The organism is uncultured Chloroflexus sp. (genome assembly GCF_938091255.1).
Lineage (GTDB): Bacteria > Chloroflexota > Chloroflexia > Chloroflexales > Chloroflexaceae > Chloroflexus.
On the sequence record NZ_CALLJH010000030.1, the window covers coordinates 1 to 57,671 of the forward strand.

Here is a 57,671-nt window from a genome sequence, read left to right on the forward strand (position 1 = left end):
TAGAACATCTGTACTAAAAACTCCTAACACCCCATGTGGGATAATGTGGGATAGTGTGGGATAATGCGGGATACCGAGTGTCAAAGAATTTTGTTTGCCCGGTGCGCTGGAGCCAATCTCGGCTATAATGACAGCAAGGATGCAGAGAAGTCATCTGCGCGCATTGTTTCGGATGACGAACAGTACCGTACCCACGTGACCACACCACCAACCTCAATCGATCTGCGCGTGCTGGCCGAGTTTGCCGAACGGGTGCGCGCGAATGTGGCGCGGGTGATCATTGGCAAGACCGAGGCGATTGACCTGCTCCTGATTGCGCTGCTGTGCGGCGGGCATGTGTTGATCGAGGATGTGCCCGGCGTAGGGAAGACGATGTTGGCCCGTGCCTTGGCGTTGTCGTTGGGGTTGAGTTTCCGGCGGGTGCAGTGTACGCCCGATCTGTTGCCGAACGATTTGACCGGGGTGAGTGTGTACCGTCCCCAGACCGGTCAGTTTGTCTTTCAACCCGGCCCGCTCTTTAGCCATGTGTTGCTGGTTGATGAGATTAATCGGGCGACGCCGCGCACGCAAAGCGCTTTGCTCGAGGCGATGGGTGAGGGGCAGGTGAGTGTTGATGGCGAGACGCACCAGTTGCCGCAGCCGTTTTTGGTTTTGGCGACGCAGAATCCAATCGAGTTTGAGGGCACCTTCCCGTTACCAGAGGCGCAGCTTGACCGGTTTTTGGTGCAGGTGCGGCTGGGCTATCCATCACCGGACGAAGAGGTGCAAATGTTGGCAATGCTGACCGGTGAGCATCCGATTACCCGGATTGAGGCAGTGGTGGATGGTGCACAGGTACCGGTGTTGCAACGGTCATTGTATGGGGTGCGCGTGGCGCCATCGTTGCGCGAATATGTGGTGAAAGTGGCGCAGGCGCTGCGCGCGCATCCTGATTTAGCGCTGGCGATGAGTCCACGTGCGACCTTGGCCCTGTTTCGGGCGGGTCAGGCGCGAGCCGTGCTCGATGGGCGCGATTATGTGTTGCCTGACGATTATAAAGCATTAGCTGTGCCGGTGCTGAGTCATCGCTTGCTAGTGCGTCCGGCGGCGGCGTTGCGCGGGCGCACAGCAGTGGATATTCTGGCTGAGGTGCTAGCGAGTGTCGAATTGCCGCTTGAGTGAGGCGCAAAGGGCGCAACGATCGCAACGGTTTTTGGGCGTCTATCCCCAACCGTCCTTGTGCTCTATACCTAAATTCTCTCGGTGTTCTTCGTGTCTTTGCGTTAAACTCTTTGAGTTCTTCACGTTGAGCCAACCTTATTTGCATGCACACAGGAGTATCACTATGGCAGTGCTGACCTTGACCCGCGATGGGCCGGTGGCTACGCTGACTCTGCAGCGTCCGGCGGTTCACAATGCCTTTAACCCGGACGTGATCGCCGGCATCACCGAGGTTTGCCACGAGGTGCGGCATGATCCGGTGGTGCGGGTGCTGGTGGTGCAAGGAGAGGGGCCTTCGTTCTGCGCAGGTGCCGATTTGAACTGGATGCAAAGTAGCCTTGCGTATTCGCATGAGGAGAATCTTGCTGATGCCACCCGGCTCGATGCGATGTTTACGGCCCTCGATACTTTACCACAGGCAGTGGTAGCACGGGTACACGGTGCAGCGCTCGGTGGCGGAGTCGGATTAGTCTGCTGCGCCGATTATGTCGTAGCTGCTGAGGAGGCAGTGTTTGGCTTGACCGAAGTGCGTTTGGGGTTGTTGCCGGCGGTGATTGCCCGTTTTGTAGTGGGGCGGATCGGCTTCGGCCATGCCCGTGCGCTTTTCGTGACCGGGAGGCGGATCAAGGCGGCGCGGGCGCTGGCGATTGGGTTGGTGCATGAAGTGGTTTCGGCAGACCAGCTTGATGTAGCGGTTGATGGAGTTGTGGCCGATCTGCTGCGCGGCGGCCCGCAGGCAATTGCGGCCAGCAAGGAGTTGCTGCGCGCCGTGCGTAGCGAGCCGCTCGCCGAGGTGCGTCGGTTGGCGATTGAGGCGATCGCGGCGGCGCGTACCGGCCCGGAAGGGCAGGCCGGATTGCGAGCCTTCCTTGAACGGCAGTCACCGCCGTGGGCGCTGGGGTAGTCAAGACGCAAAGGAGGCGAAGGTGCGAAGAATTGATAACACAAAGGTGCGAAGTGCGCAGAGAACGCTAAGGTTTTTTGGGTGTTTACCCCTAACCATACTTACGGCCCATCCTTCCAATGATCTTTGCGACCTTTGCGCTCTTGGCGTCTTTACGTTAACCCCTTTGCGACCTTTGCCTAAGCTTAGAGGTTCATCGTATGCCAACATTCACGATTCGTCCCGCTACAATAAATGATGTGCCGGATATAGCCCGTCTGATTGTGGAGTTGTACCATGCCGAATTGCCTAGTGCGCTGCGTGGTACGCGGTCAGGGCAAGAGCGGTTGGTAGCGTATACGCTGCGCGCCAACGGTGAGGCGGCTCTAGCTCATCGGTATGTGGTTTGTGATGAACAGCAACAGATGATTGGCACTGGCATGGTGCAATTCCCCGGCGCGCCGGTGTTTGAGCGCGCGCCGCGCGGCACGATCGCAGTGGCGCTGCGCGAGATTGGCCTGTTGCCGACGCTGCAATTAGCGGCTACCGTCTCTCGCACCCTGTTCGGCGTTTACCGACACGACGATCCGCAGAGCGCTTTGATCCACAGTGTGGTAGTGGCGGCGGCGGCGCGCGGTCGTGGCGCGGGTCAGGTATTGATCGCCGCGCTGGAAGATCGCATCCGTGCTTGCGGCTTGGCCCGCGCCCGGTTGCAGGTGCTGGCGAGCAATACCGGCGCGCAGCGCTTTTATCACCGGTTAGGCTATCGCGAAGTGTGGCGGTTAGAAGGATGGCGCGCCCGGTTGGGTTGGCCCAGTCTCGTCATGGAAAAAGATGTTGTTTCCCTGTAGTGGCACATAGCGCACGTTCCTCGATGCGCGTCCCTGCTGCTTGCCTACCCCCTCCTCCTCATAAACAATGCCCGGCAGCCTGCTTACGGCGCCACTGCCCGTAACGCGGCGATGGCTCCTTTCATTATCAAATCCCCGTCGTTGACAATGGTCATAAAGTTGAAGCCGAGTGTAGCTAGATCGGCAGCGATTTCGGGGGTGGCGTAGATGCCCGCAGCCAGCCCGTGCTGTTGGCAGACGGCGGTAATACGCTGCAATGCTTCGCGGAAAGATGGTGCGCCAAAATCAACCGGTATCGGCAAACCAAGGCTCAGGCTCAGATCAGCCGGCCCAACATAGAGGCCATCGATGCCGGGTACGTCAGCAATCGCCTCAAGCTGTTCCAGTGCTGTTGCCGTCTCGATCATCGGCATAATCACCGGCAGTCGTGCCACTGCAGCCGGTTCGGCCACACCGTGCGCTACCCCTACCCGCACCGGGCCATAGCTGCGCATGCCTTCCGGTGGGAAACGGCAGGCGGCTACTAAGGCGCGCACATCGTCGGGGCCGTTTATGAGCGGCGCAATAATCCCAGATGCGCCGCGGTCGAGCGCGCGCATAATTGCAGCCGGTTCGTTCCACGCCAACCGCACGAAGACCGGGCAGCGGCGCTGATCGATCGTGTGCAGGATTTGCAATGCGGTTGGATCGTCGATCAGGCCGTGTTGCAAATCAATGGTCAGCGATGGAAAGCCGGCAGCGGCGAGGAGTTCGGCGCTCCACGGACTCGGGATGGTCAGCCACGCATTGTACACGACGGCGCCGGCGGCCCATTGCTGACGAATGCTGTCAATCATAGCTTGCTCCGTGTGATCGCGGAAAGGCATTGCTAGCCGCTTGTACGTGATGTGTCGTTGGCTACTGACTCGGTGTGCTCTTCATCTATCCCCAAAGCCCGCTCGATCCGGTTGAGGCGGACGCTGATCGTGCGCCGCCACTCTTCTTGCTCGACGAGATTGACGCGCGTGCGGTACAGAATCTCTTCTTGCAGCCGACGCAAGCCGCCGACGCGGTCGGCGAGCAACCCGATTAGGAAGATGATCAACGCCATGAGGACCAGTACGCTCCCCACCAGCAGCGATTGATCATTGGTCGCCGACAAAATGTTCAATCGGCGTCCGATAAAGATAAACGCTGCCCGACCGAGCAAAAGAATACCGGGAACCGCAAAGAACATCGCGATGTAGCTAAAGACCTTGAGCGGTTCGTAGGTGGTGTAGGTACGGGCAATGATCGCTGCCTGTCGCTTAATAAAGTTCCAGTTGCCACGGTGCAAACGCGATGGCCGCTTAACCGGATTGGTAGTAATCGGCACGGTAGCGATGGTCAGCCGACGCTTGCCGGCTTGGATCAGGTTTTCGACCGTGTACGAGAAATCTGAGGTGACAAAGGTACGGAGGGCGGCTTCGCGTGAGAGAGCGCGGAAACCAGAGACAGTATCGGGGACGTTGGTTTCTGAGGCCCAACGCACCACCGCGCTGCCGACGTGTTGCAGCGCCTTTTTCAGCGGCGAAAAGTGCTCGATCTGATGTACCTGCCGGTCGCCGATCACAATATCGGCCTTACCGGCGAGGATTGGGGCAATCAAACGCGGAATCTCACTGCCGGGGTATTGGTTGTCAGCGTCAGTATTGACAATAATGTCAGCGCCGAGGCGCAGCGCAGTGTCGATGCCGGTTTGGTAGGCGGTTGCCAACCCCTTATTGGCAGTATGGCGCACGACATGATCGGCGCCGGTAGCGAGGGCAACTGCGACCGTGTCATCGGTGCAGCCATCGTCGATGATCAATACCTCAACCTGATCCACGCCGGGGATGTGGCGGGGGATGGCGCGAATGACGTCGGCAATGGTATCACGTTCGTTGAGGGCTGGAATCTGTACAATCAGTTTCATGCCCGTCCTGTGGTGTGTCGATCACACGCTTACGCCAAGGCGCGAAAAGTGTTCAACGCAAAGACGCCAAGGTGCGAAGGATGTCATCAACCGCTGTACCAGCGCTTGGCTCATATCCGAAACTCTTTTTGTCTTTGCGTTGTACCAAACTTCGCGCCTTTGCGTTCCTTACTTCGCGCCGGCCTCGCCGCGGATGAAGCGCTCGGTGAGATCGCGCGCCTCATAGTCGGTAAACTGGCGCGGCGGCGTCTTCATAAAGTAGCTGCTTGGCCCGTACAGCGCGCCGCCGATCCCGCGATCAAGTGCCAGCTTAGCACAGCGGATCGCGTCGATCACCACGCCCGCCGAATTGGGCGAATCCCACACTTCCAGCTTCAGTTCGAGATTGAGCGGCACATCGCCAAAGGTGGTGCCTTCCATGCGAATATAGCACCACTTGCGATCACCTAGCCACGGCACGTAGTCGCTCGGCCCAACGTGAACATTCTCTGCCGGCAGCTCGTAACCCAACTGTGACGTAACCGCGTTGGTCTTGCTAATCTTCTTGCTCTCGAGCCGCTCGCGTTCGAGCATATTGAGAAAGTCGGTGTTGCCGCCAAAATTCAACTGATAGGTGCGGTCAAGGCGCACGCCGCGCTCTTTGAAGAGGGTAGTCAGCACGCGATGGGTAATGGTCGCGCCGACTTGGCTCTTGATATCGTCGCCGATGATTGGCAACCCCTTCTCTTCAAACCGCCGCCGCCAATACTCTTGGCTGGCGATAAACACTGGAATGCAGTTAATAAAGGCACAGCCGGCATCAAGTACCTGCTCGACGTACCATTTCGTTGCCATCTCGCTGCCGACCGGGAGAAAATTGACTACTACATCGGTGCCAGTCTCGCGCAGAATCCGCACAATATCGTCAGTATCGCGCTTGGATTTACGGATGACCGTGCTGAGATACTTACCGATGCCGTCGTGGGTCATGCCACGCGAGACGGGCACCCCCAGCTTGGGCACGTCGGCAAAGCGATAGGTATTGTTCGGCTCGGCGAAGATCGCCTCGGCCAGATCGCGATCGACCTTAGTATCGGCAATGTCGAACGCCGCCGAAAACTCAATGTCGCCGATGTGGTAGCCGCCGAGATTGACGTGCATCAAGCCGGGGATGTCATCGCCATCGCGGGCATTGCGGTAGTAATGCACTCCTTGTACTAATGAAGAGGCGCAATTGCCAACGCCAATAATCGCAACCCGAATCTTCTTACTCACAGCGCTTCTATCCTTTCACCACTGTATCTTGAGGCAACAGCCGCAGCGTGGCGGCGTGGATCGGCTTGCCATTGTACCCCTGTCGCGCCGCTTTGTAAAATGGGTAGGTCATAGGTTCATTGTGTGAGTGCGGAGCCGCGGCGATGTCGTGGGTCTGCCGTCCAAAGCGATTTCCTTGGCTTGTGAGGATGTTGTTAATGTATAAGATCTAACCATTAGACAAACTGTCCAATCCGATTGCCGAAAGGATTGTACCCTCTCACCGTAGCGCGAGAGATGGCAACTGGTTAGACTACTGATAGGTGCAGATGTTGCACGCTGCCTGTGTAGGCGCAATGGCCAACACCGACGTGGCCCGGTTTGACTATGATCGTTTCGATGCTGCGATGTCGCGTTGCATTGAAGAAAAAGCCTCACCGGGTTTGCTGCCTGCCTCACGCGTTGCGCTCTGTCTGCCCCCCCATGTGATAGAAGCCGAGAGGGAGCATACGACGCCGCCGGTCGCCAATGTGCCGCGGCGTCGTTGCCTGTTTCAGGACCATGTTCGTTCTGGCGGACCGCGTTCGTGCTTGTACTGTAAGGAGTAGGTTCTCATGGCAATGGATGCGAAGGGCGTTATTGAGCTGATCAAAGCCAAAGGAATTCAAATTGTTGACACGCGCTTTACCGATCTCTTCGGCGGGTGGCAGCACTATTCACTGCCGGCCTCGCGGTTGACCGAAGATATGATCCGTGAGGGGTTAGGCTTCGATGGCTCATCGATCAAGGGCTTTCAGGCAATCAACGAGAGCGATATGTTGATGGTGCCGGATCCTTCGACTGCCTTCATCGATCCGACCCTCAGTGTACCGACGCTGGTGCTGATCTGTGACATCATTGACCCGATCACGCGCCAGTCCTACAGCCGTGACCCGCGCACAGTGGCGAAGAAGGCTGAGGCGTATCTGAAGTCAACCGGCATTGCTGACACCGCTTACTTTGGGCCGGAAGCGGAATTCTTCCTCTTTAGCGACGTGCGGTTTGGCCAGAGCGCCAATCAGGGGTTCTACTACATTGACAGCCCCGAAGCGGTGTGGAACACGGGGGCGGAAGTGCCGGGGGGCAACAAGGGCTACCGCATCCGCCACAAAGAGGGCTACTTCCCGGTGCCGCCGACCGACACCTTGCAGGACATCCGCTCGGAGATGATCCTGAAGATGATGGAAATCGGGATCGAGATTGAGCTGCACCACCACGAGGTTGCGACTGCCGGCCAGTGCGAGATCGATATGCGGTTTGACTCGCTGGTCAACATGGCCGACAAGGTGCAGAAGTACAAGTACATTGTGCGCAACGTGGCCCGCGCCCACGGCTACAGCGCAACGTTTATGCCCAAGCCGATCTTCGGCGACAACGGGTCGGGTATGCACACCCACCAGAGCTTGTGGAAGGATGGCGAGCCGCTCTTCTTTGACGAGACGCAGTACGCGCTGCTGTCGAAGACGGCGCAATACTACATTGGCGGTATTCTGAAGCATGCGCCGGCCTTGCTGGCGATCTGTGCGCCGACCACCAACAGCTACCGGCGGCTAGTGCCCGGCTTCGAGGCCCCGATCAACCTCGTCTACTCGATGCGCAACCGCTCGGCGGCCATCCGCATCCCGACCTACAGCTCATCGCCGAAGGCCCGCCGGATCGAATTCCGCGCGCCGGATGCCATGTGCAACCCCTATCTGGCCTTTGCGGCAATGATGATGGCCGGCCTCGACGGCATCCAGAACAAGATCGAGCCACCGCCGCCGCTTGATGTGGACATCTACGAGCTGTCGCCGGAAGAGAAGGCCGATATTCGCGGTACCCCCAGCTCGCTCAACGAGGCGCTCGATGCGCTCGAGCAGGATCACGAATTCCTGCTTAAGGGCGGCGTGTTTACCACCGACCTGCTCGAAGCCTACATCGAGACCAAGCGCAAAGAGGCAGTTGGGTTGGCGTTGCGCCCGCACCCGTATGAGTTCATGATGTACTACGATGCATAATTGATTCGGTAACGCCGCTGTGCCTGCGGGCACGGCGGCGCTGTGCCACTACTACCCTACCGCGCGCGCTTGCGTCCGCGCATGCCGATGAGCAGCAATACGCCCAACAGCACTGTCGAGACCCCAATATAGAGTGCGGCAGCATCAATTGTGATAGCGCCACTGCGCACAAACGACCCAAAACCGGGTATCATCCACACTAGCCAGCTACAGACGATGACGGCCCGCTGTTCGATGACCGACAGCCGCGGCGTTCCCAGCGCCAGCACTGCCGTCGCTGCCCACCCAATCAAGCTAATTAAGACACCTTGCACTTCCATCGCTTCCTCCGTGCTGCTGCATTGCAACCACCGGCTAGCTCTCCGCTGAAACTAGCGGCAACCATCACATGCGATGGCTTTCTGTTCGCATCATAGCAGAGGAATTGGATGGTTTCAACAACTGAAACGCTGCATGATTTGTGCAAAACGTCTAAATTTCACAACCGAATGTAACGGATAGCAATCGCGATCACGGTAATAAACAGCACGATTAGGAGCGAGAACCGGCGCAGCGCGAGCAGGATCGGATCGGCGCGCACAATGGCTTCGGCGTCGGGGAAGAACTGCGCTAGGTGGAGCAACCCAAGCACAATGATGATCAGCGTCAGCACCAAACTGCCAGTGAGCAGCCACGCAAAGCAAAGGAGTGCCGTAATACCGGCAATGCTCCAATAGGTCAGTTGGTTGCCCATATCTGAGTCATTGCTGCGCTGCGGTTCGTCCATGTGATGCTCCTAATGAAGTGATAGGGTCTCTATGAAGTATACCTAAGTTACACCATCCACGGTAGGGGCGAACATCGGTATGCGCCTACCGGTTGGTAATGAAACCGGTATACAATACCTACGTGCGCAACGCACGCTATTTATTTTGTATCGACACTAGGCCCAATATGATCGAAGCCATCCATTTGAGCAAGCAATTCGGTGATTTTGTCGCCGTGCGCGACCTCAATCTAGTCGTCGAACCGGGTGAACTGGTTGCCCTCTTAGGGCCAAATGGCGCTGGCAAGACGACCACGGTGCGGATGCTGGCGGCGATTTTGCCGCCGAGCAGCGGGCAAGCGCGGATCTGCGGCTATGATGTGGTGCGCGAGGCGCAACGGGTGCGCGGGATGGTTGGGTTGTTAACCGAGTATCCCGGTTTGTACGGACGCATGGCGGCGCTTGAGTATTTGGCCTTTTTTGGCGCGCTGCTTGGCCTTGACCCCACTCAGTGTCGCCAGCGCAGTGAAGCGCTCTTGCGCCAATTTGGCCTGTGGGAAGTGCGTGACCGCAACTTAGAGAGTTTTTCCAAGGGCATGCGGCAAAAGATGGCGCTCATCCGCGCGATGATCCACGATCCGCCGGTGCTGTTCCTCGATGAACCAACGACCGCCATGGATCCGCAGAGCGCACGCACGGTGCGCGATGCGATCGGCGAGTTACGCGGTGCGAAGCGTAGTATTCTGCTCACCACCCACAATCTCAGTGAAGCGGAAGAGTTGGCAGACCGAATCGCGATTATTCGCGGTGGCCAGATTATCGCTGCTGGCCCCTTCGCCGAACTGAGCCGTCAATTGCTCGGCGATCCGGCTTTTGAACTGACCTTGGCCCGGCCAGTCGATCAAGACCGAGCATTGGCAATCGCGCGTCATCTGGTGGCGGCAGAGGCGGTGGGCAATAACCGGTTAGTGTGGCAGACCGCCGAGCCGCAGTTGCTGAATCCGGTGATCTTGAACCGGCTCATTGAGGCGGGGATTGAGGTGTATAGCCTTTCTGAACAACCACGCCGGTTGGAAGACCTCTACCTGCGGATTGTGGCCGAGGATGAAGCAGCACCGACGGGAAAGAGCAGGTGATAGTCATGAAACGATTCTCACTCTCCCAGCCTACTACCATCAGCTCTCCCTCGCGCGCGTTGCCGGCGTGGTGGATCATTACCCGGCGCGAGTTGCGTGATACGTTGACCGATTGGCGCTTACTGACGCCAATTGCTCTGCTTTCCCTCGCGCTGCCGGCGCTGGTGGCAGCAGCGGCATTGGTGCTCATTCGTTTTGTCGGCCAAGTTGATCTGGCAATTCAGATTATTCCGTTTGCCATTCTGTTGGTGGGATTTTTGCCAGCCGGCTTCTCGCTGATTCTTGCGCTCGAGTCATTTGCTGGCGAACGCGAGCGCAATACGCTCGAAACGTTGCTGGCGATGCCGCTTGGCGATCGCCAACTGTACCTCGCCAAACTGACGGCGGCGCTGGCGCTGCCACTGCTCGGTGCCTTACTCAGCCAGTTGGTGTTTGGCATGCTCTTGCAACTGTTTGCCTCAGATGTGGCCGCTGTCGCGCTTCAACCGCTGCGGCTGTTGCTGTTGCTGGCATTGGTCGTTACGATGGCGCTAGTAATGGTGAGTGGCGCAGTGATCATCTCGTCACATGTCATAACTGTTCGCGCGGCAAGTCTGCTGTCGAGCCTGATTTTGGTGCCGATGGCGCTGGTCGTGCAACTCATTGCATTTTTCATTGTCAGCGATCGGTGGGAGGTGGTACTGGCAATCTGGTTGGGTCTAAGCGTGCTCGTGTTGCTATTGGTGCAAATCGGGATGCGCTCGTTTAGTCGCGAAGAGCTGCTGGCCCGCGAGCAGATTCGACGACCTTGGTTTGGGCAACGTGCACGAACGCGCCGTCAGATCGAGTGGTTTGGTGGTGGATCGATCTGGATCGTTGCCCGACGTGAGTTGATAGAGATTACCCGTGACTGGCGTTCGGTAGGGTTGCTGAGTTTTCTAGCCGTTTTGATGCCTACCGGCTTGACCGCAGCGATTTACGCGATCTCTCCTCAGCTCGACGACCCGTTGACGCTTGCGCCGCTGATTCCGTTTGGCGGCGTGCTGGCCGGCTTTGTGCCGATTAGCTTTGCGCTGGTGGCGGCGCTTGAGTCGTTTGTAGGGGAGCGTGAACGCAATACGCTTGAAGCGCTCTGTGCAGCGCCCATTTCAGATCGCCAACTTTTTCTTGGCAAGTTGGTCGGTACGTTGCTGATTCCGCTGGTCACTGCTCTCATCACCCAGTACCTCTTCTACGGGCTGGTGGCGGTAAATTTTCCCGCCATGTATGCCGATGGAATGTCACTAGCTTTGCTGGGACAAATGGGATTGCTCACCATTACTGTAGCGGTCGTGCTGGTAACCGGCGCAGTGAGTCTCTCGATCCACGCCGGCAGTATACGCGAGGCGTCGCTGCTTGCGTCGGGGATTTTGTTGCCGACGACGGTGCTGTTGCAAATTCAAGCGCCTTACTTCATTGCCCGCCGGTTTGATGTCATCTGGCTGGCGATGCTCGCGTTAGTGGTCGTGGCGATGGCCTTTTTACGGAGCGGGTTGCAAACCTTTCAGCGCGCTGCGATCTTTTCGCGCAGCCGTGAAGAGATGGGCTTACGCCGGCTCTGGTCGGTCTTTCGCTGCTTCTTCAACGAGTACCACCCGGCGGGGACGCCGCTTTATGCCTACGCTGGGTTGCCGTTTTCGCCGAAACGCTTCTATCGTTACGAGCTACCAGCGTTGCTGCGCGAATTACGTTTACCATTGGCGGTCAGTGGGTTGGCCGCAGTGGGGGGAAGTGTTTTTGGTTTTGGGAAGGCAGCAACGTGGGTGTTGCCGCCAGTCGAGCGGATGCTTGATCAGATTGCGACCGGCCCAGCGCCATCGCTGTGGTTGGCACTGTTTGTGTTTCTCAACAACATACGGGTATCAGTCCTCTCTAATCTACTCGCGCCGTTCAGTCTTGGCGTATTTCCCTTCCTCGTGCCGGCGACGGTCTTTGCTCAGATTGGCTATGTCTGTGGGCGGCTGATCGAACGCGGCGGGGTCGGGCTTGATAGTCCGTTGACCTTCCTTGTTGCGTATCTGTTGCCGCACGGCATCATCGAGCTGCCCACGTTTTTGCTCAGCGCCGCGTTAGGCTTGCGCATGGGTGCCGCATTGCTCACCGCGCCGGGAGAGTTTACCGTGGGCGAGAACCTACTTTGGGCAATCGCCCAAGCGACGAAGGTCTGGCTACTGCTGATTGTGCCGTTGGTGTTGGTGGCGGCGCTCATCGAAGGATTGCTTACGCCGCTCGTCATTATGTGGGCGTATTAATATCGAGCACCATGATCGGTATTGTCCGCCCGGCCCGGCGGGCATAGGCGACAAAGCCGGGATAGTAGCGCACAGCCCGTTCCCACAGTTCGAGATATTCGATGCCGGTGGCTTCGCGCGCCCAACAGGTAAAGGTGTGACCGTAGATGTTCACCTGTACCTGCGGATTAGCACGCATGTTGTAATACCAGTCGGGATGGCGATTACGGCCAAAGTTCGATGCCACCAGCACAATCCGATTGCCGTCAGGCAAGAAGAGCAACGGTGTGCGCCGTTGCGCGCCGCTGCGTGCGCCGGTGGTGATCAGAGTAAGTGTTGGGTAGACGAACGAAACAATCCCCATCCGCCCACCGGTCAGTTGGAGCACGAGGCGGTCGAGGGGCTGGACACAGGTGCGCACAAACCATGCGCCGGGACGAGTGGCCGAAAGATGGGCGATGATCAGTTGGAAACGGCGAAAGAGACGCATAGTGACTCGCTGAGAAAATACAGAGATGGCGAATGTTAGGAGAGACGAACGATCGATCTGTCTCTTGTATGGGCTATGAGTTGGCAGATACGTATGCCACACCATGATGCCATGAGGTTGAGCTTTTTGAGACTTTTGCCCCCCGGAAGGGGGCGGCGTGCCGCGCCCCTACAATATGCAATGATGCCATGAGTTGAGCTTTTTGGGGCTTTTGACCGCTATAATTTGCTGATATGGCCGAGCGGACTGTGCATAGACACAACAACCGCTATGCCAACCTGTTTTTGGCGGCTACCGTTTGAGTGCTGTGATTACTTGATAAGACAAAAATCTGTTATGATACAGAGCAGTACCGATTCTCGCTGCAACCCACGCACGGAGATCCGTTCATGTCTGAGATCGCTTTCGACCACGCCGCTGCCATGCGCCGGATTATCGGCGCTTTATTTGTGACGCAGAGTTTAGCATCGGCTGCGGTTATCGCGAACATTGCGGTGAATGCAATTGCCGGCGCTCGACTGAGCGGGAATGACGCGCTGGCTGGCTTACCGGCAACGCTGATGCTCGCCGGCGCGGCGCTGTCGGCCTATCCTGCTGGCAGGGCGATGCAGCGGTTTGGCCGCCGGCCCGGCCTTATCACCGGTATGTTGTTGGGTTTGGCAGGGATGCTGGTCGATGGGATCGCCGTGCTCAGCCACTCATTTTTGCTCTTCTTAGGCGGGCTATTTCTGGTTGGGATGGCGCGCGGGATTATTGACCAGAGCCGTTACGCGGCGGCTGATGCGGTGCTGCCCGATCGACGGGCGGGTGCGATCAGCACGATTGTCTTTGCGGGGACGATTGGTGCGGTGGGGGGGCCGTTGTTAGTAGGGCCGTTGGGCCAGTTCGCGGCGGCGAGCGGATTGCCCGAACTCACCGGGCCAATGTTTGGCGGCGCACTATTGTTCGCACTAGCGGCGCTGATCATGTTTCTCGGTTTACGTCCTGATCCGCGCGTGCTAGCGTTGCGGGTGGCGGCACAGGCGACCACATCCTCGCCCACCCTAGCCGTGCCGGCGCGCTCGCTGCGCGCCATCTTGCGCCTGCCGCTAGTGCGGGCGGGGTTGGTGAGCATGGTGCTTGGTCAGGTTGTCATGGTGTTAGTGATGAGTGTCACCTCACTCCACATGAGCCACCATGCCCATGGCCTTGACAGTATTTCGCTGGTGATCGGCGCTCACACCTTTGGCATGTTTGGGCTGTCAATGTTCACCGGCCGGATCGCTGATCGGCTTGGCCGTTCATTGACCATCGTTCTCGGCGCGCTGATGTTGATTGCAGGGGCGCTGATTGCGCCGGCGTCGCTGCTGACGCCGTGGCTGGCCTTGGGGTTGTTTTTGGTGGGATTGGGATGGAACTTTTGCTACATCGCCGGATCGTCATTGTTGGCCGACGCTATTACCCCTGCCGAACGCGGTGCGGTGCAGGGGGCGAGTGATCTGCTGGTCAATCTAGGATCGGCGTTTGGTAGTCTGAGTAGCGGGTTTATTTTGGCCGGATTTGGCTATCTGATCCTCTGTCTGATTGGCGCTACGCTCAGTTTAGCGCCGCTAAGCGCGGCTATGTGGTGGGGACAGCAGACCCGCCAATTGGCGGCGGGAACTGATTGAGGGTTGAGGAGTAGGCGACCCGGGTTGCGCTCTTGGCTCGGAATGATGAATATCATTCAGTTAGGAAAGGAGTTAGCTGCGCTTTATGCCACCATCACCGTTTCCAACTTTTTGGGATGCGCTCCACCGGCCACCGGCGCGGCAACTACGCTGCCGGCTGAGACGTATTCATCACGAACCGGCCAGTCGGCGTAGTCCGTTGCTCTTGCTGCACGGATTTCCCGACTCCGAGCAGATGTACGACGCTTACATCACACCAGCCGAACGTGAGCAGGATTGGTTGCGTGGACGGAGTATCTATGCCATCGTGTTACCGAACCGGCGCACCAATCCAAATTGGCCGTCATTGCACGATCTGTGGCACGGGCGATTGGCGCGTGAAGTAGCGGCGCTCATCGATGTGGTAATTGCGGCTAGCCCAACCGACAAAGTGACGATTATTGCCCATAATTGGGGGGCGACCTTTACGTGGATGCGGGTACGGCAACGGCCCGATCTCCCTATCGAGCGGATGGTCGCGTTGTCAGTTGGATCGTCATTCCGCTACGATGTTGGCGAACACGGGGTAGGGGCATTGTGGTGGTTGTATGGGGTGTTGTTTGGCTTGCCGTATTATCTGCCGCCAGCGCGATTCCTTACCGCAGCGGCACTGATAGCCGGCGGCTATCGCGCCCCAGATGCAGATAAGGCTGCCTATGACAGCTTTCATTACTGGGACTGGCCGTTGACGTTGGCTCGGTTGCCGTGGCGACTGGCCGGTTATGGACAACAACCACCATTCACCGATATTCGCTTCCCAGTGCTCTTCATCCGTAGCCCACTTGACCGGATTGCCGCTACCGCTGGGTTTGAACAAGCGTTGCGGCAGCGTCCTGACTGCGTTGTGCATCTGACCGATAATCCGCATTGGTTTCCTGAACAAAGGCCGGCAGAGGTCCTGAGATTGGTACGATCTTTTCTCGCCGATGAAGCGAGCAGCCTGTACATTTGATACGTTGATTCAATGTGCTACAATACCGGCAGAAACATAGACTTCCGTACCCGATATGGCAGTATATGCTCTCATCACTATGGAACTGGTTTCTCGCCGTACCCACCTCTGACGCCGAACTGCAACGGCGAGGCAGAAATCTGCTGATCATTGGGGTGGTGTTAGTTGTGATGTCGGTACTGTCGATCCCCTTAGTCCTCATTCAGCCTGATCCCTTACCGCAATTAATCGCTAACCTATTCGGTCTTGCTCTTGTTGTAGCTATCATCGTAGTTGCTCGACTCGGATGGGTAGATCAGGCCACTATAGGCTTGATCATTATCCTTGTGGTCAGTTTTGCGGTGATTCCCTTTGGTACCGGTCAGATAGGGCTTGTACCGATCTTTGCGGTCGTTGCTGTGGTAACGGCTGCGGTCATTGGCCGCGAGAGCCACGTTGTGTTTGCGGCTGGGGCTGGCATTGTCGGGATGGTCAGCCAATGGTTCGGGGTCTCGATGCGGCCGCAAGTAGCGCCTTCAGCTGGTGAGATCGTTGTTGTCGGCATCTTGCTAACGGTGGTTTGCGGCTTGATTGCTAGCATAGGGACGCGCAGCGTGCAGCGGGCGATCGAGGTTGCTGCGACAGCGCAAATGAAGGCTGAGGGTTTAGCGCAACAGTTGGTTGAAGCGAATCAGGCGCTTGAAATACGCGTCGCCGAGCGCACTGCGGCTTTGCAAGCAGCGTTAGCAGAGAGTGAGCAACGACAGGCAGCGTTAGCTGCGGCGTTGGCCGAAAATGAGCGACAACGGCGTGAAATTCGTGACTTGAGCGTGCCGATTTTAGCAGTTCGTGATGATACGCTAGTCATGCCGCTGATCGGTATGCTCGATGGCGAACGGCTGGCATTGGCTCAGCAGCGCGCTCTGCACGCGATCGAACAACAGCGGGCGCGATCGTTGTTGGTTGATATCACCGGGGTGCCCTTCGTTGATCAAGCGGCGGCTCACAGCCTCGTTGCGCTAGCGCGTAGTGTGCGGTTGTTAGGGGCGCGGCTGACATTGATCGGGGTTAGTCCTGAGGTGGCACAGACCATTATCGGGCTGGGCATCGAATTGCATGACATGAGTGTTGCGCGCGATTTACGTGATGCAGTGATGCGTGGAAGTACACCTTCTTCGATGTAGACGAAGTCGCCTGCTATCTCAACGCCTGATACATCTCGCTATGGGCTGCTGCAATCAGTTGCCAATCAAACCGACGGGCGACGGCACGAGCCGCTTCACCGAGGCGAGTGCGCGCGGCCGGGTTATCCAGCAAAGCGCTGATCGCAGCAGTAAAGGCATCAGGTTGGGCGGCAGCAAATTGCACTGCCCCGGTCAGAGCGGCGGCGGTAGCTGCCGAAGCAGGCGGTGTGGTAACGATGACGCAGCCATGCGCAAGCGCCGCCAAGAGGCTGCCGCGCCGCAACGATGCACCGTCGCGGAACGGTAGCGCGATCACATCGCAGGCGCTCAGGTAGGCCGAGACCTGCGTCGCGGTGACGTGACCGGTGACGATCACCCGATGGCGCAGACCGGTCATTGTAAGGCGTTGCTGCACCGAATCGGCGTAAGTGCGATCGGTCGGCGAGGTAGCGCCGCCACCGATAATCAGCAGGTGCCAATCTGGTTGACTGGCGACCACGTCGATGAGCAGATCGATCCCCTTGCCCGGTGACAACAGGCCAAAATAGCCAATGAGCGCTTCGTTGGCAGTCACACCGAGGCATGTGCGCCACGCATCGCGATCGTAATCCGGTGGGAGCGATGGTTCAATATTGGCGCCAATCGGGATGAGACGAGGTTGAATACCGGCAGCGCGCAGGGTGGCTTCGTCTTCAGGGTTGGTGACTACAACTGCCGTGGCCGAGCGTGCCGGTAGCAATGTTACCCAATTGCGCACTGGCCCAGCTTTGGGGAAGAGGTACGGTGGCAGCAAGTCGTGATACGTGATAGCGGTTGTAATGCCTGTCCGACGTAGCAATAGCGGCAGCATATTCACGCCGATCTGTAAGTTGTAGGCACCAGTCTGGTACTGGATATGGCACCACGTAGGTCGTAATCGGCGCACGATCTTGACCAGTCGAACGGCGGCAAGTAGCCGCCAACTTGCCCCGTTCCGTGGTGTTGGCAGTGCTTTGTCGCCGCTGCTCGTAGCCTGCCATAGTCGCCAACGGCCCTGCGCTGCAGTCAGCGTCATAACCTCATACCCAGTGGACGCAAGCGTCTGGGCCAATCGTTGGGTGTAGTCACCGACACCTCCCGGTTGTGGTGGATATTCGCCAGTGATGAACAAAATCCGCATCTGATGCTCTCCATAGCTGCACGTACTGGCATACAATACCACAAACAAGAGACGATTAGACAGATTCTGGGCAATGGATAGTGTGCTGCTCGACTGGCCCCAGCCTTGTAAGGGGTTGACTAGACCGCAGCGTTGGCTTGAAGCAATAGTCTCGATGAGATGGTCGCACCCATGCTCAGCAATGTGACTTTGTCACTGATCAAAGCGGATGAATCTGCTATAACAGAGAAGTAGGCATGATAAGAACAACGGTACGAGGAGGTGGGATAATGACTCCGAATATGGGAAACGTTGATCGGATTGCGCGGGTGGTGATTGCGCTCTTGCTCGGATTGATGATTGTCACCGGTGTGCTAAGCGGGGCGTTGGCATGGATTGGTGGCATTCTGGCGGTGGTGTTTCTGGCCACTAGCGCGATCGGTTTCTGCCCGCTGTATCTGCCCTTTGGGATTAAGACGCGCTAAAACAATCTTCCCACGGAAGCAGCGGGGTACGGAGGGGAGCAGCACAACGCGCTGCGGCGTACACTGCATGCTACCGATGCGCAGAGATTAGATGGCTGGCATAGATCCAACGCTCATCGCCGATTAGGAAAATTATCGTAAACCGGAGCGAGACACCTTTGGTCTCGCTCCGGTTTTTTGCCCCAGTACATAAGAGGCTGCTCGCAGGCTTTTGGGGAGCGCTCTTTTTTGTGCGATGTGGATAACCGGTGAGCGTATGAACGTACCAAAGCGAACTCAAGCCGCTGCTGAGCGCACATAGACCGCTCCAAGCCTATATTAGCCGGCCATGGAGCGTTGCATGCGTTCAGCGCAGAAGGTCTGCGTACACAGATTGGCGCGAAAGAACCACTCGCCCATGATACTTGTTCATAGGCAAGATATTCATCATCTTCACCAAGGCCCCTCCACAACTTCTTCATATCTGCTTCTTACACTGAGTGTAGGAAGAGCGAGTTTGGCAGGAGGATCCTATGAAACAACGACCCCAAAACTGGAACCATTTGCTGATTGACAGTGTTATGTTCATCGCCTTTCTCATCACTACTGCCCCCAGCTTCAGCGGGCTAGCTATCCACGAGTGGTTGAGTTTGGCGTTGGCTGGGATGATCATCACCCATTTGCTGCTGCACTGGCAATGGATCGTTACCATCGGCAAGCGGCTGTTTGCCAAGACAATATGGCGGTCGCGTTTGAACTATCTACTCAATGCGCTGCTGTTCCTCGCCTTTACCATCACGGTTGCTACCGGCGTGCTGATGTCGCGTGAAGCGTTGCCATTGTTCGGGATCACGCTGCCGCGCGATCGCACGCTCGAAATCCTTCACCGGCAGGCGTCGGATCTGACGGTGATCATTCTCGGTTTGCACGTCGCGATTCACTGGAGTTGGATTGTAGGTATGTTCCGCCGGATCTGGCCGTTGCGCAAACCGACTCGCCAACCGGCGGTGGCGCAGCTAGAGGAGGTGCGGCAATGAAAACACTCGGACGCATCTTGATCATTGTTGGTGTGGCAGTATTGGTGGCGATGGGGTTCAACTGGCTGCGAGTGAACCATCTGCTACCGGTGACGCAGGTGGCGGCGCGTGAAGAGGGGGGTCGCGGGCGCGAGCGCAGTGCGGTCATCTTTAGCGGCGAGCGGGAAAACGGCGCATTGGCCGGTCGCGGCGAGCATCGTATCAACGAAGCGCCGTCATTGGCGAACGCCGGTGAGTTGGGCGAGGCGTTGATCAAGATCGGTCTTATCACGATCGTTGTCGTGATCATTGACCGGCTCATCAGGCTGTTCAAACATCGCCAACGCCAAGCCGCAGTCACTTCATAAACGGCGCGGGGCGATGCAAGGCATCGCCCCGTTATCATTTCGCAGAGGCATGACGTTTGCGGCGCTCGCAGACCCCAACTGGATAGCCAATCATTTTGGCTGTATCACCTGCCAGCCTGATCAGTGGTACCAACACCAGCGCGGCTAGCCGTTCGCCGAACGGTCTCCCGCGCAACTTGGGCCAGAGCCGGCGATAGGGGGCGTGGGTGTAGGCGGCCACCCCCAACCCAACCAGCGCCCCCACCAGCGCACGCAGGTGCGGCTGGCTGATCGCGATTCCCAACAGACCGCTGAGCGCAAGATACACCGCATAGCGCAAAGCATGGCGTTTGGGCCACAACCCGGCCCGCCCGTCGCCGCGGGCATAGAAATAGTACTGGCGAATGAAGGCACGTAACGTGGATCGCGGCGCGAAATGGACCACCGCTTCTGGGGTGAAGACGCGGCGAAAGCCAGCGCGCTCAACCGCTAGATCAAACAGCAGGTCTTCGCAGTGGCTGGCCCATTCGGGGAACCCGCCAACAGCTTCCCAAACCTCTTTCCGAAAAGCCATTGATTTGCCGAAAGGGAGGAAGGTTGCCGGATCGATCTCACTGCTGCGGCGATAATTGGTTTCACCGAGCGCCAATGCAAAGAGTGAGCGGGGAGTGGGGTGGAAAAAGCCGCCAACCAGATCGGCTTCTCCTGCCTCGATGGGGGCTACGATGCGCGCTAGCCAATGCGGATCGAGGGTTAGCCCGGCGTCAGTACTCGCGATAATCGGGCCACGGGCATGACGAATGGCGTTGTTGCGGCCCGACGAGATGTTGTGCCCACCGCGCACCAATTTAATCTGCGGGTAGCGTGCAGCGTAAGCGGCGACGATGGCCGGCGTTTCATCAACGCTCTGGCAATCATTGATCACAATCTCGTCGGCGGCGCGGGTTTGGGCCAGCATTGAATCAATCAGCGCGGCGATATTATCAGCTTCATCGCGCACTGTGCAGATGATCGAAACCGATTGATGTTCGCTCGTCATTGCGCAAAGGCTTCTGGTACAATATTCAATAAGTCTCTCCGTACCTATTGTACCAGACGAGGTTGTCATGACGAACTTGCACGGATTTGAGCTGCTGCGTGATGAGTTCATCCCCGAACTTAATACGCGCGCTCGCCTGTATCGCCATCTTAAGACTGGCGCTGAACTCCTCTCGTTAGAAAACGACGACGAAAATAAATGTTTTGGCATTACCTTCCGCACGCCGCCCCGCGACTCAACCGGCATTGCCCACATTCTCGAACACTCAGTGCTCTGCGGATCGCGCAAATATCCGGTTAAAGACCCCTTCTTCACCTTGGTGAAGGGATCGGTGCATACCTTCCTCAACGCGATGACCTACCCGGATAAAACGACCTATCCGGTAGCCAGCACCAACCTGAAAGACTTCTACAATCTGGTTGATGTCTATCTCGACGCGGTCTTCTTCCCGCGCATCACGCCCGAAGTGCTCAAGCAAGAGGGGTGGCACTTCGAGCTGCCGGCGCCTGATGCGCCGCTCACCATCAAGGGTGTGGTGTACAACGAGATGAAGGGGGCCTATTCATCGCCTGATAGCCTGCTCTACCGCTATTCTCAGCAGTCGCTCTTCCCCGACACCACCTACGGCTACTCGTCGGGTGGCGATCCGCAGGTGATCCCCGATTTGACCTACGAGGCGTTCAAGCGATTCCACGAGACGCTCTACCACCCTTCGAACGCGCGTATCTTCTTCTACGGCGACGACCCGCCGGAAGAGCGGCTGCGCAAGCTCGACGAGTATCTTAGCCAGTTTGAGCGGATCGATCCACCTTCGCACATCGAGCCACAGACCCGTTTTAGCGCGCCGCGCGAGTTTGAGTACACCTTTAGCGCCGATGGCGACAACCAGAAGGGCATGGTAATGCTCAACTGGTTGATTGACGATAATCGTGACCCGACAGTGTTGATGGCGCGCGAGTTGCTGAGCTATATTCTGTTGGGGAACGCGGCGGCTCCGTTGCGTAAGGCGCTGATCGACTCGGGGTTGGGCGAAGAGGTGGTCGGCGGGTACGAGAGCGATTTGCTTCAGCAAACCTTCTCGGTAGGAATGAAGGGAATTGATCCGGCCAATGCCGCACAGGTTGAAGAGGTCATCCTGCGCACACTGACCGATCTCGCCGAGCAAGGGATCGATTCCGAGACGATTGCGGCGGCATTCAACACCTTTGAGTTCAGTCTGCGCGAGAATAACACCGGCAGCTTCCCACGTGGCTTGGTGCTGATGCTGCGCGCGCTGGGCACGTGGCTCTACGACGATGATCCGATTGCGCCGTTACGATTCGAGGCGCCGTTGGCGGCAGTGCGCACGATGGTGGCAAGTGGCGAACGCCTCTTCGAGCGCCTCATCCGCGAGCTGCTGCTCGACAATCCACACCGCACCCGCGTGACCCTGCGGCCCGACCCTGAACACGCAGCGCGCTTGGCCGCAGCCGAGCAGGCTCGGATCGACGCCTTCGCCGCGACCCTCGACGACGCCAAGCGTGCGGCGCTGATCGCCGAGACGCAGGCGCTGGCCGAGTGGCAGCAGATGCCTGATCCGCCGGAAGCAATTGCCGCCATCCCCACCTTGCGCCTCGCCGATCTTGACCGCGCTGTCAAGCACATCCCGACCGAGATTGACGAGCGGGGCGGGGTGCGTCTGTTGCGCCACAATTTGTTTACCAACGGAATTGTTTACCTCGATCTCGCGTTTGATCTGCGGGCCTTGCCGTCACACCTCTTGCCCTACGTGCCGCTCTTTGCCCGCGCCTTGACCGAGATGGGTACGGCGACATCCGATTTTGTACGCTTATTGCAGCGGATCGGGCGGGAAACCGGTGGTATTTATGCAGCCACGATGACGGCCACCGACATTGTGACCGCAGCACCAGTAGGGCGCCTGATCGTGCGCGGCAAGAGCACTGTCGCCCAAACGATCGAGCTGTTGCGGCTGTTGCGCGAGATTCTGCTGACGGTGAATCTCGACAACCGCGAACGCTTCCGCCAGATCGTGCTGCGCGCACGCGCCAACAAGGAATCATCACTGGTGCCGGCGGGAAATGCGTATGCGCGTCAGCGCCTCGCCGCCCGCTTTGCCCCGGCTGAGTGGGCCGACGAACAGATGGGTGGCGTCTCTGCGATCTTCTTCCTGCGCGAACTTGAGCAGCGGGTGCAGCATGACTGGCCGAGCGTGCTGGCCGATCTCGAGGCGGTGCGGGCAGCGCTGATCAACCGACGCGGCTTGGTGGCGAATCTCACCCTTGATGCCGATAACCAGCAGGCTGTGTTGCCTATGCTGACCGCCTTCCTCTCTGAGCTGCCAGACGCCGCTTACACGTCGGTACATTGGCCGGTGCGGAGCGTTGATGGTGGCGAGGGATTGATCATCCCAGCACAGGTGAACTACGTCGCAAAAGGGGTTAATCTCCACGCGCTAGGTATTCGGCCAAGCGGTGCAGCAATGGTCGTGCTGCGCCATCTGCGCATTGACTACCTGCTCGACCGCATCCGCATTCAGGGAGGGGCGTATGGCGCCGGCGGCAACTACGACCGCAGCACCGGCTTGTTCATCACAACCTCGTACCGTGATCCCAACCTCTTGCGCACGCTCGATGTGTATGACGAGATGGCGGCCTTCCTGCAAGAGACGGCGCTCGATCCGGTGACGGTTGAACGGGCGATTATCGGCACGATCGGCGATATGGATGCCTACCAGTTGCCGGATGCCAAGGGCTACACGGCGCTGGTGCGCTACTTGACGGGCGTGAGCGATGAGTATCGCCAGCAGATCCGCGATGAGGTGTTGGCAACCACGCCGGCTGATTTCGTGGCTTTTGCCGAAGCAGCGGCGGCATTGCGTGATCACGGACAGGTGGCAGTCTTAGGTTCCGCCGAGGCAATCGAAGCGGCCAATCGTGAACGGCCCGGTTTGTTAACTCCGATCAAAATCTTGTAGGTAGATTGGCGATATGCCTGTGACTGTGTAGAGACGTTGCATTGTAGAGACGTTGCATTGCAACGTCTCTACTTGAGAGATGTTGCGTTAGTGGGAAAGAGCAGAGCGGTAAGGAGCAACAGGGTTGTTGCCCTCATACGGAGGAACCTATGCCGACTAGCGATCCAACCAGCTCGATCGGATCTATTGCTTACGAGGCCACGATTGCCGATCTCCAGACAGCGATGGAGCGTGGTGCGCTCAGCGCTGAAGCGCTGACGATGGCCTGTCTCGAGCGGATCGAAGCCCTCAATCGGTCAGGACCTTGCCTCAATGCCGTCATTGAGGTCAGCCCGTCGGCACTCGAAACGGCGATCGCGCTTGATACTGAACGTGATACACGTGGGCCGCGCGGCCCATTACACGGCATTCCAATTCTGCTCAAAGACAACATCGACACGCTTGACGATACGGCTACGACGGCTGGATCGCTTGCTCTGCTCGGCTCGCGTCCGGCGGCGGAAGCGACGGTTGCGGCCCGCTTACGTGCGGCTGGAGCAGTGATCTTGGGCAAAGCGAATATGAGCGAATGGGCCAACTTCCGCAGCACCGCGTCGTCGAGCGGATGGAGTGCGCGCGGTGGGCAGGCGCGTAATCCGTATGTGCTCACGCGCAGCCCTTGTGGGTCGAGTTCGGGGTCGGCAATTGCGGTTGCGGCCAGTATGTGCGTCGCCGCGCTCGGTACCGAAACCGACGGCTCGATCTCGTGTCCGTCAGCGCTATGTAGTGTGGTAGGGATCAAGCCAACTGTCGGCCTAACCAGCCGAGCCGGCGTGATCCCGATCAGCTTTACGCAGGATACGGTTGGCCCGCATGCCCGCTGCGTCGCCGATGCTGCCACCGTACTCGGCATCATCGCCGGGCCTGATCCGCGTGATCCGGCAACGGCAGCCGCAGCCGGTCATGTTCGCCCTGATTACCGCACCTGCTTGCAAGCCGATGCATTACGCGGGGCGCGGATTGGGGTGGTGCGCAGCGATCGCTTTGCCTGCTTTGGTCGCCATGTCGAACGGGCCTTTGACTATGCGTTGGCAGCAATGCGCGATGCTGGGGCGCATATCGTTGACCCGGTGAAGCTATCGGAAGAGGTACTGGCGTTCAGTGAAGCTGAGCTAACGGTGCTGCTCTACGAGTTCAAGGCGACGTTGAACCGGTATCTCGCCGAGCGCATCCCTGATCCGCAAGCAACCACACTGGCGCCGCGTTCGTTGGCTGAATTGATTGCCTTTAACGAACAGCATGCTGAGCGCGAATTGCGCTTCTTCGGCCAAGAGCTGTTGTTGCAAGCGATGGCAGTGGGTGATCTCGGCGATCCGGCTTACCAACAGGCGCTGGTGGCTAGCCGCGATGAGGCGCGGAAGGCGCTGGATACGGTGCTCTATGAACAGCAGCTCGATGCTCTCGTAGCGCCGGCGACCGGGTTAGCATGGCCGATCGATCTGATTGGCGGCGACCGCTACCTTGGCGGTAGTAGCTCATTACCAGCGCGGGCCGGCTACCCAATGGTGACGATGCCGGCTGGGAGGGCGTTTGGATTGCCGGTGAGCATCAACTTCATCGGTGGGGCGTGGTCGGAACCGATGCTGATCCGGTTAGCGTATTCCTTCGAGCAAGCGACTCGCTTTCGCCAGCCACCCGCTTACCGTGAGCGGATTGAAGGGGACGAGTAGTGGTATAGCGATGCTATGCCACTACCGTACCTCGAATACCTCTTTATCGACCACCTCAATCTCAACCGGATAGTTGCCGGTAAAACAGCCGGTACAGAAGGTGTCAGGGTCGCGTCCGGTTGAGCGGATCAGACCTTCCAAGCTCAGGTACGCCAAGCTATCAGCGCCGAGATGTTGGCGAATGCCCTCGATCGTCATCCGATGGGCGATCAATTCGGGGTAGGTCGCCATATCAACGCCGAGGAAGCAGGGATGGCGGATAGGTGGCGATGAGACGCGCACATGCACCTCGCGCGCACCGGCCTCGCGCAGCATACGCACAATCGGGCCGCTAGTATTGCCGCGCACAATACTATCATCGACCAACACAACTCGCTTACCGTTCAGATTATCGGTTAGCGCATTGAACTTGAGTGCAATGCCCAACTTGCGTAGCCGGTCATCGGGTTGAATAAAGGTGCGGCCGATGTAACGGTTCTTAATCAAGCCTTCCGAATACGGAATACCTGATTCTTGCGCATACCCGATCGCTGCCGGCGTCGCGCTGTCAGGGACGGCGATCACCACATCGGCGTCGCACGGCGCTTCACGGGCCAATTCACGGCCTTGCGCCACCCGCATGGCGTGCAGCACCTTGCCGTGCAGCATACTGTCGGGGCGGGCGAAGTAGATGTATTCAAACAGGCAGGCGGCGGTGTGCAGCGAGGGTTGGCGGGCAATGACTTGCGGCCCATCGAGGGTAATCTTCAGAATCTCACCCGGCTCGATCTCGCGCACAAAGTCGGCGCCAATCGTGCCAAGTGCGCAACTCTCGGAAGCGACCACCCAGCCCTGTTCGCCGAGCTGGCCGAGACAGAGCGGGTGCAGGCCCCACGGATCACGCACCGCGTAGAGCGCATCGCGGGTGAGCACGGTCAAACAGTACGCACCTTGGGCACGCACCATAAAGACCTTCAGCTTCTCTTCCCACGTTCGCCCCTCGCCACCGGCCAACATTTGGGTGATGACTTCACTGTCGCTGCTGCTGGTCAACCCGACACCGCGCTGCAACAGTTCACGGCGTAACGAAGCGGCGTTAGTGAGGTTGCCGTTATGGCCGACGGCCAGCGGCCCTAGTGCGCTTTCGACGACGAAGGGTTGGGCATTCTCGAGCTTCGAGGAACCGGTGGTCGAATAACGGGTATGACCAATCGCCATATACCCACTGAGCGGGCGCAACTTCTCCTCATCAAACACTTGCGCCACTAGCCCCATATTTTTGTAGTATCGAATGCTGCGACCATTGCTCACCGCAATGCCGGCACTCTCTTGGCCGCGATGCTGGAGAGCATAGAGGCCGAAGAAGGTTAGGCGGGCGACATCAGCGTCGGCGGCGACGATGCCGAACACGCCGCATTCGTGACCCGGTTTGTCATCAGGGGTGGCGGGATCGTCTGTTTTGCCGGCAATGGTATGATTACGATCAGCTACGCCCGATAGCGATTGATCGTCCATGGAACATCATCCTCCTGCGCGCAGGGTTGGGGACACGTTGCAACGTTGCTATCTATGGAAAGTATAACACGGATCGCTATGGCATCATTCGACAGGACGCCGCCGCAGACCGGCATATCATGGGGAAAGGGTTGCCTCCTAACGGTCATCATGGTGGTTGCGTTAGGGATTGGCGGGGTTTTGCGGCTGGTAGAAATTGGTGTAGGTCTGTTCGATTCGGGGGGGATTGGCCGCGCAGTTGTGATCTGGATCAGCCTAATCGTGGGCTTGATTGCTTTTGGGCTATGGGCCAGCCTGACGCGCGGCGTAGTGCGCGCTGCGGCACTGCGCTGGCTGGCGGCGCTGCCATTACCGGCCATGCTCGCGTTCACGACCTTGATACCTTCGGCGGAAAGCCAACTGATTGCGTTAGCTCAGCTTGGTCTCAGCTTGCTTTATGCACTCGCTCTGATGCTGCTTATTCGCCAGCCAGTGCAATGGAGGTGGACGCCGGTTGCCGTGAGTACAGGGTTGCTGGTGACGTTGCCATGGCTGGCGATTGGCGCACCCGGTTCGTGGCTGGATGTAGGACTGGCGTTATTGCTGGGTGCGGTTGTGGGTTGGGCTGGCGGGCAGGTGCTGGCGTGGCAACCGCCCATCAGTTGGCAGCGCGCTGAGGTTTCCTTCAGGGTATGGCTGCTCGAAGGCGCGGCGCTCAGCCTCTTGTTGTTGCTGCTAAGTCGGACATTAGGGCCGAATTATACCGCAGCCATGTTTCTCTTTTGCGCCCCGGCTGGTGGCTGGCTCTGGCTGGCACTCGGTCGGCAGGCAGGTCTGGCCGCTGTGACTCCGATCTCGGCACTATTTGGTACATTCTTCTTTGGCGTACCGTTAGCTTTCACTGATCCTGATGTCATGGTGGCGCTCCTGCTTGCTAGCAGTTTTCCCGAAGGGTTTCATTTGGCGATCGTAGCTGCTATCGGGCAAGCCTTGTTAGCATTACTGGCTACGCCGGTGGCACTGTTCGTGGCGAATCAGCGAGTTCATACTGTGGGTGCCGGCTTCGTTGCAGTAGGCGGATTGGCGCTGCTCATCGGCGGTGGTCGGGCAGCACCAACGGGCGACCGCCTGTTCGTGGTCTTGCGCGATCAGACTGATGTGAGCACGTTGGCGACAATTGCCGATTACGATCAGCGACGCATAGCCGTGTATCAGCGGCTCACGGCCCACGCCGAGCTGACACAGGCTGATCTACGGGCAACACTCGATTGGCTTGGGGTGCGCTACACGCCGTATTACCTTGTCAATGCGTTAGAAATTGAAGCTGATCTGCCGCTGCGCCTCTGGTTGCAGAGCCGGCCAGAGGTGGCAGCAGTGATGCCGGCGCCGCACCTGCGGCCATTGCCGGTTGCGCCGTCGCCGGCAACGGGTGATCAGCCGCCGCCGGACTCGCCGCCGTGGAATTTAACGATGATAGGTGCGCCAGAGGCATGGGCGCTGGGTGTGCGTGGTGCAGGGATTATCGTTGGTCAAGCCGATTCGGGCGTCGAGGTCGACCATCCTGAATTGAGCGATGCCTACGCTGGTCGTTTAGGCAATGGTGTTGACCATACGTACCACTGGCTTGATCCATGGACAGGAGCGACCGCGCCGTATGATCTGGGCGGTCATGGCACCCACACCCTAGCTACTGTGCTGGGAAACAGTGTTGGCGTTGCCCCGGACGCCCAATGGATTGCTTGTGTCAATTTAGCACGCAATCTTGGTAATGCGCCGCGCTACCTCGATTGTATGCAATTTCTGTTTGCACCTTATCCACCCAGTGGCGATCCGATGCGTGACGGCGATCCCATCCGGGGGGCGCACGTGTTGAACAACTCGTGGGGGTGCCCGCAAGACCTTGAAGGTTGCACTCCTAATTCGTTACAACCGGCAGTACGTGCACTGCGAGCGGCTGGAGTATTTGTTGTCGCTAGCGCCGGCAATGACGGCCCGGCGTGTAGTTCGCTCAACGCGCCATTGGCCATTTACGACGATGTGCTCACGGTTGGGGCGGTGGATGCTAATGGTCGGCTCGCGCCGTTCAGCAGTGTTGGCCCGGTGCTGAGCGATGGCAGCGCGCGTGTCAAACCCGATCTCGTTGCACCGGGGGTAGACATTCTCTCGGCCTTTCCCAACCAAAGTTATACGCGAGCAAGTGGTACCTCGATGGCCGGGCCGCACGTCGCTGGCGCAGTAGCCCTGCTCTGGTCGGCGAATCCGGCGCTAATTGGCGATATTGAGACAACCGAACGCATCTTGCGCGAAACCGCCCGGCCCTACACTGCCGCAGATAGCGAGCGGTGCGGGGCTGGCAATGGCGCCGGCGCGGGCATTCTCGATGTGGCAGCGGCGGTACGGCGGGCAATTGGGCGATGATCGGATTGTTCGCCTGATGTGATACACTCATAGTATGAACCATCGCATGCCGTCACTCATCCGAACAGTTACATCGCGTTACCAGCGCACTGCATTGGCATTTCTGATCTTGCTCTCGCTGGTGACGCTAGTTGTTGCGCTGAGCGCGCTGGGTGATGCAACGTTGCGCGCCGAGTGGCCGCGTTTGGCCGGGATGCTGGCGTGTCTTGGTGTAATGCTGGGATTGGCATGGCTGACCCCGCTGCGCGTCTTGACTACGTGGGGGCAACTCGCGTTGATTGGTCTTGAACTAGCGGCGGCAGCCGGTGCGCAACTGCTCACGGCGGCGCCGTTGATCGACTACATCTATCTTGTGCTCGTGTTACAGGGCATTATGCTCTTTCGGCCATGGGTGTGGGCGATCATGGCAGTTGGGGTCTGGGCCATTTGGGCCGTTGTACGCTATCAGCTCTCAAAAGACCTGCTTGGCTGGTTGCAGAGCAACCTTGTGATTGCGTTTCCGGCCACGTGTGCGATTATTGCCGCCTTCATTTACGCTCGTCACGTGCATCGCAGCGAACAGATGCAGGCAATGTTGCAGCAGATGCAGCAACGCTATGCCGCTTTATCTGCCTTTCTGCGCGATGTGCAACAGCGTGCAGCACGCGAAGAACGGCAGCGCCTGTTACATCTACTCGCGAGTGAAGTGCAGCAGGCGTTGGTGAATGCCGAGCAGAGTGTCACCGCCGCTTTGGCGATGGCGCAGACGAACCTTGGCCGGGTGCAGGCCGTGATTGATGTCCCACGAGCGGCGGCGGCGAACGCGATCGAGCGTTTGCGGGCCACGGTGATGGCCTTACGCTATCAGTCGGGGAGTGACGAGTCGCCGCCGCGTCTGGCGCTGACTGGCGCCATTGATGAGACCTTGATCGCGCCGCGCCCGAATCACATACTGGCATGGCTGTTACCGTCGCTCTTTGTCTCGTTGTCGTTGGGGTTGGCGTTGCTGCAACCGCACCCTTTGTCGCTGGGGGCATTGCTCTGGTTGTTATCGCTCGGCGGCTTGTTGATTGTGACCAGCGCATGCACCCAACAGGTGCGGCATGCCGTTTTTGTCCAACTGGGATTAGCGGCACAAACCCTGACAATTGGGCTGATGGCGGCTATGACCAATCTGTTGCCGCTACTCTGGGGGTTGTTGCTGGTGGCATGGCAAATGGCGAGCCGGCTGTCGCTCTTGCAATGGCTCAGGTTCGTAGCAGTGTTGCCACTCCTCCTCATAGTGGTAAGTTTTTGGCAGCCATTCGCACTTGACGTAACGACAACAGTAAGCTTGCTGGTGGCAATGGTGCTGGTGAGTGCGCCGTTGTTGTTGGCTCGCTATCAGTTGCGCCGTCGTCAGCAGGTCGAGCAACAGGTTAAGTTCCTAGAAGCGGAGATGCAGCAACAAGCTAACGAGGTGCATAAGATTGCTGTGGCAGCGGAGCGGGCGCGGCTGGCGCGTGAGATGCACGATGATCTTGGCTCGAAACTGGTGTTGATCAACTTGACGTTGCAAGTTGCTGCCGAATTAGCTGCCGAAGATCCGGCTGCGGCCTGCGATCATTTGGCGAATAGCCGTGAATTATTGGGGAGCGCGTGGCAAAGCTTGTTGGCCGTCGTGGATGCTGAACTTCCGGTAGGTGCAACCCTGACCGAAACCTTGCGCCAGTTGGCAAGGCAATGTGCCCAAAGTACACGCGCACGGGTGGAATTGGACATACAGGGTGAGGTTGATCATCTGGCAGCCCCGGTTATTCATTGTCTCTATCGTACTGTCCAAGAAGGTTTAACGAACGCCTGCAAACATGCGCGCGCTGACACGATTACCGTGCAAGTAAAGGTTGAAGGCGGCTGTGTGGTGGTAACGATCACAAATAACGATTGTCCTGATCGCGTGCTGCTGCCGGTTGATCTGGGCAGTGGCAGCTTTGGTCTGATCGGGTTGCGGGAACGGGCCGAGGCGCTCGGTGGTGGTCTTGAGGCCGGGCCGTTGCCCGCAGGCGGCTGGCGGCTGCGCTTGGTGTTGCCGGCTGAAGATGAGGCTTCACTATGACGATACGTGTCCTCATTGTTGATGACCAGCCGCTGATTCGCACCGGTATCGCAACGTTGCTGGCTCGGAAAGCGGATATTGAAGTGGTTGGGCAAGCTGGCAACGGTCGTGAGGCACTAGCGCTGGTGGCAGAGCTTGATCCTGATGTTGTGCTGATGGATGTGATGATGCCAGTGATGGACGGCGTTGAAGCGACGCGACAGCTTGCTGCCCGTGGCCCGCGACCGCTGGTGATTATGCTCACTACCTTCCACGATGATGAGCGCGTGTTGCAATCGATTGCCGCTGGCGCGCGCGGCTATCTGCTCAAAGATGTTGATCATCGCACACTGGCCGAGAGTATTCGCACGGTTGCTGCCGGTGGCGCACTGATCCACCCCCAGATTACTGCCCAACTCTTGCCGCGTCTGAGCCAGTTGGCTACCGCTGCGTCGCCGCCGGCTGAACCGCCTGTTGCTGAACCGGCGATTGCGCTGACTCCCCGCGAGCGCGAGATTCTGCTGCTGTTGGCGCAGGGCTATACGAATCAAGAGATTGGCGAAAGGCTTGCGCTTAGTATCGGCACGGTCAAAAACCACCTCAGTGTCATTTTTGCGAAGTTGAACGTGCGTGACCGTACCCAAGCTGCGTTGTGGGCACGCGAGCACTTGCGGTAGCATTGCTGGTAAAAATGGTGAGAGCGGAAGTACCACGAGCGCACTCGATTGCTGACAGCGCGCGGCAAGGTACTTGCCACGCGCTGTAGACAGTGATGTTCGTCCAGTATGATCCGCATCACTTCATGATCACCGCCATCAGCACACGATACGTCGGCGGTGCAAACGCACCTTTGGCAGTATACATCACCGAGTTGCCGGCGCTATCGGTCGCGGTGATGATTAACCTCACATCAGGCCAATTGCGCGGGACGCTCGCTAGCCAACGTTGCCGGTTGAGCGGATCTTGCGTAAAGGTCAGCGGCATCCACGTCGCGTTGTCGGCGGCAAGATAAACACCGGTAACTGCAACCTCAGGATTGCTCGGATTGTCAGGATCGCTGACGATAACCTCAATTGGGGTGGAAATACTCTGCAACCCGGCATCTTGCCCAGCGATACGTACTCGTTCGATCACCGGTGGATTTTGATCGGCCAAGGCTGTACTCGCTCCGTCCGCCTCTGGATCGGTGTAAATCACCTGATAGACCAGTTGCGTGTAAGGGCGCAACGTGCCGGTCACGCCGTTGGTGGCGCGGAATTGGGCTGCTGTGCTAATCAGGGTATCACGCTGTGAGTCGCCGCTGCCGGTGCTGCTATAGCCGAAGAAGCGATCGGGCACCCACACCCCGATCCCTGCGCTGAAGTCGGGTTCGATAGTCGTTGTAATCAACGGGGTGGAGGTCTCGGTCACAATTTGGGTAACGGTTGGGTTGAAGTTCTCGACAGTGTTGTACTGGCCACCAAGGAAGATGATATCGCGCACCACTAATGGCTGGTGATCGTCATCATCACTACCCGATAGCGCCGTAATATCGTAGGTAAAGGCAGGCAAACTCGGCATCCCGATCAGATTGTTGTCAAAGACGGTTACCGTTGGCGTGACGTTAAAGGTGCTGGCGAGCAAGAAGGTGTCGGTGATGGTGAAGTTGCCGGCAGTGAGCTGTACCGCTTGACCGGTGCGGGTTGGGCGAAGGTAGTTGGCATCGTAACTGATCGTAAACGTGATCGTGCGTGTCAATTGACTGCCGGATGTTGGGATGGGTGCAGTGCGATCATTGATGGGTAGTTCGGCATTGAGATCTTCAACTGGTGCCGTGAGCGGATTATCTACCAAGATTCGCTTCCACGGCAGCCCGTACAGCGTGGTGATCAAGAGGATTTTGTAGTCGTAAGCGTTTAATCCGGTTGAAGTGCGCAAATAGCGCAGCTTGGCCTGCACCAGTGCGTCGCCGATGTTGCGTCCTACGTAGGTGATGCCGTTGGTGGCAGATGGATCGGGACGGGTTTCATTCCGCATCAGTTCTTGAGTCAGCAGCGCTGCCAGTCGTTCACTGTAATCAACGCCGTCGAGCGTACCGTAACCATAGCCGGTGTTACCGATCCAGTTGCCGGCATGACGGTTGAAGGCTTGGGCAAAGTCGGCAGCGTAATAGTCGAGCGGGATGTCAAGTGTCTGATCTATCGCTCTTGCCGGCACATTGTAGCCGCTGTGACAGCCCACCGAGTAGTAGATAGTGTTGTAGAAGAAGCCGGGGCATTCCACTGGGTAGTAGTCGCATATCGACGATACACCCTCGTATCCCGTTATTAACACGCGATCAGCCGGGAAGTTAGGAGACCTGCTACTCTCGACTGCTGGGATAAGTTGCCAGTGATCAAAGTGGGCATTGAGCGAGCTGAGTAGCGTGTTCGTGCGCGAAAAGATACTTAATGGCGCGCTGAAGAAGCCGGTAGTCCTGAGTGGTTGCTCAAGCCATGTGTTCTCGAAGGCGGTGCGATCCCATAAGTTGCTAATGAGTGGCCGTTTGGCAAGTGAGTTAGCCGTGGCTTGGTTGAGGGTGCGTGAAATTGCTTCCGCACCGTCGATCAGAAAGTCATAGCCGGTAAGTGAGATGCTGTATGAAGAGATTTCTGGGTCTACCCGAAGATCGATATTCGTCTCACTGTAGGATCCCGGCACATTGCGGCGCAGAAAATCGGCGATTTCACTCGGTTGCTCGACGATCCGGCCAATGGCTAGTTGGGGCACGAATAATGGGAACCCATAGAAGCGGTATGGTCGGTCAGTGCCATACGGGTTATCGCTCAGCAACATCCGGTTGCGTAGCGCTGCACCAAGCGGGTTGTCGGCTGCGATCAGGCTATTGCCGTTGCTCCGCGTGTCGATGCTCTTTAGATATTCTAAATAATCGGCCTCGTTGGCAATGGTGGTTAGATCGGGCAGACGGAAGAAGGGGATGATCTCGTCGCTCCCGATCAAGACAATATGCCGCACGTTGGGGTAAGGCGTCCTTTGATTCGTCTCATTGTTGCGTGTATTATCGTTGTTAGCTATCATCTGGTACCGGATGCGCACTTCACCCGAACGACCATTGCCGGCGGGGGCAATCGCCGCTTCGATCACGTGGTCAATGATACTGGCAAGGTAATTGGCGTAGAGCGGGTTGCGCTGATTGGCCGGTTGCGACCAGTCGCTCAGCAATTGGTTAAATGGCGTTGCGCCGCTGCTGGTGATGACCTCAAGATTGGCGAGATCGATAACCGCACCTTTTTCTCTGATCAGTGGATGTTCTGATGCGCCCCAAATGAGGGTCTGCGTATATGAGTACGATTGTTGCAAGGTTGACGTAATTGTAGTGATACTCGTCAGATCGTTGGTATACACCTCTTGCATGCGGGCGGAATTGATGATGTAGAGAGTAGTGACATTGTCGTCGGGTGTGTCAGTCAGAAACTGTACGTGCGGGGCCGGGCCAAGTGATTGGAGCGTACTGCGCTGGAGCGTAATGGTCAGCCGGTACGGTCGGGAACTGATTTGACCGGCATTGGCCGGCGCAACCGCTGCGAAGTATAGCCCCGGTTGCCAGACGATCGTCTCGATCCGTTCATCGCGGTTGGCAAGGTTGGCACTGATTGAAGCAATCTGGCCACCAATCGAGGCAATCTGGCCGCCAATCGAAGCAATCTGGCCGCCAATCGAGGCAATCTGGCCGCCAACCTGTGTTACACCCTCCAAACCGCGTTCGCCGGTATCGAACTCAAAGCTGTCGGTCGCACCACCCTCGCCAGTTGCCGGATCAATGCCGCCACCGAAGACCAGATCGTAATCGGCGTCTAAGTTAGTTAGATCAATAGTCACCAACGAACCGGGCGCGTCAACCACAAAGGCGAAGTAGTCAATATCACTTGACGAGGCAATAATGCCATTGATCGACTGCCGCCAGCTATCGGTGCGATCAACCGCGATGCGCTGAGCGTTTGCGCCGGGTTGGAGGATGCGATTATTTGGCTCGATCTCATTAAGCAGCGGCAATTCGGAGATGCTAGTGAGATGGATCGGTTCGGATTCGGCGGCAGTAGCCGGGGTGAGTTGTGGCGTCAGCGCGAACGGCGTGAGCAACATCACCATAACTGTCAGCACGATCAGGAGGCGTGACATAAGAATGCTCCTTCCAAGTTATGCAGGTAACGCCACGGCGAAGGTGAGATCGCGCTGAGCATCAAGTTCGGTAAAGATGGCGATTGCTTCGGCGCGAGCGATGGCCGCAGTAGCATCGTCGTGACGGGCGAGTGCCAGCCGTGCTTGCTGATATCGAACTTTGCCTAACTCATAGCGATTATCTAGTTGGGCCAAGGTGGAGCTGCTGCGGGCAAAGAGATCTTCTGCAACATCAAGATCGCCGCATGCTAAAGCTATCTCGCCAAGCACACGATCAGCAATTGCCGAGTCGTCGGCTTGGCCGAGTTCTTCTGCAATAGCCAATGAACGATGAGCGTTAGCGCGGGCTTGAGTAAGATCACCCAAGGCCAACGCCGCTAAAGCGGCTAAGCGCAAGACTTCGGGTAAGAAACTGCGGGCATTGATCGCTTCGAGATCGGCAATTGCCGCCTGAAACAGTTTGAGCGCCTCGGCAGCGCGGTCTTGATAGAGTAGCACTTCGCCGCGGTTATACTTTGTTACTGCAACCCCGAGGCGTGAACCGAGGTGGGCAAAGAGTTCACTGGCTCGCTGGTACAATGCGCCGGCCCGGTCGAGTTGGTTACGTCCTACTAATACTACCGCCAGATTGTTGGCCGTGCGAGCCGTGGCTAACACATCGCCAATGTTTTCTGAGATCGCCATCGATTGCTCGAACACGGCAATAGTCTCGGCCCATCGTCCGGCTTGGGTGTAGACGCGGCCAAGGTCGTTGAGCACATCACACAAGCCGGCTGGCATATTTGCCTGTTCGTAGAGGGTGCGCGCTTGGTTGAGCGTTTCGATCGCTTGGGCGCGGTCTCCTTGATCATTGGCAATATTACCGATAATCTTGAGCGCGCGCGCCTGATCGGTGGCGCTGCCGTTTTGCGCCGCCAATTCGTAGCCGATCCGCGCCCATTCCATGGCATGGGTGTAATCACCGGTGCGGTACGCGATGCCGGCGCCGAGAATGTAGCAGCGCGCCGTCTCTGCTTGCAAGCCGCGATGGGCGCGGGCCATGCCTTCGGTCAACCGATCGAACGCGGCTTGATAGCGTGAGCGCCGCTCTTCCACTGTGGCCAGCATGCGGTGCATACGCAACCAGCGTTCGCTGACCGGTTCGTCTCCTACCGGTAGACTGAGCTGCAGCGCCTCGTGGAAGTGATGTTCCGCTTGATCGTATTCACCCAATACCAGATGTAGTTCGCCGATCGCTTCATGGATCGCGGCCACGTGATCGATCAGTTGCGCAGGCGGTAAGACCGTCGTTAGCCGTGGCGCGATGTTGAGCGCGGTGGTATACAGGGCGAGCGCGTCGCGGTTGGCGAAGCGCCGGCGGGCTTGCTCGGCAGCTTGCACGTGATAGCGCAAGGCAGGTTGCCACTCTTCGGCTTGCAGAAAGTGCCATGCCAGCACGGCGTACTGTTCTTCGAGCTGCTGGGCTGCGATGGTTTCGATCCGACGGGCAACACGGGCGTGCAGAGTGCGGCGGCGGGCGTAGAGAATCCCTTCGTAGGCGACATCGCGCAGCAGCGCATGGCGGAAGATGTAGGCTAAAATCCGCTCTTGCTGGTCGGCTTGGATCAATTCGCCTTCAATCAGGCGTTGGATGCTCTCGTCCAGCGCAGGTGGGTTTGAATACACTCCTTCCACCACCGGGCGCGGAAAGCGACGCCCAATCACTGAAGCAACCTGCACCAGCTCTTGGCGCGGTTCGTCGAGTCGGTCAAGTCGGGCGATCAGTAGACCTTCGATGCTGCGCGGCAGCTCGATTTTCTCGATTGGTTGCGTTAGTTGCCATACGCCGCTTTCTGCGTTGCGCACCAGTAAGCGGTCACGCACTAACGCGCGTACCAACTCTTCGATAAAGAAGGGATTGCCTTGGGTGCGCTCGAGTAGCGGCAAGATATCGTTGGGCGGCGGCCCGCCAAGGAGCGCTGCGAGCAAGGCTTGGCTATCGCTTAGCGGCAATTCGCCTAACTCGATTCGGATGGTGTTGGGGAGCGTTTCCCAAGGTGTAGGCGATGCCATTTCGGGACGGTAGGTGAGGGTTAAAGCGAGTGCTCTGCCCTGAGCGGCTTTGCTGAGGCGTTCGAGCACTTCGAGCGAGGGTGAGTCGGCCCAATGGCAATCTTCGAGCACCAACAAAACTGGCTCACGCTTAGTTGTAGCGAGAAAAATATCAACGATTAGCTCTTGCAGCCGGTCGTGCCGTTGTTGAGGCGATAAGCCGGCGGTGAGCGGCGTATCAGCCAGTGGCAGGCCGAGCGTATCAGACAGCAACGGTGTAAACCGGCTGGAATCCGGCACGAGCCGTTCGACGCGGGCAACCGTGTCAGCAGCTAATTGGGCTGGTGCGGCGCGCAGGTCAAGTCCTAGCGCATTCGTCAGCGGCGCGCGAATCGTGGCGTAGGCGGTGCGCTGTTCGTAACTCTGGCAATCGCCAAACAGGATCGTAAACGATGGTACATCTTCGGTCGCATGATCGTGTTCGGTAGAAGCGATGACTAAGCGCTGGATCACCTCCTCGGCTAGGCGAGATTTACCGGCGCCAGCTTCGCCGACAATGGCAATCGTCGCGCCTTGCCCGTTCAACGCTGCTCGGGCTGCCGTTAACACACGTGCCAATTCGGCATCTCGCCCGATCAGTGGCGCAACCGTCAACTGTTCGAGGTGATGGCGCGTGGTAACTGTGGCAATCTGTACTACCTTGGCCGGTGTGACCGCTTCACGAAACCCCTTGAGGTGCAGCGGTGTTCCTGCCTCAAGCACAAATTGACCTTCGATGGCTGTCTGCGTGCTTGGTGAAAGGTAGATCGCGCCGTCAGGCGCAGCGGCCATCAGACGAGCCGCGAGATTGACCGCCGGCCCCATAACGGTGTATTCATACCGCGTTGCTCCGCCGACCCGTCCGGCAAAGACGGTACCGGTATTGATACCGATCTTCTGGGCCAGCGGTGGCGTAGTCGGGCCGAGTGAGGTGGCAATCTCGGCGTTGACTTCAGAGAGTGTCTCGCGCAACTCGATTGCACAACGCACGGCCCGCGTCGGGTCGTCTTCGTGAGCAGTCGGTGCTCCGAACAACGCCATCAACTTGTCGCCATGGGTGTACATATCGACTTTGTTAATGATGCCATCGTAGCGATGCACGACTGCCTGCACGCGCCGGTAGTAGGCGTTGAAAACGGTAGCGGCTAGGTTAGGATCAGAATCGAGCACCGCAAGGTAGTGGGAAAAATCGTGGACATTGGCAAAGAGTACGGTAACCGGGCGAAACTCACCTAACTCGCCGGCAGCAGGGTCGAGAAAGCGCCGGGGCAGGCGATACACGAGGTAGGGTTGCAATGCCGCTAATTGGTGGGCCAAGCGATTGAGGGTGGCCAGATCGTTGGGGCCGTCGAGCGGTAATGGCAGTGGCGGCGCAATCATAGCTTGGGTAAAGGCTAGCTCATGGAGCCGATAAAATCCATCGCGCCGCGCCTCAATATGCGGCTGAGCAAGCAATCGGGCCGTTTGTTCCGTAATCACCACTTCACCGGGCGCAGCAATCTCTTGCGCGAGGGCCACCCGGTTCACTTCCGGCCCGGTCACCACCAGTTCGATATGGCTCTGATCACCGACTTCGGCGGCAAAGACACGTCCGACATGCACGCCAACCCGCAGCCGCAGTGTAAAGGTTCCGGTCCGGGTTTCAAGATTGGCGAATTCAGCCATGCGCGTTTGCATCGCCAAGGCCGCCGTACAAGCCGCGGTCGCATGCTGATCGCCGAGTGTGGCAGCATCGAAAAAGACAGTCAGGGCATCGCCGCCAAACTTGAGCAGCGCCCCGCTCCGTGCTTGCACTTCATGCAGCAGCGCGGCAAATAGTCGGTTGACAACTGCTGAAACTTCTTCGGCTCCTTGCCGGCCAAGCACCGATAACCGTTCGGAGAGAGCAGTGAAGCCGGATAGATCGGCAAAGAGGAGCGATCCTTCCCAGAACGCACCGGTGGTGCGTCCGGGTTGCGGATCGGCGAGTTGGCTCTGCACAATGCGGGCCGGAATGTAGGCAGCGTGGGCGGCCAAGCGTGCGCGTAGATCGCGCCCAAGGCGTGCGCGCATCGGTAGGGGCAGATCGTTGACCGCAGTAAGCTCAGCAATCTGCTGGTCATCAAGGTGAATGATGAGATCGTGCCATTGCGTCAGCGAACCCGTCATGACGGCTTCCATATTCGACCTCGGCGACGTGAGAGCCGTTTGTATCTATATCTGTAAACGAATCGTCGCCGAAGATTGTTTCGCGGTAATGTATTCATCATGTTCGGAATAAGTGTGCTCAGCGGTTAGATGGTTTATGGTTGTGCTCTCATTGTGCAACCAAAGTAGGAAAAAGAGAAGAGGCTAGATAGCCTAAGTTGGATAAAAAATTTTTAGTGACCTCTTGACAATATCTCGCTAGGGGTGTATACTCATCGCAATTATTAAAAGTGTAATAATAACACTAATTGGAGAACGTCCCATGGTCGCCCAGCTCTACGAAACGACCGGCGTCACCGCTGCCGAATTAATAGCCGAGATTAACGACTTGCGCCGCCGGCGCAATGCCATCATTTTGGCTCACAATTACGAATACGGCGAGATTCAGGAGATCGCCGATTACGTTGGCGACTCGCTTGGCATGGCGCAGGCTGCCGCCCGCACCAACGCCGATGTGATTGTGGTCTGCGGCGTCTACTTTATGGCTGAAACGGCAGCCATTCTCAACCCGCAGCGCACGGTTCTGATCCCCGATGCTAATGCCGGCTGTTCATTGGCCGATTCGATAACCGTCGAGCAGTTGCGCGCGTGGAAGGCGGCCAATCCCGGCGCGGTGGTGGTGAGCTATGTCAACACTAGCGCCGCCGTTAAGGCCGAGAGTGATTATTGCTGCACGTCGGGCAATGCCGAGCGGGTGATCAATGCGATCCCGGCTGATAAGACCATCCTCTTCTTGCCGGATATGTTCCTTGGCAGCTACTTGCGCCAAAAGACGGGCCGTCCGCTCAAGATTTGGGCCGGCGAGTGTCACGTTCACGCTGCTATCCGCCCTACAATGATCGAGCAGAAGCGGGCGGCGATGCCTGATGCCGAGTTTCTGATTCACCCGGAATGTGGGTGTGTGAGCAGCGCGATGGACTATCTGGCCCGTGGTGCGATAGATAGTCGCGGTACCCATATTCTCTCAACCGAGGGTATGATCGCGCATGCCAGTCGCTCGCCGGCCAGCCGCTTCGTGGTTGCTACCGAGATCGGTGTGCTCCATCGGATGCGCAAGGCTAATCCTGACAAACAGTTTGTACCGATTGATGAGTCGATCAGTTGTCGCTACATGAAGATGATCACGCTCGAAAAGGTGCGCGATAGTTTGCGCGATTTGCGCGAACCCGTCACCGTGCCGCCGGACATTGCCGCGCGCGCGCGAGTCGCGATTGACCGGATGTTGGCGTTGTAGTCGTGGCAATGCACCGCATTGTCGCCGGAGGACTCACAATGCAATCTATCTCTGCCCCGCGGAGTGCGTTACCATCGCTACCCCCAGCTCGCGAACGGCGCGTTGATGTCTTGGTCATTGGCGCCGGCGCGGCTGGCCTGACCGCCGCATTAGCAGCCGCAGCGCGCGGCGCACAGGTTTTGGTGTTGGCCCGTGGTTCGTTGCCGGAAAGCAATTCGGCGTGGGCGCAGGGCGGCATCGCCGCTGCGCTCGATCCGGCTGACTCGCCGGGGATTCACGTTGCCGATACGCTGACTGCCGGCGCCGGTTTGTGTGACGTGGCGGCGGTGTCGGTGTTGGCTCACGAAGCGCCGGCGTTGATGCGGGAATTAGCCGAGCTTGGCGTCCCCTTTGAGCGTGATGCCGATCGGTTTGCATTGGGTTTGGAAGGCGGCCATTCGCGCCGACGCATCGTTCACGTCGGTGATGCTACCGGCTGGGCGGTGACGCAGATGCTGATCGAGCGTGTGCGAGCGATGCCGCTGATTACCGTGTGCGAGCAAGCGCAAGCGGTTGAGTTGCTCACCGCCGGTGAGCGGGTGGTGGGGGCGTTGGTGCGGTTGGTCGGCGGCACGTGGTTGCGGGTGCTCGCTACGGCGACGGTGTTGGCCAGTGGTGGGGCTGGCGCGTTGTATGGCCTCACCAGCAATCAACCTACGGCGCTGGGTGAAGGGATCGCGATGGCGTATCGGGCCGGCGCGGAAGTGGCCGATATGGAATTCGTCCAGTTTCATCCTACGGTTTACCGTACTCGCGATGGGCAGGGCTTCTTGATCACCGAAGCGGCGCGGGGCGAGGGTGGCTTGCTCTATACGCCAGCGGGCCGTCGCTTTATGCCGGCCTACGATCCGCGCGCCGAATTAGCCCCGCGTGATGTAGTGACGCGCGGTATTGTCGCGGCGATGCAGGCCGAGGGGTGCGATCACGTCTTGCTCGATCTGACCCATCTCCCCGCCGATCTGATCGAACACCACTTCCCGACCATCTGTGCCCGCTTGCGGGCCGATGGGATCGATCCGGTGCGCGATCCGATCCCGGTTGCACCGGCGGCGCACTATCTGATGGGAGGTGTGCGCACCGATCTCAGCGGTGCGACTACTCTGCCCGGCCTGTTTGCTGCCGGCGAGGTGGCATGCACCGGCGTGCATGGCGCGAACCGGCTGGCGAGCAATTCGCTGCTCGAGTGTCTCGTCTTTGGCCGCCGGGCCGGCGAAGCGGCAGCATCGTATCGTGGCCGCGCTGTGCCGCCGCCTGACCCCTTGCCAGTGGCGCCCGTGGCTGTGTCGCCACCGGCTGATTGGCGCAACGCGCTAGCGACGATCATGCGCGCGGCGGGGCCATTGCGCCACGGTGATGGCCTGCGCGCCGCCTTAGCTGCGTTGGAGGCATGGCCGGCCAGCGCCGATCTGACTGATGCTGATGCGCTCACGGCGGTTAATGCCGCCCTGACGGCGCGGCTCATCGTCGCTTCTGCCTTGCTTCGCACCGAGAGCCGTGGCGGCCATTTCCGCCTCGATTACCCGCAGAGTGATGAGGCGTGGCGCAAGCATACCATCTTGTGCCGCGGTACATCACCGGTGTTTGTGCCTGCCATTGCGCCGGCGCCAGCGTTGGCCGCCGATTAAGAGGGGCGCGGAGGCGCAGCGGCGCTGCGCCCCTTCATACCCCTTTACACCCTTCTACCCTATACATCGTCGTTTATGATACGAAACGGAACTCGTATGGAACTTCCCCTACAGGTTATTGATACTGTTGTCGCTCATGCGCTCGCCGAAGACATCGGCAGCGGCGATCTGACCACGCTGGCTGCAATTCCGGCGACTGCGCACATGACCGCTCATCTTGTCACCCGTGAAGCTGGAGTAATTGCCGGCTTGCCGGTGGTGGTCGCTGTCTTTCGCCAGCTTGATCCCAGTGTCAAGGTGCTGCTGCACACCGCCGATGGCGTCGCAGTTGTTGCTGGTGCTACGCTTGCCACCGTGACCGGCCCGGCCCGCAGCATCCTCAGTGGCGAACGGGTGGCGCTCAATCTGTTGCAACGCCTCAGCGGGATTGCCACCGTGACGGCCCAGTATGTGGTGGCAGTGGCCGGCACGCGGGCCCAGATTCTCGATACGCGCAAGACAACGCCGGGTTTGCGAGCGCTTGAGAAATATGCTGTCCGGATGGGCGGCGGGCGCAATCACCGGTTTGGCCTGTATGACGGCGTGATGCTCAAAGACAACCATCTGGCCATCCTTGCCGCACAAGGGATCGATCTGGCAACTGCTATTGCCCGCGTGCGCGCGCAGCTTGGGCCGATGGTGCGGCTCGAGGTTGAAGTTGAGAGCGTCGCTGATGCGATCACTGCCGCTGAAGCCGGAGCCGATCTGATCTTGCTTGATAACATGCCGCTCGACCAGCTCCGCGCAGCGGTGCAGGCGGTAGCCGGTCGTGCGCAGACCGAAGCCAGCGGCGGCGTCAATCTGCAAACGGTGCGGGCGATTGCTGAGACTGGGGTTGATTACATTTCAGTCGGGGCGCTGACCCATTCGGTGCGCGCGCTCGATATTGGGCTCGATTACGCGGCGTAATCGCAGTTTACTCGTCATCAGCTAGACTCTCAACCCGTAATTGCCAGAGCAACCCGCCTAACGCTGGGCCGAACCGGTCAATTAGACGCTGGCGCGTCCGACCCTCTTGGTAGCGCTGATGGGCAAAGCGCTGAATTTGCTGCTCTTCATCGCCGACGCGCAACGTTTGCATCAGTTTGAAGGAGACATCGTTGAGGCCAAAGGTGGCTGCCACATCCACCAAGCGGGCAATCGACTCATAGGGTGGTTCGAGCAAGATGGTAGCGTGCGTGTAGATGCCTTGCTCACGGGCATACGCGATCAACTTGCGGGCCTGTTCACGGCTGCTGGCTGAGTCGAACACACTTGTCGCGGCCAGCGCAAACGTGATCGCTTCGCAGCCGGCTTGCGCCAACCGCCGGATCCGCTCTTCGTGTAGGCGGTCAAGGGCGACGGCAGCTTGCCATTTAATGTTGAAGTGCGCGCCAATCAACTGATCGAGGAACTCATCAAGCCACTGTTCATTGATGGTGATCTCTGGTTCACAAAACAAAAGATGGCGAATGCCAACTTCTTCGACCAGAGCGCGAATCTCTTGGCAGATCTGGCGGGTTGAGCGCATCTGCCATTGGTTATGCATCCGCCAACCGATCACCACCGGCGTCTGCACCTCACCACCCGGTGCGCGCAATTCGTAATGTTCGAGCGAGAGCAAGTGGCGGGCTGGATATGGCAGTTCTTCGCCACTCTGTACGGCCAGCGTGTTGGCGCCGTCAAGCCAAGCTAATACACTGGCGGTGGCTGCTAATGCTTCACTGCCGCTGCGATGCACGAAGAGCGGCAAGATGTCGGGATAGGTTTGGTGAATATGGGAAACGGCTTGCTCAAGAGCGTGGCTATCTTCACCGGCGATAATGACACACTGTGGTTGAAAGGTTTCCAACCGGCGCTGAATTTCTTCCCAACTGCCCAACGGATCGAGCGCGCGATCGTAGATACGCACAATCGCGCGCCGCTGTTCGAGCGCCGCTGCTATATATGCCACCGTGAGCGGCGGAAGATGATTATCATCTTTGCTTGGGAGTGCAATAATCGCGATCTTCACAGTGACTCCGGCCAGTGTTGTGTCGGGTAGCAAACTCTGACATAACGATAGGCGAAGGGATGGGTCGCTAGCACACGTCGCAACTCCTTAATGGTGCAGCGAGCCATCGTAACGTTTCTCTCGTTTTTGCTGGTGATCTCCTTATTGCGAAGTGTAGCATATTTGTGGTCAGATCAATGTGACGACTTTGTCAGAAAGCGTCTTCACTGCGCAATGGCGCCATCATCAGTATTGGCGCTCAACGCGCGTTCGCGCTGTAACGGCAATGAGAATGAAAAGCGGGTTCCTTTGCCTACTTCACTGTATGCGATCCAAATGTTACCGTTGTGCGCTTCGACAAACTGCTTACAGATTGCCAATCCTAGTCCTAAATGCAGCCCTTTTGAAATGCCGTTGCCGCCGCTGTAGAACGATCGGAAAACCTTGTCAAATTGTTCGGGCGGAATGCCAGTGCCGGTATCAGTGACGTGAATATGGATATATGGGTGCTGCAATTCGGCGCTGACGGTAATCTTCCCGCCGGCAGCGGTCGCTTTGGCGGCGTTTTCGATCAGATTCACTAAGACTTGGCTAATCCGTTCTTCATCAGCCACGATATCAGGCAACTGATCGGGAACTTCCCACACCAATTCGATATCACGCTCTTTGACCTGTTGTTGCTGCTGCATACAGGTGGCAATAATTAGGTCAATCACATTGGTGCGCACTAGATTCAGCTTGAGCTGGCCGGTTTCCGATCGGTTCAGGTCAATCAATTCGGCGATCCGTTTAGCTAGCCGGCGGGCGCTGCTATCTACTTCTTGCAGAAATTCACGCTGGCGTTCATTGAGTTTCCCGATACTGTCGCTCTCTTTCAACACGATTTTGAGGTAGCCTTGCAACGTGTTGAGCGGGTTGCGCAATTCGTGAGATACTTTAGCGATAAACTCACGGCGCTGCTGTTCCTGCATCTTTTGGCTGGTTATGTCATGTAATACCAGCACGGCAAGGCGCTTATCCGGCGAGGTGCTGACGAGGGTGCCATGAATCCGATAGTACCGTTTGTCATCATCATTGCCATCATGCACCTCCCAGATGCGCGAGTCGCCTGCCTGATGAAGGTAGGTGGCGAAGTCGGCCAATTGGGTGGCCAACCTGCCATTGTGGGCCGCGCTTTGCGCCAAGGCCCGGCGCGCGATGGCATTGTCGAGATAGACAGCCCCTTGATCGTCGTAGACAATCAGGCCATCGGCCATGTCGTGCAACACGGTGCTGAGCATCGCCTGCTGCCGGCTCAACTCGACGTGCAGTTCGGCGTTGCGGATAGCGATCATGGCTTGAATGCTGAACGATGTCAGATGGCGTTCTTCGGCCAGCGAAAACGCCTCTTCTTGGTGACTGACCACGCTTAACGCGCCATGCACATAGTTAGGTTGTTCAGGATCGAACAGGGGAACGCTGAGCGCAGCGCGAAACCCATAGTGAGCAAGCACGGCCCATTCTGGCCGCTGCTCGATCTCGTGTTGATCGAGCAAGATGGTGCGCTGGCTGGCAATAACAGCCTGCGCGAGCGTGTTCGCCCAATCGGCGGCATGGCGATTGGCATGCAGGATCCGGTGTTCGAGATCGGTGCGCCGTATCAGGCTCAGGGCCGCGTCATCGATCCGTTGCACTCCTAGCATATAAGCCAGCGAGTCGAGAATTTGACGCAAAACATCATCGAGGCTCAGTGAGCTGCTGATCGCGCGCAAACTTTCGCCAAGCGCTTCCATCCGGCGCAACCGATCGCGCAAATCATTGTTAGACGCCTCAAGGCTGGCGACCTGTTGCTTCTGCTCGCGGCGCAGGTGTTCGTAACGCGCGCGCCATTCGCGTGCAGCTAGGTTGCGCTGGTTGCCAAACAAAATCAATGCCGCGATGGTCGCGGCACTGATGAGAAAACTGCCGAATGAAGCGAGATTGCTGAACATTCCAGAACCGGGCAGGGCCAGCATTGGGAGATCAAGGGCGAACAACAGCCCAACGAGTCCCGGTACTAGCGCTAACCACAATGAATAGAAGCGATAGCGCCATGCGCGTAGCGCGCTGATGCCCTGAATGACGACTATGGCGGGAGTTAAGCCGGCGGTGGCGATACACCAGCCGAGCGCAATGACATCACCGATCCCGGCGAACAGCAACAGCCGCCCTGTTAACGGAGCCATGCGACGGATCCAGAACAGGAACCCGATATTCACGACTGCGTAGCCGATCAGAACCCAGAGAATCGGTGGCGATAGGTCGAATTGTGTCAGCGCCCAACTCAATCCTAGTGCCGGCAACGGCAATAGGCGACGAGTGATAGTTTGAAGTTGCTCGGTATTAGACCGCATAATGGCCGGTGAGATGCCATAGTTCACGGTTCAAACTTGTAGCCAAGGTTGCGTACCGTAATCACGTGGCGGGGATGATCCGGATCTTCTTCTACTTTCGTGCGTAAGCGCCGAATGTACACGGCGACAAGGTTGCTCTCGCCTTCGTAGTCGTAGCCCCAGACTTTACTCAAAATTTGGGTCACGTTCAAAATGCGGCCAGCATTTTTCATCAAATAATACAGCAGGCGAAATTCAAGGGGGGTCAATTCAACGACGCGACCATCGGTAAAGATGACTTTGTGCTCGACCGGATCGAGCGTAATATTGCCTTGGCTGAGGCGGGTTGACGTATTCAGCATATCGGCGTTGCGCCGCCGCAAGACGGCCTCAACGCGGGCTAATAACTCCGATGGCTCATACGGTTTGACCAAGTAGTCATCGCCGCCGATTTGCAGACCCGTCACCCGATCTTGTAGTTGCGATCGTGCCGATAGAAAGATAATGGGTACATCAGAATTGCGCCTAATCTGCCGGCAGACTTCAAAGCCATCGATCTTGGGCATCATGATGTCGAGCAGGATCAGATCGGGATTGTGCTGCTCGATGACTTGCATAATACTGGTGGCGTCGTGTGCACGGAGAACCCGGTAGCCAGCTTCCTCAAGCAGATACGAGGTTAATTTAGCGCTGGGAATGTCATCATCAACCACCAAAATATTCATGGAACGCTCCCCGTTTGATTTTAATGCGCACACCAATAGCGCCTGCATATGACAGCTTATTCATTGTACCACTTGCCGATCGCTTTGGGTAGAGTGGTAACATTAAAAACTTGTGCCTGCTCTCATGCTGCCTTCGGGAGCACACCGGCCATTGCTAAGCATGTCGTTGTAGCTTGGTATCGTCGTGCTAACTGAGCAATCATGCGGCGGAATCCTAAGGCATAGGGTTCCGCTCTCTCCGCTCGCTCCGTAGCTCTGGGGGAGCGTTGTCTGCTGATCCTATGCGCTCGCCGTAGCGAAGACGTTTTGAGGACGCTTGAGCGTTACCATGCAGATTGTCGCGGAACGTCTCGTTCTGATCGGTGCAGAGCCGTTGGTGCGCTCTCGTGTACCAAGCTCAGAGGTGATCTCATACTACGAACTACTGATTGCCGGGTGTTGCTAGCCATTCCATTCATTCGGTTTGCCGATGCATTGGGCAACACCACCAGCAGCTTGGTGCCTGTCTGCGTTCGGGATGACCGATCCGCGCGCTCATTCCTATTCGGCCAGACTTCTTCCGGCCAACTTCCCGTCGTCGCGGGAACAGGCTGGCCTGCGTTTGCAATGGTAACCTCCAGCAGACATTCGTCGGCGCCATTAAGACTGAACTGCCCAGCGAGCAGATCGTTTGCGCCAACTAGCCCTATCCCGGCTTTGCCGCCGGAACGAAACCGCTCGTGCTGGGTACGAGTATGCCGCCAACATCGAAGTCGAGCGACATAGTTCTCTTTGCATCGTTTTGTTGGCGCATTTCCTCTCTGGTATTCTGTTCAATGTACGTGGAGGTCATCATGATAAAGATTCTGTCTGCTCGTTGCCCTCCTATTGTGCGGTGGTGCTGTTCGCGCAGCAGCATACGCAGCCCGTGTACGCAGCCGGCTCTGTTGTCAATTCGCTGGCGAATAACACGACGAACGACACGTCACGCACTCTGCGCGAAGCGATTCTAGCGGCGAACAATACTCCGGCCAACGCCAACTGCGGCGCAGGGAGCGCCGGCAACGATACCATCACCTTCGGCGTGTTCGTCCCGCTCACGCTGATCTCGTTTCTGCCGAATATTGTGAGCGGCGCGGGATTACTGACGATTGATGGCGGCGGGAACAGCACTATCAGCGGCAATAATGCGGTGCGGGTGCTGATGGGTGATAGGGCGCCAATCTTACCCTGCGCAACCTGACCATCGCTAATGCGAGTACTCCATTGAGCAGCGGAGGTGTGGTCAATAATGGCACATTGACGGTCAGCAACCGCACCCTCTCAGGCAATAATGCTGGTAGCGGCGGTGGCATTATCAACTTCAACAGCGGCACGCTGATGGTCGCTAATAGTACCTTTTCTGGCAATAGGGCAACCTTTGGCGGCGGTATTGACAACGCCGGTGATGTATTGACAGTGGTAAACATCACCTTTTCTGGCAATAGCGCCGCCAACAGCGGTGGTGGAATCTACAACAACTCCGGCAGCACGCTAATAGTGAATAACAGTACCTTATCTGCTGGCAGCGCCACAAACGGTGGCGGCAGGGACGGTCTCGGACTGGCCTCACAACTTCAGGGGCAGACAGAACCTAGGGTGTAGATACGGTTGATAGCTTTGCAATGAGCCGTTTCACCCTCACCCCTAGTCTCTCTTCCACTGGCGCGAGAGAATGGGTGCGGCAAGAGGTTGCTGCTCGCTACGGTGTACTCTCTTCCACCGGCGCGAGAGAATGGAGCAGAGTTAAGCTTTGAGGCATTGCACAGCGATCAACCGTTGTACTCGACCAAATTTTTGTTCGCCCCTCAACCCCCACAACGGAGGGGCAGGTCTGAAATCAGTTCGCGATAAGCATCGGGGTGGTGCCAATTACTGCCAGCGCACCGGCGACCCTTGCTGCTGGCGGTGTTTGCCGGGTTGATGCGAATGAGGCTATCGTTGAAAGTAATGAGCGTAACGATCATGACCCCGCCAACACGGCGATGGTGCATCCGGCTGATCAGTCGCGGATGGGGGGCGACGCAGAGCGTCGCCCCACGCTGATGCCTTACACCGACAGCGCTCGCTCGCGTATCCGGCGCCGGGCCGGCAAGATGGCAGGCCGGGCCGGTTGCCGGAATGGCAGTGGCTGAGGTAGGGCAGTCGGTTGGGGTCGGTAGCCGAGCAGGCGCATAATGGCGGCCTGATCTTGCTGAGGTGTGATCCGTGAGCTGAGCCGCCCGTCGCGCTCTTCGACGATAAACCGGGCCGCTTCGGGAGTGAGGCAGTGGTGCGCGCCGCCGCGCCCTGAAATCATCTGCTGGTACGCGCCAATGCCGAAGATGGCTAGCACAAGGCCACCTTCGGTAGCCGGCAGCCACAACGGTGCCTGTGCGGGTCGCGGATAGATGTCGTCGCTGTCGCAGGTGCGCCGGCCCGCCAGCCGCACCGGACGCACCGGCTGGTCCCAATCGGTCAGCGGCAAGATCACAAACTCCTGCCCGCTCACAAACAGGGTGTCAGGCAACATGACCATCATTGAGCCATTGACCAGATACCAATCGGGTTGGCCGGCGTGCCCTGCCTTGACCGCGCCAACCTCGACCAGATAGGCGCTGTGGGTAGCGACGGTGTAGCGGCCAAACTCGCCGATTAATTCCGGCGCCGGTACGCCATACTCAGCGCAAAGGTCGCGGATGGTCGCCATTAGCCGGCTCAGGAAACGCTGATAATCAAACGTGAAAGTCAACTGGTATCCAGAGGTGGGCATCCCGCCGCCGAAGTTGAAATACCGCAGGGTCGGCACCCGCTGGCGCAGCCGGCAGTAGTTCTCGATTGAAGCGCGTAGGGTTGTGAGGAAGTGGGCTTCGTCTTCGATCTGGCTGCCGATCATCGCGTGGTACAGCACCAGCACGTGGTGGCTATCAGCAATCAATTCCGCCGCCCGCTCGATCTCGGTGGTGGTCAAGCCAAAGCGGTCGTTGCCGGGATGGCGGCCATCGCGGTTGCCGGCGGCGCGCTCGCGCACACCGAATTGAAGCGGCACGGGTGTGGCGAGCAAATCGCGCAGCTCGTCAAGATCATCGAGCACCGGGATCACCGTCTCGCACCCGTCAAGGCGAAAGTTGCGGATCGCATCGCGGTAGGCCGGCTCTTTCGAGCCATTACAGCAGATCAGCCGGTCTGCCGGCAAAATCCCTTGCCGCCAGAGACCATGGGCGATAATCAGGTCAGCCGTCGCCGAGGTTTCGTAGTGCGCGCCGGCGGCCAGCGCCGTCTGCACCGCTTCGGCGGCGAAATTGGCTTTGGTGGCGTAGGCGTAGTGGAACGCGGCTGGGTATTCGGTCGCGGCGCGTGCTTGCTCTGCCCAGCCGATCATGCGTTGCACTTGGGCGGTAATTTGGGGCGTATAAACCACTTCAAGCGGTGCGCCATGTTGGCGCGCCAGCCGGTTTAAGTTGAGACGATCGCCGAAGTAGAGCTCACCGTCGTAGCGGCTCACGAAATCGGTCAGGCGGCCCTCACCGGCAAAGCCGGTCTGCTGTGCAATCAGGTCAGCAAAGGTTAGCGTCTTCAACTTACCACATTCCTCCGCAATACGAGGCGGGTATTACCCGCAGAGCGAAAACAAGGCAAGACGAGATCTACCCCGCATGCAACGGGCAAGATCACAGGCGTGCAATGGCTAGCGCCAACCGAGCACGATCGGCGCTGGCGCAGCCATGAGTTTCAGCGATTCAGCGTCAGGGAAAGAAAAAAGGCCCTGCACCTGATGCAGTGGCCGGGGAAGCGAGAACGCGCAGCGTCACTCGCGCGGCGAGCAGGCAAGGCCTACTGGCGCACGGCTTGCAGGTGTGCAGTTTGGGAAGCGCTGAATCGCGCGTATGTTGTATGCGCCGTCCATACTGCCTCACACTAGCCCACCCGACGCCGTCTTCCACCCGAGGCGACGTTAGTCGCCGTGACGACGATTTCCGCTCGGCGTTCGGTGTTGCGTGTTACGTGTGCCGGGTGCCTTCCCAGAACGCGAAACCCGTAACCCGAACGTAACGGGGGGCGCGAATGACATGGCCGATTGGCTCGACCGAGTGCGCATTATACAACCGATAGGAGTAGGAGTCAATAAGTAATCGGGGGAGTTGGGCACGGAATTTCCTGTCATTGCGCGTCGCCATAGATGGCGCAGCACCCCCCCGGCGTGAGTGTGCGAAGGGCGTGTCCGGTGTCATTGCGCACCGCCAGAGGCGGCGAAGCAATCTTCTGCGCGAGTGGGAACAATGCCTCTGCGGAAACGACCAGCGGCAATGGTCGTGTTCGGGCAGCGAGCGCTTCCGTGCTTGCGGAGGATTGCTTCGGGAGACCGGCTCCCTACAGGTACCGGCACACCCTTGCAATGACATGAAGGAACGGACAGCAGGGAACCCGGCCCTTCAGGGCCGGGCTAGGGTTACGAAGCCTGCGGTGCGGGCTGCTGGCCCTCACCTCCCCCGGCCCCCGTTCCCACCTGACGGCGGGAGAGGAGACGTTTGTTACCGCGAAGGGCACTGAGGACGCAACGGGAAGGGGTAAGGGCCTCCCCTCTCCTAGCGGGGGAGGGGTTAGGGCTGGGGCACATCCCCTCGCGCTGACCTCACTTGACCATCTGGCCGCCTTCGGCTATTCTGCGCATGCTATGCGTCGTTTGTTACTATTGGTCATTATTATCCTCAGCGCATGCGTGGCTCCGCCCCCGCCTCCGCCGCCGGTCACCCCTACCCCGCCGCCGGCGTCGCCGGCGGTGAGCGGTCAGACCACCGCTACTGCCACTGTGACGGCGACGTCGGCGCCAATTGCAACACCGGTTGTTACGCCGCCCGCAGTCATTACCGCAACCCCAGTGCCTGCCGTCCATCCCCTCTTCGACCCACAGCGGCTCAGTTACGACCATCACTTCAGCGCTCCCGAAATCCAAGCTTTTCTCGAGGTGCGCAATAGTCCGCTCGCAACGATGCGGATAGTCATTGGCGGGCGGAGCCAATCCTTTACCGATGTGCTGGTCTCGCTTAGCCATCTCTATAGTGTCAGCCCGCGCTTATTGCTTAGCTTGATGGAATTGCAAAGCGGGGTGTTGAGCACGTCCACGCCGAGCAGCGAGCAATTGGCATGGGCGGCTGGGTTTCGGGGTGAGAATGGCAACCGGCGCGGCGTGTTTAACCAATTGCGCTGGCTGACCCGCGAGTTGCGCGCGGCGATGCGTGATTACGCTTTGCTGGGGCCTGAGGCGCTGCCGCCGCTGACGTTTGCCGATGGATCGCAGGTTGCCGCCTCGCCTGACCTTAGCCGCTACGTGCTGAGCCGCGCTCTTGCCCCAACGACGACGCCGGGCCAGCTCGATCCGCTGCTCTGGGCCGTTGCCCCTACCTATCAGCGCCTATTCGACCTCGATCCGCGCCTTGAACCAATTGATTGGCCGGCGCCGTCCGAACCGTTCCTTACCCGACCCACCGAGCGCAACTTCCCGGTCACATCGTTTTTCGATCACGACGCGCCGTTTCTGCGTGAGAACGGTTCAGTGCATACCTTCTGGGGGCGGGCCGAAACCGATCGTTCGTTCGCTTACGATGGCCATACTGGTTGGGATTACGCGCTGGGGCCGCCCGACCGGGTGCTGGCCGCCGCTCCGGGCCGGGTGGTCTTTGCCGGTTTTTCTGATGATGGCTGCCCCACGCCGGCGGGTGGGGTGATTATTGACCACGGCAACGGCTATCGCACGCTCTATTGGCATTTGGCCCGCGTCAGCGTGACTGCGGGTGAAACGGTTGACCGCGGCGCGGTGATCGGGATCGCTGGCGATACCGGTTGCGCGCGTGGCGCGCATCTCCATTTGCAGGTGCAATATCTTGGGCGCGATGTCGATCCGTATGGCTGGTGCGGCACTGATCCCGATCCATGGGCAGTGAATCCGGTGGGGCAGATCAGCGTGTGGTTGTGGGCCGATATGCCCTCGCCGTGCGCGCCGCCGCCTCCCGGCGTGATTGTAGTTGACGATGCCGATCCGGGTTTTCGCGTAAGTGGCGATTGGCAATCGCTTGCGATCGGATACAGTGGCGGCTCCCGCTTTGCCCCGTCGCAACTTGCCGCCAGCACAGCGAGGCCGTGGCGCTTTAGCGATTTTGCTGCACCCCGGGTTGCAATTTGGCAGCCAGCATTGCCGGCTGCTGGTAGCTACCGGGTGCTGGCGTATGTTCCGTTTGCGCTTAATGGCTACGATGATTCACGCGAGGCCCGCTTCTTGATCCGCCACCGCGATGGCGAAACGATCGTGACGGTTGATCTCGAAGCTGAGCGCAACTGGTGGGCCGATCTGGGGGTGTATGTATTCGATCCGGCAGCCACGCCGTTCGTGGCTACCGGCACCTTGGCCGGCGATCGGCAGCGAGGCATCTGGGCCGACGCGATCGCCTTCATACCGGTAGCTGAGCCTACGACGCGCTAAAGAGGAGATCGCGTTGATTGAAAGCGTAGCGGGCTAAGCCAAGAAACGCCAGCAGCAATGAGCATTGGGCCAACAGGTTTGACCACGCCGCTATCTGTGCGAAAGCCCGGCTGATGCTCAACTGATACCCGTAAAAGACCGGCACTAATGGCCCGCTCAGGATTGTCTGAACGGCGCGCAGCACATCAACTAGGAGGGGGTTGATCTCGGTGAGTTGGTTGATGACCGGCCCGCCGATCACGTTGCTTGATAGGGCGATGGCAACCAAGGCGAGCACGAAGAGCCGCCAGCCGGTTCCAAGCACGAGCGGCGAGAGCAAGAGCGTGAGCGCCGCAACCAGCCCGACGTTCAGGATGAGTGGCAAGGTCGCTAGGAACCATCCGGTCACATCGAGATCGGTTGCGCGATTGATCAGGGCCGCCAAGAGGCAGAGAGTCCCATACATCGCCAATGCGACGGTGACGGCGGCCAAGAATAACCCGATCAGATACGCCCCCCGGCTAACGTTGTGCGCCAAGACGATGTACCCCTGTGGCCGATCGCCAAGACTGATCATATAGCTGGTGGTGACAATCGCCATAGCCGGGCTAAAAAGACCCAACACCGTAAACAGATAACCGGCGCTCATCGGGGCTCCGGTCGGGCGCAACAAGACGACATAGCAGGCGACAGCGGCTACCACCTCTAGCAAAACTCGCCCCGATCGCAGATATTCTAGCAATGTAAATCCGGCGAGCCGGACAGCTTGCGCGATCGATCGCATCATTGTTTGCCCTCCCTCTGGCTAGGCGGATTGGTACTGCTGCGCTGTAACAGTCGCTTCAACATCGGGTCAATATCGTCAGTTGGCGGTTTGAGCAACGTTTCGCGCAACACTGGGCGGAGGGATGTCACGTTGCCAACCAGTAAATTGTCGACCGGCTCGCCGCGCACGGTGCGCAGATAAATCTGCGCTAACCGGCTCATTTGTGGTTCAAGGGCGTGGATTGACACATTGGCTTCGATCAAGGTCTGCAATACTTTGGCCTGCAACTCAGGCGTATGTGGACTGATTAACACCGCCTGCTCGGTGCATTGCACTTCGCGCCCGATCATTTCCAATCGCTGGCGCAACGGTAGATCGAGTGGCCCAGTTTGCACGATGATGCTGCCAGCGGATTGCCGTACCTCGGCGACGTTGAGTTCGAGCGCAATGTTGCCATTGGTCAGAATGCCGGCGCGGTCGCAGAGATATTCGACTTCGGCTAGTCGATGAGTGCAGAGCAAGACAGTATGACCACGCTGACGTACACCGTTGAGTAGGGTTAGCAACTCTTGCTGACCGTCGAGGTCAAGGCCACTGGTTGGTTCATCGATCAGCAACAGATCGGGATCGGTCAAAAGCGCTTGGGCAATGCCGAAACGCTGGAGCATGCCCTTGGAAAAGGTGCGCAGGTGGCGATTGGCCACCGTGGCGAGTCCGGTCAGTTCAAGGAGTTCGTCAATCCGTTGGCGCAACTGGCTGGCCGGCATCTCATCGAAGCGACCGAGGAAGGTGAGATATTCGCGAGGAGTGTAGTAGCTGTGATAGCGCTGTCGTTCGGGCATATAGCCGATCAGGCGGCGTTGCGCTTCCAAATTGGCGCTGCCGAGCACGCGGATGCGCCCGCTATCGGGGTGCAAGAAGCCGAGCAGCAGATGGATGAGCGTGGATTTGCCAGCCCCGTTTGGCCCTAACAAACCATACACTTCACCGGCGACGACACGCAGATTGACGCCGCGTAATACCGAGACGTGACCGTAACGTTTCGTAAGACCTTCAACGACAATGACATCGGTCATGATGCCGAACTCCGGTGATGATGGCTGCAATGAGCGATGTATGCTACATTATGTGTCAAAGTATGCAATGTTGCGAAAGGCGGCATCATCGGTTCATCCGCGCTCGCTCATCTGACTACGAGGATGGTCGGTTTGTTGGGAAGGGCATCGATTTCACCGCGCTACCTCTCTTAGGAACGCATAGTAAGCGCGCTAGGATGGGATCACGCCGCAGATAGCGGAAGGCATTCAGGCGCTTTGTCCTAATCCCAGCATTGCCACAGCCAATACCGCCAGACTCCCCGCCCAGATGAGCGTAGTGCGAAGCGCCGCCGGCACGCTTAAGCGTGGCAGCCGGCCTTGCAACCATTGGAGAGCAAGGGCTGTGATGGCGCTGCCGCCAATGATGATCAACAGCTCAGCCCATGGCGGCAGCAGTTCGCGCGGTAAGCCTGCCATCCAGACGACGGTCAGCAGGGCTGCCGCAACTGTATCGCGAGCAAACGTTAAGGTTGCCGCCGGACGCGCTGGCAACCCTTCGGTGATCCCTTGCGGCCCTAACGATGGTTCTGGCCCGAATGGACCCCAGTTGATCGCCGCCGGCAGGCTGAACAGACCGGCCAGCCAGATGAGCAGGTGGCCGCTGAGCGTCCAGCCGCTCAAACCGCCTGAGCTGCTCAGGCTGATGACAGCGACACTCCATACGATGGCTCGTCCCAATACGCCGATTTGAGCTTCGCGCACAGCGGCGCGCACGAGGTGAGGCGCCCCGGACGACAACGCCGGCCAGAAGGGGAGCCACGCCGCCGCTTCCAAACATACCCAAGCCCCTAACCAACCAAATGGCAGTGGCGCCGGATGCCATGGCCACGGCAAACTGGCCAGACCGCCGGCAACTAATCCCAGCGTGGCCAGCGCCAGCCAGCCAATCCAGTCCGTGGTCAGGAGCAAGCTGCCATTGGCCGGCAGTTGGCGGGTGGTGAGCAAACGGTAGCCAATGCCTAGCCCGATAGCCAGTGTGCCGCCCGGATAGATGATCAGTGCTATCAATCCGGCTATCAACATGAAGGTTGTCGCTTCCTTTCTCTGCTTTGCTATACAGCGTGCAGCGCAGCCAGACTGCGCACCGCCGCTTCGATCGTTGGCAACAGCACATTCGGGCAGAGGCCGATTGCCAACATCACAGCCAGCAAGATGCTGATGAGGGCAACGCTGCTCAATGGTTCGCTAGCTGGTTGGGGCAGCGGCAGGCGATCCAGTTCGGTTTCGCCAAGCAGCGGCGGTTCCTCATCTGAGGGAATGTCGCGCGAACCAATCAGATACTGCACGGCCAATTGCACCAGTGTCAGCGCCGCTAAGCCCATTGCCGCCAGCACGATCAACAATTCGCCCCAATGGATCGCTGCGGCTGCTTGTAATACTAAGAGCGAGCTGGTTCCACCCGGAAACGGCAACCAACCGATTAACGCTAACCCGCCACCTAACACGCCGGCGCCTGCCACTGGCTGGCGCCAGAAGAGGTCGTTCCGAGATTCTGCGGTCAGGCGCTCGTGCGGATGTTCGAGCAGGGCCAGACTGATCAGAATGGTTGTCACGGCTAACGCTAGATTGATCACACCAACCAGCGCGCCACTCAGGCCGGATAATGACAGTGAGGCGAATCCATAGAATATGATACCGCAATTGCTTGCGATCAGATAGGCAATGCGCTGGCGCAACGTACTTGCGGTCAATGCTAGCGCGCTGGCTAACACGGCGCTGATCGCCGCCCCGATGCGCAGCACATGAAGCGCTTGCCCTCCCTCG

The 57,671-nt window shown here is 58.4% G+C and carries 42 protein-coding genes (1 of these 42 running past the window's edge); 23 read left to right on the plus strand and 19 right to left on the minus strand.

Going from position 1 to position 57,671, the window contains the following annotated elements; translation table 11 throughout:
- Window positions 1–195: 195 nt before the first annotated feature.
- From Q1A00_RS11070 to Q1A00_RS11080, 3 genes are all read left to right on the plus strand, one after another.
- On the plus strand, window positions 196–1,161 hold the full coding sequence (locus Q1A00_RS11070; protein WP_299756786.1) for a MoxR family ATPase: 966 nt from the start codon (window positions 196–198) through the stop codon (window positions 1,159–1,161).
- 163 nt (window positions 1,162–1,324) lie between these two features.
- Window positions 1,325–2,104 carry an enoyl-CoA hydratase-related protein gene (locus Q1A00_RS11075; protein WP_298408827.1) on the plus strand — a complete coding sequence of 260 codons (780 nt, stop codon included), beginning with the start codon at window positions 1,325–1,327 and terminating at the stop codon, window positions 2,102–2,104.
- Between the two features lie 200 nt (window positions 2,105–2,304).
- On the plus strand, window positions 2,305–2,934 hold the full coding sequence (locus tag Q1A00_RS11080) for a GNAT family N-acetyltransferase (protein WP_299756789.1): 630 nt from the start codon (window positions 2,305–2,307) through the stop codon (window positions 2,932–2,934).
- Between the two features lie 83 nt (window positions 2,935–3,017).
- Here the strand turns inward: Q1A00_RS11080 and Q1A00_RS11085 are convergent, their stop codons facing one another.
- The 3 genes from Q1A00_RS11085 to Q1A00_RS11095 form a co-directional block, all read right to left on the minus strand.
- On the minus strand, window positions 3,018–3,770 hold the full coding sequence (locus Q1A00_RS11085) for an aldolase/citrate lyase family protein (RefSeq protein ID WP_298408805.1): 753 nt from the start codon (window positions 3,768–3,770) through the stop codon (window positions 3,018–3,020).
- Window positions 3,771–3,802: 32 nt separating this feature from the next.
- Entirely contained in the window at window positions 3,803–4,867 is a 1,065-nt protein-coding gene (locus tag Q1A00_RS11090) for a glycosyltransferase family 2 protein (protein WP_298408803.1), read from the minus strand.
- A gap of 168 nt (window positions 4,868–5,035) precedes the next feature.
- Window positions 5,036–6,121, minus strand: a complete 1,086-nt coding sequence (locus Q1A00_RS11095; RefSeq protein ID WP_299756793.1) for an inositol-3-phosphate synthase — start codon at window positions 6,119–6,121, stop codon at window positions 5,036–5,038.
- Window positions 6,122–6,714: 593 nt separating this feature from the next.
- Here Q1A00_RS11095 and glnA point away from each other — a divergent pair.
- Window positions 6,715–8,136 carry a type I glutamate--ammonia ligase gene (gene glnA, locus Q1A00_RS11100; protein ID WP_298408796.1) on the plus strand — a complete coding sequence of 474 codons (1,422 nt, stop codon included), beginning with the start codon at window positions 6,715–6,717 and terminating at the stop codon, window positions 8,134–8,136.
- A gap of 56 nt (window positions 8,137–8,192) precedes the next feature.
- Here glnA and Q1A00_RS11105 read toward each other — a convergent pair whose 3' ends face one another.
- Together Q1A00_RS11105 and Q1A00_RS11110 are read right to left on the minus strand one after the other, a co-directional pair.
- Complete coding sequence (locus tag Q1A00_RS11105) at window positions 8,193–8,456, minus strand: hypothetical protein (RefSeq protein ID WP_299756796.1); 264 nt, start codon at window positions 8,454–8,456, stop codon at window positions 8,193–8,195.
- 158 nt (window positions 8,457–8,614) lie between these two features.
- A complete protein-coding gene (locus Q1A00_RS11110) occupies window positions 8,615–8,902 on the minus strand; it encodes a hypothetical protein (RefSeq protein WP_298408789.1) in 288 nt (95 codons plus the stop codon).
- 167 nt (window positions 8,903–9,069) lie between these two features.
- On the opposite strand from Q1A00_RS11110, the gene Q1A00_RS11115 reads away from it, so the two are divergent.
- Window positions 9,070–10,017 carry an ABC transporter ATP-binding protein gene (locus Q1A00_RS11115; protein ID WP_298408788.1) on the plus strand — a complete coding sequence of 316 codons (948 nt, stop codon included), beginning with the start codon at window positions 9,070–9,072 and terminating at the stop codon, window positions 10,015–10,017.
- A 5-nt stretch (window positions 10,018–10,022) separates the two neighbouring features.
- On the plus strand, window positions 10,023–12,287 hold the full coding sequence (locus Q1A00_RS11120) for an ABC transporter permease subunit (protein WP_298408786.1): 2,265 nt from the start codon (window positions 10,023–10,025) through the stop codon (window positions 12,285–12,287).
- On the opposite strand, the gene Q1A00_RS11125 is transcribed toward Q1A00_RS11120, so the two are convergent.
- Window positions 12,271–12,756, minus strand: a complete 486-nt coding sequence (locus Q1A00_RS11125; protein WP_298408783.1) for a nitroreductase/quinone reductase family protein — start codon at window positions 12,754–12,756, stop codon at window positions 12,271–12,273. The two genes, Q1A00_RS11120 and Q1A00_RS11125, sit on opposite strands and share 17 nt — an antisense overlap.
- Window positions 12,757–13,145: 389 nt before the next feature.
- Here Q1A00_RS11125 and Q1A00_RS11130 point away from each other — a divergent pair, with 389 nt between their 5' ends.
- From Q1A00_RS11130 to Q1A00_RS11140, 3 genes are all read left to right on the plus strand, one after another.
- The gene (locus tag Q1A00_RS11130; protein WP_298408774.1) at window positions 13,146–14,405 is read left to right on the plus strand and encodes an MFS transporter; all 1,260 of its coding nucleotides are present in this window, start codon (window positions 13,146–13,148) and stop codon (window positions 14,403–14,405) included.
- 85 nt (window positions 14,406–14,490) lie between these two features.
- Window positions 14,491–15,396 carry an alpha/beta hydrolase gene (locus tag Q1A00_RS11135; RefSeq protein WP_298408773.1) on the plus strand — a complete coding sequence of 302 codons (906 nt, stop codon included), beginning with the start codon at window positions 14,491–14,493 and terminating at the stop codon, window positions 15,394–15,396.
- A gap of 65 nt (window positions 15,397–15,461) precedes the next feature.
- A complete protein-coding gene (locus tag Q1A00_RS11140; protein WP_298408771.1) occupies window positions 15,462–16,559 on the plus strand; it encodes an STAS domain-containing protein in 1,098 nt (365 codons plus the stop codon).
- 13 nt (window positions 16,560–16,572) lie between these two features.
- Here the strand turns inward: Q1A00_RS11140 and Q1A00_RS11145 are convergent, their stop codons facing one another.
- Window positions 16,573–17,718 carry a glycosyltransferase gene (locus Q1A00_RS11145; RefSeq protein ID WP_298490610.1) on the minus strand — a complete coding sequence of 382 codons (1,146 nt, stop codon included), beginning with the start codon at window positions 17,716–17,718 and terminating at the stop codon, window positions 16,573–16,575.
- A 269-nt stretch (window positions 17,719–17,987) separates the two neighbouring features.
- Between Q1A00_RS11145 and Q1A00_RS11150 the strand changes: the two genes are divergently transcribed.
- The 3 genes from Q1A00_RS11150 to Q1A00_RS11160 all read left to right on the plus strand — a co-directional run bounded on the left by Q1A00_RS11150 (window position 17,988) and on the right by Q1A00_RS11160 (window position 19,545).
- A complete protein-coding gene (locus Q1A00_RS11150; RefSeq protein WP_298408764.1) occupies window positions 17,988–18,182 on the plus strand; it encodes a DUF2892 domain-containing protein in 195 nt (64 codons plus the stop codon).
- Window positions 18,183–18,694: 512 nt separating this feature from the next.
- Complete coding sequence (locus tag Q1A00_RS11155; protein WP_299756803.1) at window positions 18,695–19,198, plus strand: DUF4405 domain-containing protein; 504 nt, start codon at window positions 18,695–18,697, stop codon at window positions 19,196–19,198.
- A complete protein-coding gene (locus tag Q1A00_RS11160; protein WP_298408759.1) occupies window positions 19,195–19,545 on the plus strand; it encodes a hypothetical protein in 351 nt (116 codons plus the stop codon). Before Q1A00_RS11155 ends, Q1A00_RS11160 begins: the two co-directional genes overlap by 4 nt.
- A 34-nt stretch (window positions 19,546–19,579) precedes the next feature.
- Here the strand turns inward: Q1A00_RS11160 and Q1A00_RS11165 are convergent, their stop codons facing one another.
- A complete protein-coding gene (locus tag Q1A00_RS11165; RefSeq protein WP_298408753.1) occupies window positions 19,580–20,563 on the minus strand; it encodes a glycosyltransferase in 984 nt (327 codons plus the stop codon).
- Between the two features lie 67 nt (window positions 20,564–20,630).
- Between Q1A00_RS11165 and Q1A00_RS11170 the strand changes: the two genes are divergently transcribed.
- A complete protein-coding gene (locus Q1A00_RS11170) occupies window positions 20,631–23,537 on the plus strand; it encodes an insulinase family protein (RefSeq protein WP_298408743.1) in 2,907 nt (968 codons plus the stop codon).
- Window positions 23,538–23,686: 149 nt separating this feature from the next.
- Entirely contained in the window at window positions 23,687–25,246 is a 1,560-nt protein-coding gene (locus Q1A00_RS11175; protein ID WP_298490611.1) for an amidase, read from the plus strand.
- A 21-nt stretch (window positions 25,247–25,267) separates the two neighbouring features.
- On the opposite strand, the gene purF is transcribed toward Q1A00_RS11175, so the two are convergent.
- Window positions 25,268–26,740: an amidophosphoribosyltransferase gene (purF, locus tag Q1A00_RS11180; protein ID WP_298408722.1), complete on the minus strand. Its 1,473-nt coding sequence runs from the start codon at window positions 26,738–26,740 to the stop codon at window positions 25,268–25,270.
- 78 nt (window positions 26,741–26,818) lie between these two features.
- Here purF and Q1A00_RS11185 point away from each other — a divergent pair, with 78 nt between their 5' ends.
- The 3 genes from Q1A00_RS11185 to Q1A00_RS11195 are packed head-to-tail and all read left to right on the plus strand — an operon-like array spanning window position 26,819 to window position 31,867.
- Window positions 26,819–29,137 (plus strand): S8 family serine peptidase, encoded by a 2,319-nt coding sequence (locus Q1A00_RS11185; protein WP_299756809.1) that lies wholly within the window; start codon window positions 26,819–26,821, stop codon window positions 29,135–29,137.
- Window positions 29,138–29,183: 46 nt separating this feature from the next.
- Window positions 29,184–31,211, plus strand: coding sequence for a histidine kinase (locus Q1A00_RS11190; RefSeq protein ID WP_298408705.1), 2,028 nt, complete (start codon window positions 29,184–29,186; stop codon window positions 31,209–31,211).
- The gene (locus tag Q1A00_RS11195) at window positions 31,208–31,867 is read left to right on the plus strand and encodes a response regulator transcription factor (RefSeq protein ID WP_298408702.1); all 660 of its coding nucleotides are present in this window, start codon (window positions 31,208–31,210) and stop codon (window positions 31,865–31,867) included. Before Q1A00_RS11190 ends, Q1A00_RS11195 begins: the two co-directional genes overlap by 4 nt.
- A gap of 118 nt (window positions 31,868–31,985) precedes the next feature.
- Here the strand turns inward: Q1A00_RS11195 and Q1A00_RS11200 are convergent, their stop codons facing one another.
- On the minus strand, window positions 31,986–35,348 hold the full coding sequence (locus Q1A00_RS11200; protein ID WP_299756813.1) for a peptidase: 3,363 nt from the start codon (window positions 35,346–35,348) through the stop codon (window positions 31,986–31,988).
- An 18-nt stretch (window positions 35,349–35,366) separates the two neighbouring features.
- Complete coding sequence (locus Q1A00_RS11205) at window positions 35,367–39,566, minus strand: adenylate/guanylate cyclase domain-containing protein (RefSeq protein WP_298482168.1); 4,200 nt, start codon at window positions 39,564–39,566, stop codon at window positions 35,367–35,369.
- A 301-nt stretch (window positions 39,567–39,867) separates the two neighbouring features.
- Between Q1A00_RS11205 and nadA the strand changes: the two genes are divergently transcribed.
- The 3 genes from nadA (at window position 39,868) to nadC (ending at window position 43,451) form a co-directional block, all read left to right on the plus strand.
- On the plus strand, window positions 39,868–40,839 hold the full coding sequence (nadA, locus tag Q1A00_RS11210; RefSeq protein WP_298400903.1) for a quinolinate synthase NadA: 972 nt from the start codon (window positions 39,868–39,870) through the stop codon (window positions 40,837–40,839).
- A 38-nt stretch (window positions 40,840–40,877) separates the two neighbouring features.
- Complete coding sequence (gene nadB, locus Q1A00_RS11215; protein ID WP_298400900.1) at window positions 40,878–42,503, plus strand: L-aspartate oxidase; 1,626 nt, start codon at window positions 40,878–40,880, stop codon at window positions 42,501–42,503.
- Between the two features lie 96 nt (window positions 42,504–42,599).
- The gene (nadC, locus tag Q1A00_RS11220) at window positions 42,600–43,451 is read left to right on the plus strand and encodes a carboxylating nicotinate-nucleotide diphosphorylase (protein WP_298400897.1); all 852 of its coding nucleotides are present in this window, start codon (window positions 42,600–42,602) and stop codon (window positions 43,449–43,451) included.
- 7 nt (window positions 43,452–43,458) lie between these two features.
- Here nadC and Q1A00_RS11225 read toward each other — a convergent pair whose 3' ends face one another.
- The 3 genes from Q1A00_RS11225 to Q1A00_RS11235 all read right to left on the minus strand — a co-directional run bounded on the left by Q1A00_RS11225 (window position 43,459) and on the right by Q1A00_RS11235 (window position 47,590).
- Window positions 43,459–44,535, minus strand: coding sequence for a hypothetical protein (locus Q1A00_RS11225; RefSeq protein ID WP_298400894.1), 1,077 nt, complete (start codon window positions 44,533–44,535; stop codon window positions 43,459–43,461).
- Between the two features lie 203 nt (window positions 44,536–44,738).
- Complete coding sequence (locus Q1A00_RS11230; RefSeq protein ID WP_298482166.1) at window positions 44,739–46,718, minus strand: ATP-binding protein; 1,980 nt, start codon at window positions 46,716–46,718, stop codon at window positions 44,739–44,741.
- Between the two features lie 191 nt (window positions 46,719–46,909).
- Window positions 46,910–47,590, minus strand: a complete 681-nt coding sequence (locus tag Q1A00_RS11235; protein WP_298400889.1) for a response regulator transcription factor — start codon at window positions 47,588–47,590, stop codon at window positions 46,910–46,912.
- A gap of 907 nt (window positions 47,591–48,497) precedes the next feature.
- Between Q1A00_RS11235 and Q1A00_RS11240 the strand changes: the two genes are divergently transcribed.
- Entirely contained in the window at window positions 48,498–48,812 is a 315-nt protein-coding gene (locus tag Q1A00_RS11240; protein WP_298400886.1) for a hypothetical protein, read from the plus strand.
- 38 nt (window positions 48,813–48,850) lie between these two features.
- On the plus strand, window positions 48,851–49,213 hold the full coding sequence (locus Q1A00_RS11245; protein ID WP_298400883.1) for a hypothetical protein: 363 nt from the start codon (window positions 48,851–48,853) through the stop codon (window positions 49,211–49,213).
- Between the two features lie 445 nt (window positions 49,214–49,658).
- Here Q1A00_RS11245 and Q1A00_RS11250 read toward each other — a convergent pair whose 3' ends face one another.
- Window positions 49,659–51,167, minus strand: a complete 1,509-nt coding sequence (locus Q1A00_RS11250) for an arginine decarboxylase (RefSeq protein ID WP_298400880.1) — start codon at window positions 51,165–51,167, stop codon at window positions 49,659–49,661.
- Between the two features lie 1,095 nt (window positions 51,168–52,262).
- Here Q1A00_RS11250 and Q1A00_RS11255 point away from each other — a divergent pair.
- On the plus strand, window positions 52,263–54,065 hold the full coding sequence (locus tag Q1A00_RS11255; RefSeq protein WP_298482164.1) for a peptidoglycan DD-metalloendopeptidase family protein: 1,803 nt from the start codon (window positions 52,263–52,265) through the stop codon (window positions 54,063–54,065).
- Here Q1A00_RS11255 and Q1A00_RS11260 read toward each other — a convergent pair.
- The 4 genes from Q1A00_RS11260 to Q1A00_RS11275 all read right to left on the minus strand — a co-directional run.
- Window positions 54,052–54,831: a hypothetical protein gene (locus tag Q1A00_RS11260; RefSeq protein ID WP_298400876.1), complete on the minus strand. Its 780-nt coding sequence runs from the start codon at window positions 54,829–54,831 to the stop codon at window positions 54,052–54,054. The genes Q1A00_RS11255 and Q1A00_RS11260 overlap by 14 nt on opposite strands.
- Entirely contained in the window at window positions 54,828–55,886 is a 1,059-nt protein-coding gene (locus tag Q1A00_RS11265; RefSeq protein WP_298400874.1) for an ABC transporter ATP-binding protein, read from the minus strand. Before Q1A00_RS11265 ends, Q1A00_RS11260 begins: the two co-directional genes overlap by 4 nt.
- Before the next feature lie 228 nt (window positions 55,887–56,114).
- Entirely contained in the window at window positions 56,115–56,930 is an 816-nt protein-coding gene (locus Q1A00_RS11270; RefSeq protein ID WP_299756823.1) for a hypothetical protein, read from the minus strand.
- A 29-nt stretch (window positions 56,931–56,959) separates the two neighbouring features.
- Window positions 56,960–57,671 carry the end of a proton-conducting transporter membrane subunit gene (locus tag Q1A00_RS11275; protein ID WP_298400870.1) on the minus strand. Its footprint extends 740 nt past the window's final position, so only the last 712 of its 1,452 coding nucleotides appear in the window; its start codon lies off the right edge, out of view — the gene reads right to left on this strand; its stop codon occupies window positions 56,960–56,962.

Coding starts and splice junctions, on each gene's coding strand:
- Q1A00_RS11075 (WP_298408827.1), top strand. CDS start 1,325: ATGGCAGTGCTGACCTTGACCCGCGATGGGCCGGTGGCTACGCTGACT.
- Q1A00_RS11080 (WP_299756789.1), top strand. CDS start 2,305: ATGCCAACATTCACGATTCGTCCCGCTACAATAAATGATGTGCCGGAT.
- Q1A00_RS11085 (WP_298408805.1), bottom strand. CDS start 3,770: ATGATTGACAGCATTCGTCAGCAATGGGCCGCCGGCGCCGTCGTGTAC.
- Q1A00_RS11090 (WP_298408803.1), bottom strand. CDS start 4,867: ATGAAACTGATTGTACAGATTCCAGCCCTCAACGAACGTGATACCATT.
- glnA (WP_298408796.1), top strand. CDS start 6,715: ATGGCAATGGATGCGAAGGGCGTTATTGAGCTGATCAAAGCCAAAGGA.
- Q1A00_RS11105 (WP_299756796.1), bottom strand. CDS start 8,456: ATGGAAGTGCAAGGTGTCTTAATTAGCTTGATTGGGTGGGCAGCGACG.
- Q1A00_RS11110 (WP_298408789.1), bottom strand. CDS start 8,902: ATGGACGAACCGCAGCGCAGCAATGACTCAGATATGGGCAACCAACTG.
- Q1A00_RS11115 (WP_298408788.1), top strand. CDS start 9,070: ATGATCGAAGCCATCCATTTGAGCAAGCAATTCGGTGATTTTGTCGCC.
- Q1A00_RS11120 (WP_298408786.1), top strand. CDS start 10,023: ATGAAACGATTCTCACTCTCCCAGCCTACTACCATCAGCTCTCCCTCG.
- Q1A00_RS11125 (WP_298408783.1), bottom strand. CDS start 12,756: ATGCGTCTCTTTCGCCGTTTCCAACTGATCATCGCCCATCTTTCGGCC.
- Q1A00_RS11130 (WP_298408774.1), top strand. CDS start 13,146: ATGTCTGAGATCGCTTTCGACCACGCCGCTGCCATGCGCCGGATTATC.
- Q1A00_RS11135 (WP_298408773.1), top strand. CDS start 14,491: ATGCCACCATCACCGTTTCCAACTTTTTGGGATGCGCTCCACCGGCCA.
- Q1A00_RS11140 (WP_298408771.1), top strand. CDS start 15,462: ATGCTCTCATCACTATGGAACTGGTTTCTCGCCGTACCCACCTCTGAC.
- Q1A00_RS11145 (WP_298490610.1), bottom strand. CDS start 17,718: ATGCGGATTTTGTTCATCACTGGCGAATATCCACCACAACCGGGAGGT.
- Q1A00_RS11150 (WP_298408764.1), top strand. CDS start 17,988: ATGACTCCGAATATGGGAAACGTTGATCGGATTGCGCGGGTGGTGATT.
- Q1A00_RS11155 (WP_299756803.1), top strand. CDS start 18,695: ATGAAACAACGACCCCAAAACTGGAACCATTTGCTGATTGACAGTGTT.
- Q1A00_RS11160 (WP_298408759.1), top strand. CDS start 19,195: ATGAAAACACTCGGACGCATCTTGATCATTGTTGGTGTGGCAGTATTG.
- Q1A00_RS11165 (WP_298408753.1), bottom strand. CDS start 20,563: ATGACGAGCGAACATCAATCGGTTTCGATCATCTGCACAGTGCGCGAT.
- Q1A00_RS11170 (WP_298408743.1), top strand. CDS start 20,631: ATGACGAACTTGCACGGATTTGAGCTGCTGCGTGATGAGTTCATCCCC.
- Q1A00_RS11175 (WP_298490611.1), top strand. CDS start 23,687: ATGCCGACTAGCGATCCAACCAGCTCGATCGGATCTATTGCTTACGAG.
- purF (WP_298408722.1), bottom strand. CDS start 26,740: ATGGACGATCAATCGCTATCGGGCGTAGCTGATCGTAATCATACCATT.
- Q1A00_RS11185 (WP_299756809.1), top strand. CDS start 26,819: ATGGCATCATTCGACAGGACGCCGCCGCAGACCGGCATATCATGGGGA.
- Q1A00_RS11190 (WP_298408705.1), top strand. CDS start 29,184: ATGCCGTCACTCATCCGAACAGTTACATCGCGTTACCAGCGCACTGCA.
- Q1A00_RS11195 (WP_298408702.1), top strand. CDS start 31,208: ATGACGATACGTGTCCTCATTGTTGATGACCAGCCGCTGATTCGCACC.
- Q1A00_RS11200 (WP_299756813.1), bottom strand. CDS start 35,348: ATGTCACGCCTCCTGATCGTGCTGACAGTTATGGTGATGTTGCTCACG.
- Q1A00_RS11205 (WP_298482168.1), bottom strand. CDS start 39,566: ATGACGGGTTCGCTGACGCAATGGCACGATCTCATCATTCACCTTGAT.
- nadA (WP_298400903.1), top strand. CDS start 39,868: ATGGTCGCCCAGCTCTACGAAACGACCGGCGTCACCGCTGCCGAATTA.
- nadB (WP_298400900.1), top strand. CDS start 40,878: ATGCAATCTATCTCTGCCCCGCGGAGTGCGTTACCATCGCTACCCCCA.
- nadC (WP_298400897.1), top strand. CDS start 42,600: ATGGAACTTCCCCTACAGGTTATTGATACTGTTGTCGCTCATGCGCTC.
- Q1A00_RS11230 (WP_298482166.1), bottom strand. CDS start 46,718: ATGGCTCCGTTAACAGGGCGGCTGTTGCTGTTCGCCGGGATCGGTGAT.
- Q1A00_RS11235 (WP_298400889.1), bottom strand. CDS start 47,590: ATGAATATTTTGGTGGTTGATGATGACATTCCCAGCGCTAAATTAACC.
- Q1A00_RS11255 (WP_298482164.1), top strand. CDS start 52,263: ATGCGTCGTTTGTTACTATTGGTCATTATTATCCTCAGCGCATGCGTG.
- Q1A00_RS11260 (WP_298400876.1), bottom strand. CDS start 54,831: ATGATGCGATCGATCGCGCAAGCTGTCCGGCTCGCCGGATTTACATTG.
- Q1A00_RS11265 (WP_298400874.1), bottom strand. CDS start 55,886: ATGACCGATGTCATTGTCGTTGAAGGTCTTACGAAACGTTACGGTCAC.
- Q1A00_RS11270 (WP_299756823.1), bottom strand. CDS start 56,930: ATGTTGATAGCCGGATTGATAGCACTGATCATCTATCCGGGCGGCACA.